Below are 56,430 nucleotides of genomic sequence, written 5' to 3'. Positions count from 1 at the left end.
ATTGATCGGTTTGGCCGCATGCTGGCCTTCGTCATCTTGTTGATTGCAGCAATGACCTTTGTGCTGGGCGTCTGGTTTAGGGGACACGCCGCTTCAGAAATGTTCATGATGGTTGTGGCACTGGTAGCTTCGGCCATTCCTGAAGGTTTGCCTGCCATCATGACCATTACCTTGGCTTTGGGCGTGCAGCGCATGGCAAAACAACGCGCGATTGTGCGCCGTTTGCCTGCTGTAGAGACACTGGGTTCGGTCACCGTGATTTGTTCGGACAAGACGGGTACGCTCACACGCAATGAAATGACCGTGCAGCGTGTGGTGTGTGCTGGGCTGGATGTGACAGTGACCGGGGCTGGCTATGTGCCAGAAGGCAGCTTGCTGGTGAATGAGAATCCCATAGATCCGAATCGCCATGAAGCGCTGGCGTTGGCGTTGCGTGCCGGAATGCTTTGCAACGATGCCCGTATGGTGCTCAACGAGCAGGGGCAATGGTGTGTGGTGGGCGATCCGACGGAAGGCGCATTGCTGGTTCTGGGGGGCAAGGCAGCCTTGCAGCATGCTTCCATCGTGCAGGCCTGGCCGCGCAAGGACTCAATTCCATTTGAGTCGCAGCATCGCTTCATGGCGACGGCGCACATCGACGACGAGGGGCAGCCCTGGATTTTTGCCAAGGGCGCACCCGAAAAAATGCTCGATATCTGTACCTTCGAATGGGGCCCCGAGGGCGAGCGAAACCTGGACGTGGACACTTGGCGCCGCATGTCTAACGACATTGCCGCACGCGGGCAGCGACTGCTGGGTATGGCGTGCAAGCGTGCGCGTAGTGCAGGTGAAATCCTGGAGCATACCGATGTGCAACACGGCTTCACGATGCTCGCTTTGGTGGGCATTGTGGATCCTCCCCGTGATGAAGCAGTGCGTGCCGTGGCGCAGTGTCATGGTGCAGGCATTCGCGTCAAGATGATTACAGGCGATCATGCCGAGACGGCACGTGCCATTGGCGCTCAGCTGGCGATTGGCATGGAAAAACCTGCTGTCACTGGTGCGGAACTGGAGCTGATGGGCGCAGAGGAGCTTGCGCGTGTGGCGCTGGAGGTGGACGTGTTTGCGCGCGCCAGCCCGGAGCACAAGCTGCGTCTGGTGCAGGCCTTGCAGCAAAATGGGCAAGTGGTGGCGATGACAGGTGACGGCGTGAATGACGCGCCGGCACTGAAGTGCGCAGACGTGGGTGTGTCCATGGGCTGCAAAGGCACGGAAGCAGCCAAAGAAGCCTCGGACGTGGTGCTGGCCGATGACAACTTTGCCACCATCGCTGCTGCGGTGCACGAGGGGCGGGCCGTCTACGACAATATTCGCAAGTTCATCCTCTTTATGCTGCCCACCAATGGTGGCGAAGGCTTGGTAGTCATTGCGGCCATCCTGTTCCAACTTACTTTGCCGATGACGGCGGCGCAGTTGCTATGGATCAATATGGTGACCTCTTGCACCTTGGGGCTCGCCCTGGCATTTGAGCCCGCAGAGCAGGGCATCATGCGGCGGCCACCGCGTTCGCCGCAGGAGTCCTTGCTTACGGCGGGGCTGCTGTGGCGGGTGGTGCTGGTTTCTGTGCTGATGATGGCTGCAGCGCTTGGACTGTTCCTGTGGGAGCTGAATCAAGGCACGGACGTGGCAGTAGCACGCACCATGGCCGTGACCACGATTGTGATGGCCGAGGTGTTCTATTTGCTCAGTTGCCGTTTTGTGGCCGCACCCGCCCTGGGGGGGGCAGCATGGAATGGCAACTGGATGGTGCTGTGGACACTGCTGGCGTGCTTGCTGATGCAAATGCTTTTTGTGCACTGGCCACTGATGCATGCCATTTTTGACTCAGCAGCACTCAATTCTGAGCAATGGACCAAAGTTATTCTTGGTGGGGTATTGGTGTTTGTGGGGGCTGAACTGGACAAATGGTTGTCGTTGCACATATTGCAACGCAAACACTGAACACTGATTACCGGGCACACCACTCCTGATACATCGTTGTCCCACCTTCTCGGATCTCTGTACTGCCAGCGGTGTTGTGCTTTGTCTGAGTTGCAAAGCTTCGGCTTGCAGGCTTGTGCAGGCGGTCTTTGTAGTTCTAAATCCAGATGCTTGCCTTGGCAGGTATTTCGGCAGTTTTGCTATGCCATGGAACTGATGGTCTTGCGGAACCTTGCCAGCGACAGCGCAAAAAGTACGCTACCAATGACAAACAGCGCCAGAAACTGGGGCCACACCACATCCATGCCCGCGCCGCGGTACAAAATAGCCTGGGCCAGGCTGACAAAGTGGGTGGTCGGCGCCGCAAGCATGATGTCTTGCACCAGTTGTGGCATGGATTCGCGCGGTGTGGTGCCTCCAGAAAGCATTTGCAGTGGCAGCAATGTAAGCACCAGCAACAAGCCGAACTGCGGCATGGACCGCGCCACAGTGGCCATGAAGATGCCCATGGCAGTGGTAGCAAACAGGCACAGGGCGGCACCTGCTATGAACAGTGCAATGCTGCCTTCAATCGGTACATGCAAAAGGCCGCGTACAACGAGATTCAAAGACACCGCTGCAGCCACAAGCACCACAGCGCCCATGGACCAGACCTTGCCCAGCATGATTTCGGTCGGAGTGACGGGCATTACCAGCAAGTGCTCGATTGTTCCGTGCTCACGTTCACGAATCAGCGCAGCGCCCGTGAGGATGATGGAGAGCATGGTCACGTTGTTGATGATTTGCATCACACCGCCAAACCACATCTTGTTGAGCGAAGGATTAAAGCGTGCGCGCACTTCCAGATCCACTGCAGCGCTGGGTGTTGCTCGGTGGCGTTGAGCGAATTCATTGACCTCGGCCATCACGATTTGCTGGATGTAGCCATTGCCAGAAAAAGCCTGGCTCATGCGGGTGGCATCCACATTCAGCTGCAGCTCCACTTTTTTGCCAGCCAGCACATCGCGCTGGAATCCGGGGGGAATGGTCAGCGCAAAGGTGAAGATGCCAGCATCCATTCCGGGGTCCACATCCTGAACAGTCAGCATCTGCGGATGCATGAAGTAGGGTGGATAAAAGGCAGAGGCAATGCGTGTAGACAGCGGTGACTGGTCTTCATCAACGATGGCAATCGGCGCGTGATGCAGCGTTTCCGGCATGGCAGACGCGGTGGTATATACCGATAGCGTGAAGGTGTAGATGATGAGAATGAGCATGACTGGGTCACGCCACAAACTCCACAGCTCTTTGACGCCCAGGCGCCAGATGTTTTTCAGGCTATGCCCCATGGCAGGTCTCCAGTGGGAAAGTGCTTGGCGTTGCGCTGCAACACAAGGCGTACATCTTCATTTTTCCTGCTTGGGTAAGGCCCATACAGCGATGCCTATGATGATGGGGATGGCTAAAAGCAGTGGCACAAAAGATGCCGCCAAGTCCTGCATACCCAGTGCCTTGTTGAATACACCACGACTGATGGTGAACATATGGGTGGCAGGGTAGTACTCGCCAATAATGCGGCCAGCGCCTTCCAGAGAAGAGACAGGGTCGGTCAAACCTGAGAACTGGGTGGCAGGAATCAAGGTGCCCAGCATGGCGAAGAACATGGCTGCAATCTGGCTGCGGGTGACAGCCGATGCCAGCAAGCCCATACCAGTGGCGATGAAGCTGAAAAGCAGTGCCGCCAGCGTCAGCGTGAGCACGCTGCCGGTGATGGGTACATCGAAAACCAGCACAGCCATCAGGCACATCAACACGTAGTTCAGCATGGCCAGCACCACATAAGGTAGTTGCTTGCCCAGCAAGAACTCGATGCGCGTCACAGGCGTCACGTACAGGTTCACGATAGAGCCCAGCTCTTTCTCGCGCACCACAGCCAGGGCAGTGAGCATGGCAGGCAGCATCATGAGTAGCAGCGGAATCACTGCAGGCACCATGGCAGGCAGGCTTTTGACGTCAGGGTTGTAGCGAAAGCGGGTTTCAATGCTCACTGCGTTTGTCAGATTCAAGCCTGTACGCTCACGTACTTGCTGGGCTAACCAATGTTGGTGAATGCCCTGTACATAGCCTTTGACGGTTTCTGCGCGTGTGGGCATGGCTCCGTCAAACCAGGCGCCAATGGCTGTGGGGGTGCCCCGTAGCACATCACGGCCAAAGCTGGGAGGAATCTCGATTGCTACAGTGATCTTGCCTGCGCGCATGCGCTGGTCCAGATCTTCGTACGAAGTCAGCGGCGGTTGCTCGATAAAGTAGCGTGACCCTGAGAGGCCTTGCGTATAACTTTGGCTGAGCGTGCTTTGATCTCGGTCGAGCACGGCAAAGGTCAAGTCCTCCACATCCATGCTGATGCCAAAGCCAATCACCACCATCAGCACCAGCGAGCCCACCAGTGCCAATGTGGCACGCACGGGGTCGCGTTGCAGTTCCAGGGACTCGCGCCACAGATAGCTCCACATGCGCTGCAGGCTGAAACGCGGTGCAGCATGTACAGAACAGGAGCTCTCCTCCACCGGGGCGGTGGTGGCTGGCCTATTGGTCGCTTGTGGTTCGGCTGTTGTTGAAGTGCTGGGCGCATGCTCAAGCACGGCTACTTTTTTAGTGTCAAGGTCAGGCGCAGTTTCACCCGAGGCTTCCACCAGATAACCAATAAATGCCTCCTCAAGCGAAGCTGCCCTGCGTTTTTGAACCAGCTTGGCAGGGGTGTCGCTGTCCAGCACTTTGCCTGCGTGCATCATGGACATGCGATCGCAGCGCTCTGCTTCGTTCATGAAGTGGGTGGAGATAAAAATAGTCACCTTGTCACGGCGCGAAAGTTCGATCAGGAGACGCCAGAACTGATCCCGCGCAACAGGGTCGACACCGGAGGTGGGCTCATCCAGAATGAGCAGTTCCGGGCTGTGCACCATGGCCACCGCCAGTGACAAGCGCTGGCGCAGACCGAGGGGGAGTTTGTCGGGCAGATCGTGGCGCTCGTGTTTCAGTTCAAAACGCTCCAGCATGGCCTCAACGCGCGCATTGATCTGCGCAGCAGGAACGTGAAACAACTGCGCGTGCAGCACCAGGTTTTGCTGCACCGTCAGCTCACCATAGAGTGAGAATGCCTGCGACATATAGCCCACGCGGCGGCGCGTGGCGATGTCATGCGGATTGACTTCCTGGCCAAACAACCAGGCAGTGCCCTCGCTGGCAGGCATCAATCCGGTGAGCATCTTCATGGTGGTGGATTTGCCGCAGCCGTTGGAGCCAAGGAAGCCGAAAATTTCTCCGCGCCGGATTCGGAAGCTCACATGGTCGACGGCTACAAAATCACCAAAGCGCATGGTGAGGCCTTGCGCTTCAATGGCGATGTCATCATCGTTGACTTGCAGAGGCGGAATCAGCACTGCGCTGTGCCCCTGCTTTTTGGTTTCGGGCAGCAGGTGGATGAATGCCGCTTCCAGCGACTGTGTGCTGGTACGTGTCAACAGCTCCTCGGGCGTGCCTGTGGCAAGAATCTGGCCGTCGTCCATGGCAATCAGCCAGTCAAAACGCTGGGCCTCATCCATATAGGCCGTGGCTACCACCACGCTCATATGTGGACGTGTGCGGCGAATGCGGTTGATCAGGTCCCAGAACTGCGCACGCGCCAGCGGGTCAACACCCGTGGTAGGTTCATCCAGAATCAGCAAGTCCGGGTCGTGAATCAGTGCACAGCACAGTCCCAACTTTTGCTTCATGCCACCAGAGAGCTTGCCTGCCGGGCGGGTCAAAAAATTTTTGAGGCCGGTGCTCTGGGTTAAGTCATCGATGCGGGTGCGGCGTTCGGCTTCGTCATGACCAAACAAGCGGGCAAAAAACTGCAGATTCTCTTCGACCGAGAGCGTGGGATAGAGGTTTTTCCCCAAGCCCTGTGGCATATAGGCAATGCGTGGACAGACCGCATCGCGGTGTGCTTTGAGGCGCATATCACCGCCGAGAGCCCATATTTCACCCTCTTGCAAGGCTCGCGCACTAGACAGCAAGGACAGCAGGCTGGATTTGCCCACGCCGTCAGGCCCGATCAGGCCAACCATGACACCAGCGGGAATGTCGATAGTGAGCCCTTTGAGCGCTTCTGTGGCGCCATAGCGTTGGTGCACGTTCTGGATGCGTGCTACCGGAGTCGTCGCACGGCTTGCCATGTCTGCGGGCATGGTCTTACTCCGGCAATTTCACTTGCAGGTGTGCCGGCCACTGTGCTCCGGGTTCTGCGAGAACCCAGGCTTGACCAGGCAGGCCGGTTTTGACCTGCTGCAGATGTTTTTGCAGCAGTTGTGGATCAATCTGGGCCTTGACGCGGAACATCAGCTTTTGACGTTCGCTGGCTGTTTCCACTGTCTTCGGTGTGAATTGAGCGGTAGCTGAGACAAATGAGATCTTGGCAGGAATCACAAAGCTTGGCGCAGCATCCAGGACAATTCGCACTTCAGCGCCCAACGCCATGCGGCCAGCAATGGCTTCAGGCAAAAAGAAGCTCATATAGACATCGGACAGATCCACCACGTTGAGCACCTTGCCGCCAGCGCCCAGGACTTCTCCAGGTTGCGCAAGACGAAACTGAACACGGCCATCCCGAGGGGCAACCAGGGTGCTGTCGTCCAACTCTGCGGCAATGCGCTGGACCGTGGCTTGTGCTGCAACCACGGCTGAGTTCGAGCCCGTGACCTGTGCCTGTGCAGCTGCAATGGCAGCTTGAGCGGCAGCTGCTTGCGCTTGTGCGGCTTTCAGTGCAGCCTGCGCACCTCGTACACGTGCACGGTCATCGTCCAGTTCCTGGGCAGAACTGGCTCCTTCCTTGGTCAAGGTTTCTGAGCGAGCCAGGCGGCGCTGAGCAGCATCAAGTTCGGCCTCACGCAGTGCCACCATGGCAAGCGATGCTGCATGGTCACTTTGGCGCAGCGCAACCTGAGCCTTGGCTGCCGCAACGTTGTGCACGGCACGGTCCTGACCGGCCACGGCTTCTTGGTGCTGGGCCTGCAAGGTGTGAATCTGCATTCGTGCCAGGGGCTCACCGGCTTTCACAAAAGCACCTTCCTGCACCAGAATTTCTTCGACACGTCCTCCTAGTTTGGTTGCAATGTCTACTTCGGTGGCTTCAATGCGTCCGTTACCACCTACCAAACCTTCGTTGAGATGACTGGTTTGCCACTGTTTCCAGGCATAGCTTGCTGCGAGTGCGACAGCGGCTGCGGCAGCCAGATAGGTGAGCGTTTTTTTTGTGATTTTCTGAGGCATGGTGCGGAGGGGGTCAAGATAAGTTCTGGGCTGCGCGAGGTCCGGTGGTTGCAGGAAGGTCTGGCTCTGGCGTAACGCCTAAATCGGTGCCGCCTCCCATCGCCGTGTAAACACTGACATGCGCACCTTGCAATGCATAGGCTGCTTGCACCATCTGTTGTGCAGCTGCCAGCAGCTCGCGCTCGGCATCCAGTACATCCAGATAAGGCGAAGCGCCGTTGTCATAGCGCAGCTGTGCAAGACGCGCACGTTCTTGAAGAGCGGACAGGTTGCTGCGCTGAACTTCCACCTGTTGTTGCATGCTGTGGCGCACGGCCAATGCATCTGCCACTTCACGGAAAGCGGTTTGTACGGTGCGTTCGTATTCGACCACGGCCATGTTCTGGCGCACTGCCGCCAGGTCAAGATTGGACTGGCGCAGTCCGCCATCAAAAATTGGCACAGAAATGCTCGGCATGAAAGTCCATGCCTTGCTACCCGACTCAAAGAGACCGCTGAGTTGCGCGCTGCCGGTGCCCCAACTGCCCGTGAGCGCAATGCGTGGGAAGAATGCAGCTCTTGCAGCATCCACGCTGGCGTGCGCTGCCTTCAATTGGTGCTCGGCGGCCACAATGTCGGGGCGCTGGTTCAAAAGACTGGAGGGCAGGCCCACAGGAACCGCTGCAAAAACCTGAGTGTCAGGTGCGTGAGCCGGTAGCTGGCTGATGTCCGCGCCTGTGAGCAGCTGTAGCGCATGGATGGCCTGTGCACGTTCTTGCTCTAGCTGGATGGCAATGCTGCGAGCCTGATTGTGCAGACTTTGCACCTGAGTCAGCGCGTACCTGCTCAAGGCTCCCAATTCGTAGCGTCGGGTAAAGATGCGCAATGTTTCAGCGCGGCTATCCACGGTGCGCTGCGTGAGAGCAATCCGGTCTTCGATCTCGCGCAGTGACAGATAGCTGCGCGCCACCTGAGCCAGCAGGCCCTGGCGTGCTGTCTGCACGCCCGCTTCAGTGGCCAGATACTGTTGCAAGGCCGCCTCGCTGAGGTTGCGTACACGGCCCCACAAGTCCAGTTCCCAGCTATTGAGGCCCACAAACACCTCATGGTCGCTGCCAACCATTGATTGTCCGCTGGCATTCAGGTCACCGGGAACACGGGCGCGCGAATGGGAACTGCCGATGCCCAGTGCTGGCAAACGCTCTGCACGTTGAATGCCGTATGCAGTACGGGCTTCTTGCGCGCGCAGCAGTCCCTGGCGGAGATTGTGGTTGTGGGTGCTGGCCTGCTTGAGCAATTGCTGCAACACGGGGTCGGTTACCACAGTCTGCCACTGGGCAAGGGGTGCATCGGCAAAGGTGGTACCAGGAGCAGTGGAAGGCCACATGGCCGGTAAGGCGGGGTCTGGCTCCAATAGCCCCAGGCGAGGTGCGCAAGCCATCGTGAGCAGTGCAGCGCTGATGGTGGCTGTCCATGCGATAGGACGTAACGAGAGGTGAAAGGCTGGGAGCATAACTGTGCGAAGAGACCGCTCAATGCGGCGGCTGAGCACAGTGTGAAAGTTGGTGGCCAGAATGGCCTTGAGTTACATCAAGATTGCTACCGACTGGTCGGTCTTTAGTGAGAATGGAAGCTGCGGCTAAGGTGAAAGCACACCATCAAGTGCGCAGCAATCGCATGAGCAGCATTTTGTTTTGTGGACGCAGCGCTTCTAGCTGTGCAGGGGTTATTGGGGAGCCACTGGCAAGCACCATCAGCAGGGTGTGCATCATGGGGAGCATCAAGATGGTGCAATCCTCAGCTTTTGGCGTCTGGTTTAGAAGTCCTTCCGCAACCGCACGCTGGATCAGGCGCTCATGGTTGTCATAGTGCAGCTGCATCATCTTGGCATGCCAGTCTTGTATGCCTGCAGGCAAACGCGGCGACTCAGCCAAAAGCAGCCGGATGGTTGGCAGGAACGCTGGATCCATCAAACGATCAATGGTGTGATCCACGAATGCGTTCACCAAGGCATCAAGAGTCTGGACGCCTTGCGGCCACCAATGCAGATTCTCCTGCAGAGGCTGCTCCACCACACGCTGAAGCAAGGTTTGGAGCAGCGACTCTTTACTGGGGAAGTGCGCATACAAGCCTCCTTTAGACAAATGCGCAGCTTGTGCAATGTCTTCCATGCGCGCTGCTTTAAAGCCGTGTTGAGAAAACTCGGCCAGTGCCGCATCCAGTATCTGGTTGATACGGACCTCAGCGGGCAGTCTTTGGCGGCGTTGTGCAGTTTCTGCGGGCATTGCATTGCTAATAAGAAGGCACGCAATTATCTGGCACACCTGCGCTGCAAACTTCCTCGTAATTGAACCGGTTTGCCCCCAAGAATTGACAGAATTTGGTATATGTCAAGAAATGACAGAGGTTTCAAACAGTAGTTGGTGCATGGCAAGCCCTTGGATATGCTTCACTCATGGGACTGGCAAACCACCAAAGATCATTTCGATCCTTCATGCTGCTGTGTGCATGGGGATGTGTTCTGTTGCTGACAGGGTGCGCATCGGCACCTGCACCGCATGGCAAGGTGGCGGGGGACAGTTTTTCCATGCAGGAGCTGCTGCAGTCCGAGAGCAATCGCATTACCACGTTGGCCATGCAAGAAAATCTCGACAGTCTCATGCGATTGATGGACAAGCTATACCAACGCAATCCGGGTGAATGGCGTAAGACAGCGGTTTCGCGCCAGGAAGCTTTGACCAAAGTGCGCACAGCTATTTTGGAGCGTGAACCTTGGCCCGCGCTGGATGGCCTTCGGGATGTACAAGCCTTGAGCAAAGCGCTGAGTCCAGAGTTTTCCGGAGATCGTGTTGCTGCTTTCGGGTACGCCTTGGGGGACATGTTGCTGATATCGCACGGTGGCCGTACCAGCTTCACGCTGGTGGATGGCATTCACGCACAGCATGTCTATAACGCAGCACGCAATGTGGAGATTGCCAACTGGGTGCTCAACACACGCAGAAACGCCCAGGGGCAGCTGCTTCTGTTATCCAACCATATTTCTGAACAGGAGCGTAACCTCAGCTTTGAGCGTGAGATGGGCAAAGTCATTGCGCGTCTGGACTTGGTCGCCAGCTTTGGCACAGAGCGTGTGCGTCGAACAGCGATTGGATTCGGGCAGGCGATTGTGGCAGGGCCTTTGTTGCCATTCCTGCCGGTACGCTGACTGAGGTCGAGGCTTATTGCGCTGTGGCGTCCTGGACCTGCGCCACACCCAGTAGCGCATGCAGGCGTGTACTGGTGGTGGTGTATTGCAGCAGCACGGGCTTGTCGGTGATGTATTCCGCAATTGAAAAGGCGGCCAGCGTTGCTTCATGGAAGCCGCACAGCAGCAACTTGCGTTTGCCGGGATAAAGGTTGATGTCGCCCACGGCATAAACGCCAGGGGCTTCGGTCACAAAAGTGCCGGTGTCTACCGGCAATTGTTTTTTGACCAGTTCAAGCCCCCAGTCCGCAACTGGGCCAAGCTTGGGAGAGATACCTTGGAAGACCAGCCATTGCTGCACAGGCAGAGTCTGGCTGCTGCCATCAGGCAGGCTGACTTCCACGCTGCGCAGTGCTTGTTCCTGAGCGTGCAGCGTTTGCGGTTGCGCGGCCAGCACTCTTATGCGGCCCGCAGTCTGGTGGCTGTGTAGGGCCTGCAGCAAGGCCTGTGGCGCATTGAAAACATCACGACGGTGCATCAGGGTGACACTGGCGGGGCGGTAGGTCAGGGCATCCAGGGCAGCCTGCACTGCCAGTTCATCGCCTCCGTGTACCAGCACATCTTGCTGTTCCAGGGGCAACCTGCTCAAGTCATTGGGATGGTAGTGCACGCTGTGGCCGACCAAGGCCTCAATACCGTCAAGCTTGAGCGTTTTCGGGACAAAAGATCCCACGCCTGCTGCAATCACCACCGCTTTAGCCAACAGCTGAGTGTTGGCGCTGGTAATCAGCAGCCAACGGCCATCGTCCTGCTGTTGCAGCGTTTGTACTTGCTGTCCCAGATGCAAGGTGGGCGCAAATGGTGCCATCTGTACACGCAGCCGCTCAACCAGCTCGGCGCCGGTACATGCCTGGATGCCTGGAATGTCGTAGATAGGTTTGTGCGGGTACAACTCTGCGCATTGACCGCCCAGATGCGGCAGTGCATCGATCAGATGACAGTGCAGGTTTTGCAAACCCAGCTGAAACACCTGAAACATGCCCACAGCACCTGCACCGATGACTGCAACGTCGATTTCCGTGGGAACGGTGAGAGTGTGTTCCAAGGTCATACAAAAGCTCTACAAAGCAAACAGCCCCATTGCTGGGGCTGAAAAAAATAGCGATAGCGCAATGCGGGTGAAGAATTAGCGCTCCAGCAAGGCAAGCTTACCTTCCTTGCCATTCCACTCGTCAGCGTCTGGCAAAGAAGCCTTGCGCTTAGTAATGCTCTTCCAGCCTTTGGCTACTGCCAGTTCGGCGTTGAGCTTGATGAATGCCAGCTGATCTGCGGGTGTGTCTTCCTCCGCAAAAATGGCGTTGGCTGGGCACTCGGGAATGCAAACTGCGCAGTCAATGCATTCATCAGGGTCAATCACGAGGAAGTTTGGGCCTTCGCGGAAGCAGTCCACGGGGCAAACATCCACGCAGTCGGTGTATTTGCATTTGATGCAGTTTTCGGTGACGACGTGTGTCATGAGGGATTCTTCTTATGCAGTGGATCAGTATTAACCCACGATTCTAGGTTTTTTCTGAATCCCTGCCACTAGTTGGCAGAGATTCAAGAGTGCAAACCTGTGTTTTCTGCGATGAGATCAAGCTTTATAGGCACTTAGCGCACCAAAACAGCTGCGGCAGTGGCATTGCTGGCGGTGTCGACCAAGATCATAGAGCCCAGGGCGCGGCTGTGGTTAAAGCTGCTTGCTGGAATAGATTCCTGTAGAGAAAAGTCCACCACACCAATGGCATTGGGCTCCAGCTGCGTGGAGGTTTCTTCTTCCAGCGTATGAATGTTCAGGCGGTGTACCACGCGTTGTGCCTTGGCTTTGACCCAGCGGTGACCATGCAATGCCCAATAAACACGGCCGGGCACCAGGGGGTCGTTGTCCATCCAGGCCACGGTGGCACTGAATGTGCGGCTGCTGGGCCAAGTCGGCTGCGGAGCAGGTGTGTCGAAGTCGTCGTCCGCACTGTTGGTTGCGGCAGGAGCAGCCACAATCCAGTCACCGCGTGAAACATCCACCTCTCTATCCAACGTAATGCCAGCAGATAAACCTGCATCCACGTCTTTCGGGGCTCGGCCATGGTCGATGACCTGCGCAACTGTGGCCAGTTGGCCACTGGGCAGAATCTGCACTTGCGCGCCCACTTTCGCTACTCCTGCAGCCACACGGCCCCAGAACACGCGACGGCCCTGGGTGGTGATGGCGCTGTCGTGGAACTTCTCCACCCACTGCACGGGCAATGCCAGCGGCAGATCGCTGTCAGCGGGGGTGTTGGGCAACTTTTCAAGCAACTGCAAAAGACTGGGGCCGTCATAGCCCGCCCAGCCAGCCTCACGGGTGACCACGTTGTAACCCTTGAGCGCCGAAACAGGAATGGTGGCACTGACGGCAATGCCCGCTTCTTGCGCAAAGCGCTGCAGCGCGTCACGGATGTGGGCGAAGGCTTGCGTGGGGTCATCCACAGCGTCGAGCTTGTTCACGGCAAACACCAGCGAATGCACGCGCAGCAGGTGTACCAGCAGGCTGTGTCGGCGCGTTTGCGGCAGGAGGGTAAGCCCGGGGTTTTGCCATTCCAGCTTGGTGGCATCCACCAGCACCACAGCAGCATCGGCACTGGAGGCCGCAGTCACCATGTTGCGTGTGTACTGCTCGTGGCCAGGTGCGTCGCCAATGATGAATTTGCGTGCATCGGTATTGAAGTAGCGGTAGGCCACGTCAATCGTGATGCCTTGCTCACGCTCGGCCGAAAGTCCGTCGGTGAGCAGGGCCAGATCAGTTTCACCGGACTTGGTGACACCGGCCAGCTGGTCTTGCAGCACGGCGCGGGTATCGACCAGCAGGCGCCCAATGAGCGTGGATTTGCCATCATCGACCGAGCCGCAGGTGATAAAGCGCAGGGCCGATGACAGTTCAGGGTTGATGCCAAAGGGCACCGCCACATTGGCTGTGCCCGTGATGGAGGCTGTATTTTGGGTTGTCATTAGAAATAACCGTCCTTCTTGCGCTTTTCCATGGAGGCATCACTGGTCTTGTCGTCCATGCGGGTGGCTCCACGCTCGCTGACCTCTGCGGCCAGAGTCTCGATCACGATGTCGGCTGCTGTGGCGGCAGTGCTTTCCACAGGGCAGGTGCAGGTGATGTCACCCACGGTGCGAAAACGCACATCGCGAAGAACGACTTCTTCGCCATCCTTTGGCGGTGTCAGTTCGGTGACGGGCACCAGAAGGCCTTTTCGCTCCACGACCTGACGCTGGTGGGTGTAGTAAATCGACGGCAGCGCGATTTGCTCGCGCTCGATGTACTGCCACACGTCCAGTTCAGTCCAGTTCGAAATGGGGAACACTCGGAAATGCTCGCCTTGTGCAATGCGGGTGTTGAACAGTGTCCACAACTCGGGGCGTTGGGCCTTGGGCTGCCACTGGCCGAAGCTGTCGCGGTGGCTGAATATGCGTTCCTTGGCGCGAGCCTTTTCTTCATCGCGGCGAGCGCCGCCGATCAGTGCGTCAAAGCGGAACTCCTCGATTGCCTCCAGCAAGGTGACAGACTGGTGCACATTGCGGCTCTCACCCGGGTGCGCCAGGCGCACGGTGCCGCGGGCCATTGAGTCTTCCACACTGCGCACAATCAGTTCTGCACCCAGCTCCTTGGCGCGGAAATCTCGAAAATCGGTCACTTCGGGAAAGTTGTGACCAGTGTCGATCATCAGCAAGGGGTAGGGGATGCGGCCTGCACCGAATGCCTTTTCAGCACAGCGCAGCATGACCAGAGAGTCCTTGCCACCGGAAAACAGCAGGGCAGGGCGTTCAAAGGCGGCGGCCACTTCGCGCAGGATGAAGATGGTTTCTTCTTCCAGCGCATCCAGGTGGCGGTTGCTGAGCTGACTCAGCACGTGGTTGTCAACACGGGCGTTCATGTCGTAATTCCAATCCAATCAAGCGCCAACAAGCTTGAGCGCGGTGTTGGCAGCAAAGTTTGCGAGGTGCAGGCGTTCAATGGGCGAGATGCAGACCGCATTCGCGCTGTTCTTCCCCTTTGGTGGGGTCCACATAGTCGAAGTTATTGGGAAGACCGTGCTTTTCGCAGTAGTCATAGAGGTCCTTGGAAGACCAGTGCAGCAATGGCGCGACCTTGATCAGCCCATCGGGGTTGATGCTCACCGGCTCCATCTGGGCACGCACCGCGCTATCGGTCGCGCGAAGGGCTGTGAACCAGACCTTGGGCTGCGTCTCGCGCAAGGCTCGCGCAAAGGGTTCGAGCTTGACCTCTTCGGTAAAGGCTGCGTGGCGTGGATCATCCAGCGCCGGTGTGGGACCTTCCACGGCCTCGCGGTGGGCGCGTGAGCGCAAGGGCAGGTAAATCTTCAGATTCAGGCCCAACTGTCGGGTCACGGCATCGGCAAACTGATAGGTGGCCTCGGTGTTGTAGCCGTTGTCCATCCAGATCACCGGCACATCGGGTTTTACCTGGGTGACCATGTGCAAAATGACGGCCTCGAATGGACGGAAGTTGGTCGTGACAATAGGTGTTTGGTCAAGCTCCAGCGCCCATTGCACCAGGGCCTGGGCGTTGTGGCCAAGTTCGGCATTGATGCGGGAGATGTCGAGCTGGCTCATACGGACTCCGCAAAATGAGGCGTGGTGTTGACAGCATCAGCCTGGTAAAAGCCACTGAAGCGCTCGAACTGGCGTTGTGCATCGGCAGCATCCACGCCTTCGCGCAGCACGGCAGAGCTGAAACCCGTGCGGTGCATCTGCACCAATTGGTCGATCAGCACATCGCCGGTAGCGCGAATGTCGCCCGCAAACTTGCGGCGGCGGCGCAGCAGATAGGCCTGGCTGAAGGCACGGCCATCGGTGAAGGCAGGAAAGTGCAGATCTATCTGCGTAATCCCATCCAGATCCACCTCCAGCGCATTCACGTCGTTGGCCAGCACCAGTATGCTGCCGGTGCTTTCGGCGGGCGCATGGTATTCATTTTGGGCCAGAATTTTCATGGTTCAGTCCTTGTTCTTCTTGCTGCTCAAGCTACTTCCGCGACTTCTTGCACGGGGTGACGTGCAGCCTTGCCAGCTTCCTTGAAGGGCTCCAGGCCGATGCGGCGTACGGCATCGATGAAGTGCTCACCGGGCTCGCGCAGGTCGCGGTAGATGTTCAACACGGCTTCCAGCACATCCGGCACTTCAGCGGCGGAGAATGAGGGACCAATCACCTTGCCCGCCTGGTTGTTGCCCGACAGCGTGGAGCCGTCCGAGCCACCCAGCGTTACCTGGTACCACTCCTTGCCATCCTTATCCACGCCCAGAATGCCGATGTGCCCGCTGTGGTGGTGGCCGCAGCTGTTGATGCAGCCGCTGATGTGCAGATCAATCTCGCCAATGTCGTCCAGCTCGTCTAGGTCCTGGTAGCGCTGGGTAATGGCTTCTGCAATGGGCAGGCTGCGGGCATTGGCCAGCGCGCAGAAATCACCGCCGGGGCAGGCAATCATGTCGGTCAGCAGCGCTACGTTGGTGCTGGCAAGGCCTAGCGCCTTGGCGTCCTGCCATAGGGCAAACAACTGGCTGACGTGCACCCAGGGCAACACCACGTTCTGGTCGTGGGTGATGCGTGCCTCACCGGCGGAGTAGGTGTCCATCAATTGAGCCAGAGCATCCAGTTGGTCACCGGTGGCATCACCTGGTGCCTGCCCAGGTCGCTTGAACGACAAAGTCACGGCACGCAGCTGTGGATTGCGGTGCTGGTGCACATTGCGGCTGAGCCAGCGTGCAAACGCAGGGTGGCGGGCGGCATTTTCTATCAGCTCCTGCTCGGCTTTTGCGGGTTCCACATCGGCGATCGCGGGCAGTTCGGGGTCTACGAAGCAGGCAGCCACACGGTCAAACTCCGCTTGAGGGATGGTGTGTGGCCCGCCGTCAATCTCCACGATCTGGCGGAACTCTTCTTCCACGGCATCGATATAGGCCTGGCCTTCTGCTTTCACCAGAATCTTGATGCGCGCCTTGTATTTGTTGTCGCGGCGGCCCAGCTCGTTGTAGACGCGCACAATGGCTTCGATGTAGTTCATGATCTGGTTCCAGGGCAGGAACTCACGGATCACGGTGCCGACTACCGGTGTGCGGCCCATGCCGCCGCCTACAAACACCTTGAAGCCGATCTCGCCAGCATCATTTTTCAGCAGATGCAGGCCCACGTCGTGCCAGCCTGTGGCTGCGCGGTCTTCACGGGCACCCGAAATGGCAATCTTGAACTTTCGTGGAAGAAAGGCGAATTCGGGGTGCAGCGTGGTCCACTGGCGCAGAATTTCTGCGTAGGGGCGAGGATCAACAATTTCATCGACGGCCACGCCAGCCAGGGCGTCGGTGGTGGTGTTGCGAATGCAGTTGCCACTGGTCTGGATGCCGTGCAAGTTCACGGTGGCCAGCAGCTCCATCACATCGGCAGCTTTGGATAGCGGGATCCAGTTGAATTGCACATTGGTTCGCGTAGTGAAGTGGGCGCAGTGGGTCGGCAAGAAAGTGGTACCCAATTTGCCCTGACCTTCCATGGCTTGCCGGAAGACCTCGGCTTCGGGCTCGTCATACTCGCGTGCCACGCGTGCCAGCACGCGAATCTGAGCGCTGGAAACTTCTCCATAGGGAATGGCCACACGCAACATGGGCGCGTAGCGCTGAACGTACCAGCCGTTTTGCAGGCGCAGCGGGCGGAAGTCATCTTCTGGAAGCTTGCCGGTTTGCCAGCGCTCCAACTGGTCGCGGAACTGGGCGGCCCGTTGGCTCAGGAATGCTTTGTCGAATTCTGTGTATTGGTACATGGCGCAGTCGTCATCGTGAGAGATTGCCACCCGACGGATGGTTTTCTCGTATGGCTGCGCACTTTATGCAAGCTCTTTATGATTTCAAAATATTATTTTGTTTTTGAACTATCTCTTTTGGTTATAAAGACTATGGTCGATGTGACAAAAAAGGCTCCGTGGGGGAGCCTTTTCCTTGACTTAGGGCATTTTTAAAAGCTTTTAGCACCCATCAAGCCTGTGAGCATCAGCAAGACAAGCAATTGCAAAGCCAACATGGAGCGACGCAGACCAAGCTGCGGAGAGGCGATGCTGCGCTTGGCAAAACCCATGCACAGCCCATGCACCACGTACAGAATAAGCCCGATGTAAGGAAACATCATGTGCTGCCAAGGGCCGACAAAGGTGACGCCAAGTCCAGTCAAGGCGGCAATACCACCAAAAATCCGGGTAAAGACATAGACCAGTGTGGATTTGGTAGCGGGAGTCGACTTCCAGGCCATCGCCAGATAGCCAACAGACAGCAGCAGCGTGAGCACCGCGAACAGCATGTGGGAGTGTTTTAGGGCAAGGTACATGGAAGAAATAGCAGTCAGAGGGGAAAGTGGACACACCGTTGTGTGCAGGCTGTAAGGATGCTTTGGTAGTGATTGTCATTGCAATGCTCCAAAGCATTTCAAACACGATGTTCTATTTCGAGTGCGCTGTGGGGGCTCGCAGGGTTTCAAGGTGGATGCTGGTCTAGGAATGGCAGATGCCTTTGATCAAGCGAATCCGCTCCAGCGCATGGGCCAACTCTGGCAAGCTGGCGATCTGTAGCTTGGTCAGCAGATCCCACTGCCCAATGGTTGCATGCAAAGCTTGCACCGCCGGCTCACCCAGCAAAGACGCGATGACACGCCTCGCATCATTGCCTTCAATGGCTACGCTCATCCAGGCTTGCAGGCAGCCTGTTTCAGCCTCTGGTTTCAGGCGTACGGTATAGCCGACGATGATGCCTTCGTCTTCCAGACGGCGCAGCCTGTTGGTGATGGTACCGCGTGAAACGCTCAGCCGCGCAGCGAGTGTGGCAATGCTTTCACGGGCGTTGTGGAGCAGCAGTTCAATCAGGCGCTGATCAATCTGATCCAGATTAGGCATAGTGGTAATCATCAGTAGCGAAATGATAAATTTTTGGCAATTTCAACTAGGAGCTGTCTATTTGAATTACTGCCACACTGTGGGAATCAAAGGCCTATATTGGAAGCCTGTTGGCAGAAGGAGGTGCAAATGCCAGTCTCTCGTATTCACCGCCGCCAGACAAAGCAGGTGCAGACAGAGTTTTTGAGCGCAAGCGACGCGGTACGGCTTGTGGCCCGTGTTGGCGTAGATGTCTGCCTGCAAGAGATGGTGCAGGCACTACAGGCGGACTTCGCACGCTGGAACGAATTTGACAAGACAGCGCGCACGGCAGCGCACTCGGCCCAGGGTGTGATTGAGCTCATGCCGGTAGCCGATGCGTGCGACTATGCCTTCAAATATGTCAATGGCCACCCCATCAACACCAAACATGGCTTGCCCACGGTGATGGCGTTCGGTGCTCTGGCCGATGTGGCTACTGGAGCACCTGTGTTTTTGAGTGAGCTGACGCTGACCACTGCGCTGCGCACGGCCGCCATGTCTGTGCTAGCCGCTCAGTACCTGGCGCGTCCCGATAGCCGTTGCATGGCATTGATTGGCAATGGCGCTCAAAGCGAGTTCCAGGCGCTGGCATTCACAGCACTGTTGGGCGTACGGCGTCTGCAATTGTTTGACGTGGATGCGGAAGCCACGACCAAGTTGGTGCGTAATCTATCACCCTGGGCTAAGGAGTTTGGTGTGCAATTGCTCACCCTAGATAGCGCTGCAGCTGCCGTACAGGGTGCAGATATCGTGACCACCGTCACGGCAGACAAAACCAATGCCATCATCGTGGATGGCAGCATGTTGGCTGCGGGCATGCATGTGAATGCTGTGGGAGGCGACTGTCCAGGCAAAACAGAGCTGGCAGCCGAGGTGCTGCGACGTGGCAGCGTGTTTGTAGAGTATGAGCCACAGACGCGCCGGGAAGGAGAACTGCAGCAAATGCCAGCAGATTTTCCCGTCACCGAATTTTGGCGTGTGCTCACCGGGCAAGCACCAGGTCGGGTGTCGCCCGAGCAGGTGACAGTGTTCGATTCCGTTGGATTTGCGCTGGAAGATTATTCTGCGCTGCGCAGCATGCGGCTGCTCGCCAGACAAGCAGGCTTGCTGTCGCATATCGAGCTAGTGCCCACAATGACGGATCCCAAGGACTTGTTTGCCTTGGTGCACCCTGCTGCATCCACGGTTCCTTCCAATTTGCAAAAGGTGGCATGAATGCAGGCAACGTTGCCGGTAACTTTGAATACGCATGGCGCACGCGGAGATGCGCACCAGAGCGCAGTCACCTTGATCGGTGTGCCAACCGATGTGGGAGCGGGGAGATTGGGGGCTGCCATGGGGCCGGATGCCTTGCGTGTGGCGCAACTAGGCGCTGCGCTGACACGCTTGGGCGTGGAGGTGCAAGATATCGGCAACCTTGCTGGGCCGCCTAACCCATGTGGCGCACGCGATGCGCATGGTGTGCGTAACTATGAACAATGTTGCGCTTGGAACCAGTCGGCACACGATGCCGTTTATGCGCAGCTGCAAGCGGGGCGTATGCCCATCATGCTGGGTGGCGACCATAGCCTGGCTACGGGCTCCATCAGTGCGGTGGCACGGCATTGCAGCAGCGCAGGCAAACGTCTGCGCGTACTGTGGCTGGATGCCCATGCAGATTGCAACTTACCGGACATCAGCCCAACAGGGAATCTGCATGGCATGCCCGTAGCCTGTTTGTGCGGGCATGGGCCCGATGCCTTGACTCAGTTATCCGGCATGGCACCCGCATTGCAGGGGCAGGCCATATGCCAGATTGGTTTGCGCAGCGTGGATGCTGTGGAAAAGCGCATCCTTCAAGACCTGGGGCTGCAGGTGTTTGATATGCGAGCTATTGACGAGCAGGGCATGCGTGCGGTGATGCAGCAGGGTTTGGCAGGGCTTTCAGAGCCTGGTGCCGAAGATGTGCACCTGCATGTGAGCTTTGATGTGGACTTTCTCGATCCGGAGATTGCACCGGGCACTGGTACTACCGTACGTGGCGGGCCCAACTACCGTGAAGCCCAGCTGTGCATGGAGATGATTGCGGATACCGGACGCATGGCATCGCTGGATATTGTGGAGCTGAACCCCGCTTTGGACATCCGCAACCAGACGGCTGAACTGGTGGTGGACCTGGTGGAAAGCCTGTTTGGCAAAAGCACATTGGTGCGTCAACGCACAATGCCCAGCCCTTAGACCTGCTAACACAACCATTGATACGTCGTTGCTTCGCCTTGTCTCAATCGCAAACTTTCGTTTGCTGGGTAGTGTTAGCGGCTCTAAGTGCATAGGGGGCGGCACTAGCTGGACGGGGCACAGACACCACGCATTTGGCGTGCCAGACGTTCGATGCCCAAGTGTTGCGCCAGCTTGCTGTCCAGTGGCAGTGGCTCTGCGTGAAGCTGCGCCGCTATCAGCTCCCCACACAGCACGGACAAGGTCAGCCCACGGGCACCCATGGCCGTACTCGCCCACAGACCGGGCTTGCTTGCGTCAACAGGGCCTGCAATGGGCAGGCGGTCATGGCTGGCGCAGCGCACACGGCCCCAGGTGGGCAGGCAATGTGCATTGCCGGGGGTGAACCAGGGCCTCAAGGGCGCGGCACTTGCGGGCAGCAAGGTCGAAAGTTTCTCGAAATTCACGGCATGCGCTGCCATTTGGTCAGCTTGGGAGATGGGCATCTCGTCCAGATCGCGCTCAAAGGTTGATCCCATGACCCAGGCCTGCCCCTGCGCAAAAGGAATATGTGTGACCAGATTGCCGTTGCCATTCACGGGAAAGGGCGGCAGTGCCGCCGCATTGGCTGTTGTGTGCCATCCCCAGGTGACTTGACCGCGCAAAGCCTGGAGCTGCCACTGCACGCCTGTCGGCAGCAGTCCTGCGGTGGCGGGGCCGCATGCCAGGATGGCAATCTCAGCCTGCGCCAGCACCTTTTGGTGTGTATCCAATGCCTGCCATGCGCCTGCAGCTGTTTGTCTGAGACTTGCCACTTCAGCATGGCCCTGAAACTGGATATGAGGGTGGGCCAGTTGGGCTTTCACCAGCTCGGCAGGGCGCACCCATCCCGCTTGTGCATGCCAGCAAGCCACGGTGTCATCAGCCAAACCAGCAGCTTGTAACTGAGCGCTGTTGGTGGCATGGCTCCATTGCGCGCCTGCGCTGTCTGCCCAGCTTGGCGGTAAACCAGTTCCGCCATCGGTGCAGTGCTCCAGCACGCCGCTAAGCCCCCAGTCTCTGCCTTCCTCGCACACATCGCGCAAGCGCTGCAGCGTCATGCGCACGCCATTGCGAGACAAGCGCGAGAGCACGCTGTCGTCTGGTGACACATGCGGGCAAAAAAGACCTGCGGGCAGACCTGAGGCCCCGTCTGCAGGCTGCGCTCCAGCGGCCAGAACGTGCACATGCCAGCCGCGCAAGGCCAGGCTGTGCGCAACGGCCGCACCAGCCAGTCCGGCGCCGATGACCAACGCGGTGCCTGCTTGCGAGAGCGGAGTGACGGCAGCTGTGCGTTTGCGTGGTTCCCAGCGCGGGGCAAAGTGAGCCAAAGAGGGAGCAGAAGCGATGTTGCCAAAGACAAAGCCTCCGCGCTCCAGTGCCTGTATCAAGTCTTCATCGGGAGCCTGTATGTGAAGCACTGTGCCGCGCTCGCAGTGGCGGGCCAAGGCTTTGATACTGTGGGCATCGCTGGCAAACGGCGCATTCAGCAAGACGGCGTGGGCGGTGCTTCGCTGTTGGCGCAGCATGGTTTGCACATCTCCCACCCACAGGGTGAGCAGCACGCGGCCTTGTTCAAAACTCAGGCGGTGCACACCTTCGAGCAGGCCAAACAGCGCGTTGGACAAAGCCTGCGCCTGCTCTTGTTGTGGAGGTGTTGCCAGGGACAGCACATCGATGGCTGTTGCGGCGCTTGGAATAATGGCAGTGAAATGAAGCTGCGCACTGCGCTGCGCGTCGGCCTTCCAGGCAGCCCAGGTCTGCAAAAAGGTCTGCCCATGCCCAAAGTCGGTACTCAGAACGTGCCAGCTGGCGCGCCCTTGCCAAGCGTGCAGGAGTGCGTATTCAGAACTTTGTGCAGACATGGAATCCATATTGATCAATCATTGCAAGCCCTCCGCCTTGCAATTCCTATTCCCAGCGCTGCTGGTAAGAAAAAACCGGCAGACGCCAGCCAAAGCGAATGGCCGCCAGGCGCAGACTCAAGCCGCTGCCAAAGCAAATGGCGGTACTCAAGCCAATCGACACTTCCAGCCACTGCAAACCTAGGTAGAGCAGGCACACCAGCATGGATACGCTGGCATACAACTCGCGGCGAAACACCACAGGCACCTGATTGCACAGCACATCGCGCAAGATGCCGCCGCTGATGCCGGTGATCATGCCCGACATGACCACCACCAAGGGGTCGTAACCCAGCTTGATGGCCACATTGCTGCCGATCAGCGAGAACGCAATCAGTCCCATGGCGTCCAGAAGCAGGAAGACATGTTTCATGCGCTGCATAAAGCGTGCAATGACGGTGGTCAAAAGGCCTGCAGACACAACCAGATAGACGTAGGCGGGGTGCTGTGTCCAGCCAATGGGGTAGTTGCCAAGCACCATATCGCGAATGGTGCCGCCACCCAGTGCGGTGACAAAAGCAATGACCACGACGCCAAAAATGTCCATATTGCGCCGTCCGGCAGCAAGCGCGCCAGACATGGCCTCTGCCGTGATGGCGATCAGATAGATGATGAGAATGACGTCCAGCTGGGTGCTGAACAGTGCGTGCAGGAAGTCGGGCAAAACAGACACGATGCAAAAGGAAAAGCCCACGCGCCGTTGGCTGCTCAGATATGCAGCTTTGCGGGCATGGGTAAGCCTCTCCCGCTGTCCTTTTACCTGAGAGTTTCAGCAATCCGCATGTTCGGCATGCGGCAGCTTGCCCCTTCGGTGAACCGGCTGATTGCTTTGGCAACCCCGGCTGCTCTCCAGTCGGCAATAGTGTTCCGTGGTGCTGGGTGCCTGAGCGATTATGGGAGTTTGCGCCTTCGGCGGAGGCTGATCTGTAGTGACAGCCTCGCTCTCCCACGGAAAACAAAAGCTGCGATTATGGCTTGAGTCCAAGACCCAGCGGCCAAACTGGGCATGGCAGATATCAAAAAAGCCCAGCGACGGAACTCGCTGGGCTTGGGTAGATGGGTGCAAAACAGGGCCAAGCAGCTTGCAAACCAGGTTGCTGGGCGTTGAGAAAAAAATCTCTCTTTCTCAGAGTCAGCGAACTGCCAGCATTCTCCGATAACGCAGCAAAGGCAGCAGCAATGCCGTAGATGCAGCAAGTGCTTAGCTGCGCTCTACAACATCAAGCGCTGGGAGGCACATAGCCTGCAGCTGCTTCGGCGCCAGCACCAAAGAAGTGGTTTTCCATTTGGCGGGCCAGATATTGACGTGCACGAGCATCGGCCAGATTCAGGCGGTTTTCGTTCACCAGCATGGTCTGGTGCTTGAGCCAGTCAGCCCAGGCCTGCTTGCTCACGCTTTCAAAGATGCGCTTACCCAGTTCGCCAGGATAGGGTGGAAAGTCCAAGCCTTCGGCTTCTTGACCCAGTTTGATGCAATGAACAGTACGTGCCATGGGGAGGTTCCTTATTCAACTTCAGATGTTTTGGTAATAACGAACTGAAATCTTATTGGTTTATGTTTTGAAGACAAGCTTTCAGAATGCCCTTCAACGGTGAAACGGACCGTTTGACACAGCACATTCCCGAAAGCAAAAAATGAACAATCGCCGCAACTTTATCAAGATTCCCGTTGCCCTCAGCCTTTTGGCGGGCTTCACCTTCTCAGCACTGCCAGCATTAGGGGCGGATCCGGTCACTTTGCTCAATGTTTCATATGACCCCACGCGGGAGCTGTACGTGGAGTACAACAAGGCTTTCGCCAAGCACTGGAAGGAAAAAAGCGGCCAGGATGTCGCCATCAAACAGTCACACGGAGGCTCTGGCAAGCAGGCGCGCTCAATCATTGATGGCATTGATGCCGATGTGGCCACACTGGCTTTGGCTGGAGACGTGGATGCCCTGGTCAAGAACGGCAACCATCTTGCTGCGGATTGGCAAAAGAAGTTGCCTTTGAACAGTGCGCCCTACACATCGACGATTGTTTTCCTTGTCAAAAAAGGTAACCCCAAGGGGCTCAGGGACTGGGATGACCTGATCAAGCCGGGCGTGCAGGTGATTACGCCCAATCCCAAAACCTCGGGCGGTGCACGCTGGAACTATCTGGCAGCGTGGGAGTTTGCCAAACGTAAAAACGGCGGTGATGAGGGCAAAGCCAAAGATTTTGTGAAGAAACTCTATGAAAACGTGCCGGTGTTGGACACCGGTGCGCGTGGCTCCACCATCACCTTTGTGCAGCGCGGCGTGGGTGACGTGCTGCTGGCCTGGGAGAACGAAGCGTTTCTGGCGCTGAAGGAGTTTGGTCCCGAGAAATTTGAAATCGTGGCACCTTCAATTTCCATCCTTGCCGAGCCTACCGTGGCAGTGGTGGACAAGGTGGTCGACAAAAAGGGAACACGCAAGGTGGCAGAGGCCTATCTGCAGTATCTGTATTCCGATGAAGGCCAGCAGATTGCAGCGCGCAATTATTACCGCCCGACCAATGACAAGGTGAAAGCAGATTTTGCCAAGCAGTTCCCCAAGCTGGAGTTGTTCACCATTGACCAGGCATTTGGTGGGTGGGCAAAGGCTGACAAGGCCCACTTTGCAGACGGTGGCAGTTTCGACCAGATCTACACCAAAAAGTAATCACAGCAACACAGTGCGCTGCGGACGTACCCCGCAGTTGCGGCTGTCAATTAAGGAGAAGCACCATGAACCCAACATCTGCATCCACCGCCAAAGCAACCAGCTTGCAGCGCGATGTTCTGTGCGTTCAAGCAGTCCGTGTGCTGCGAATCACTGCACAGCAATGGGGAATGCGTGTCGAGTCTCCTTGCCGCAAAGCGGGCGCTGCAGGCCGCAAACCTGTAGCGGTATTGCCTTGCACCAGCCTGCAGGAAATACTTGCTCAAGCCTGGGGGAGCGCAACATGAGTGAAGTGTGCCTCTTGCATGCCTGTTCTGTGCGGGGGCTGCACCATGTACAACTGAGTTTCGCTCCCAAATTGCAAACGCAGATGGAGCATTTCTATGGACAGTTGCTTGGACTGAGAAGAGCATCCCACAGTGCTGTTGAGCATGTGCTCAGTTATGCGGTTGGCGGACAGCGAATCGATCTGGTGCCGCTTATTGGGCAAGCTGTGCAGTCAGGGGGACATGCTCATCTCGCCTTGCAGGTGACCGATGCATACGGCCTGCAACAATATTTGTCGCATCACGGCGCCATGGTTCTGAGCGTGGCGCAGGTGCCAGAAGGTCTACGTTTTTATGCCAAAGACCCTGCGGGAAATACGCTGGAGCTGCTGCAGCCATTCGCCGCGCTGCAGCCAGCATCCACGCGTCCAACACTTATACAGCATGCAGTTTGCGCGTGAGACAGTCTTGGCGCAAACACGTTCTTAGGTGTTGTAGCAAGCAGCATGCTCTTCGGCTTTTTTTAGTGCCATGAATTTTCAGCAACTGCGCTCTGTGCGCGAGACGGTGCGACGCGGCTTTAATCTGACCGACGTTGCGCAAATACTGCATACCTCTCAGCCTGGCATCAGCCGCCAAATCCGGGAGATGGAAGAGGAACTGGGCGTAGAGATTTTTTTGCGTGCAGGCAAGCGGTTGACCGGCTTGACGCCGCCTGGAGAAGTTCTGTTGCCCATCGTGGAGCGGCTGCTGCTGGATGCGGACAATCTGCGCCGCGCCGGGGCAGACTTCAGTGCCAGTGAGCAAGGGCGGTTGTCGATTGCTGCCACGCACAGCCAGGCTCGTTACGCATTGCCACAGGTAGTACATGAGTTTCGCCAACGTTATCCGCTGGTGAAGCTGCATTTGCACCAAGGCTCTCCCAGGCAGGTGGCAGAAATGCTTGTCAGCGGAGAGGCGGATATCGGCGTGGCCACCGAAGCCTTGGCGAACTATGAAGGGGTGGTCACACTGCCGTGCTATCGATGGACGCACAGCGTGGTGCTGCCGCACGGACACCCTTTGTTGCAGCGTACCCAGCCCATCACGCTGCAGGATTTGGCGCAGTATCCGATCATCACTTACGAGCAAGGCTATACCGGCCGTGCGCATATTGACGAGGCTTTTGAGCGCGAAGGCGTTGCGCCCGATGTAGTGCTGACGGCCATGGATGCCGACGTTATCAAGACCTACGTGGAACTGGGCATGGGCGTGGGCATTGTGGCTTCGGTAGCGATTGACCCCGAGCGGGATCGCCTGCTGCAGGCAGTCGATGCGGGGCACCTGTTTCAGGTGAATGTCACGCGTTTGGGGTTGCGCCGCGGTGCCTGGCTGCGTGCGTATGCCTACAGCTTTATTGAAAGCTTTGTACCAACGCTGACGAGGGAGATGGTGCACAAGGCGCTAGGCAACGAACAGTAGCCTTGAGCATGTAGGTGTACATTGGTGTGCTGTGTTCACCGCCTTACCGCCACCTCAATTCTGGATTCTGCATGTCGATGGCTCGGCAATGCCTAACCCTGGGCGCATGGCAGTTGGCATTGTGCTGACTGCTCCTGATGGCGGGTACTATGCCAAGGCTCTGCGTCTGCAAGGCACTGGTTGCAACAACGAAGCGGAGTTGCAGGCCTTGCGCATAGGCTTGGCAGAGGCGAAAGCGCGCGAAGTTCGCTGTTTGCGTATCTATACCGATAGCCAGTGGCTGGTTCAGCAACTGGCGCAAGCGCCTCATGGTGCGCAGCGGGCGCGCAAGACGATGCGCTTGCAGAGTCAGTTGGCCGTGGTGCAAGGTATTTTGCAAACACTGGAGCATGTGCATTGGCGCTGGGTTCCAAGACACTGCAACGCGCAAGCCGATGCTTTGGCACGTGAGGCACACAGCACCTGCTCAAAGTGCTGATCAACCCCACAAGCTGGGCTTGTTGACCATCAGGAAGTAGGTGCCAGCCATGGCTGCAAATGCCGGGTAGCCCAAGCTTTCCCACATGCGTTGATAGCGCAGGAACAAACAGGGAAGGGCTGCGCCTTGCGTGTGCGCTTGCTCAGCCAGATGCGCCATCCGAATCTGCAGCCAGACCACAGGTAGCCAGCATGCACCGGCCAGAACATACAGGCCAATGGACAATGCCAGCCATGATGTTGAAAGTGGCCATCCCGCCAGGTACATCATGGCCAAGCCTGTAGCGGGCTGCACAATGATGCATGGCGTGGTGAACCACCAGTCTGCGCGTACAACCAATTTGCTCACCACGGCTTGTGCAGCGATGGAGCCGCTGCGATTGGCGAAAAACATGTAAAAAGCTGATCCCAGCCCGGTTCCCACGAGCAGGACGCTGGAGATGATGTGCACCGTCTTGAGCAGGAGATAGGTGTTCATGATGTTCTCTTTGAACTAGTTTGCTGTGCAGGTTGTGCTTGCCAAAGCACCCATAGTGCTGCGGCAATGGACAGGTTTTTAAGCAGAGGTCCCAAGGGATGCAGCCATAAAGTGGGGTGCAGCATTGTTCCTGCCAGGGTCATGCCGGTCATCAGCGTAAATGCGGCAACATACGCAATACGCCCCGGCCGTAGCCATAGCCACATGCCAATGACAAGGTCGGCCAGCAGTCCACTCCATATGAGCGTGGTCTGCAGGCTCGGACTGTGGATGCCTGCATCCTTGAGCAACTGCGGTCCATACTGAGCAGATCCCAGACATCCCCAGTAGTCCAGGGCACTGACCAGTGCTGTGCCCAACCAGACGATGACAACACTCGTATGCAAAGCACACAGTGCGCGAGGCGTTGGCGTATTCATCGTTTCTCCCTGGCTGTTGCTGGCAGCGAGGCATACAAGGCATCTGGGGCAACAGGCTCACGCCCCAGCAGGCTGCGCAGTGTGTCTGGATCGCACACATTGGGTGTTTGCAACATGGCCATACTTTCGCTGCACCAGGGCAGGGAGGGGAGGTGATCCCCGATCCGGGCACTGGTGTTGGCCAACCATTGCGGCAGGCTGTGAATGCGTGCAGGCATTGCACCACGCTGGGCACGCAGGCTGACCAGTAGTTCGCCCAGCGTGAGTGCGCGTGGTCCACCCAGCTCGATCAGGCCCTTATGGGTAGGTGCTGTAGTGATGGTGGCTATGGCTTCGGCCAAGTCCTGCGCAGCGACGGGCTGGATGGGGCAGTTCATGGCTTCAGCAGGAAGCATCAGCAGGGGCAGCCTGGCCAGTTGCAGGAATAGCCGAGTGCTGGCACCACCTGTGCCGAAAATGATGCTTGGCCGGATGACGGTTGCGTTCAATGCGCCTTGGGCATGCAGTGCAAGAAGATGTTCGTCAGCAGTGCGCTTGCTGCGTGCATAGTGGGTGTTGCTGTCACCAATACCGAGAGCGGATATTTGCACCACGCGCTGCACTCCGGCTTGCACGCAGGCATCAAATAGGGCAATCGGAGCCTGGGTATGCAGCACATCTAGCGGCTGATCAGGTTTATCACGCAATGCTCCTACGGCATTGATGACAGCGTCAATGCCTGCAAGATGTTCCAGCCAGTCGCCAGGTTGCGTGCTCAGTAGAAAATCCAGTGCAGGTGAAGAGCGCCGGCTGCGAACCACTGGGTCGTGGTTGCTGTGAACCAGTGCTGCGCAGATATGACGGCCTAGAAAGCCGTTGCCACCACAAACCAAGACACGCATAGTGAATCCCCCCAGTAGTTTGCTATTGCTCGGTGCGTCGAGAGTCCGCTTTGTTGCGATTAGCGCTGCTAAGCATGTCCATTACCGCGGACAAAGCGCTGCACGCTGGCACCCAGGCGCAAGATCTTGTCGAGCGTAGAGGGCGACAGGCGCAGCATTTCTTCCGTCCAGATGCTCATGGACTCCATCAGGCGCAGAGTCTCAAGTACCCTGTCCTGTGTGTCTGGTGACTCCAGTTCAAACTGTGGCTTTGTAATCAGGGTACGCAGCATCTGCGTGGTGGGATCGAATTCACGCTGCTTGCGCTCACGAACGATGGTGCGCAGCAACTCCCATACATCTGCAGATGTTTCGAAATACTCACGCCTATCCCCTGCGCGTTTGCTGGCTCGCACCAGGTTCCAGCTGAGCAGCTCCTTGATGCTGTTGCTCACATTCGAGCGTGCAGCCCCGAGTGCGGCGCAAAGATCCTCAGCGTTCAAGGGCTTGCCATGGAAAAAAAGCAGGGCGTGAATTTGTGCCACGGTGCGATTGACGCCCCAGGCAGCTCCCATGTCTCCCCAGTGGGAGACGAATTGTTGGGCGATGGGACTGAGTTGCATAGGCGCAGTGTCGCCGTGCATGAAATTTCTGTCAATAGAGAAATTTCATTTTTTCATTGTTTTGAAAATTGGTTCTTATCTATTGAATTAAATGGAATTTTGATTTTTTTTTATTTCTCTTGAGAGAGAATATTTTCTTGATTTTTAAAAGATTCGTAGGCAACCTAGGAGATGCTGGAAGGTAGACGCAGAGACAATTTGTGTCGCTGTCCATTCCTGTAGCCAAGCAAGTTACTAAGAGCCTGAGACAATGTCGCCCATCATGAGTGCTCAGAACGACAAGATCTCCCCCGAATCCGCCTACGAAAACATGCCCGTGGGCAACCCTGACCTGCCAGAAGGATGGCTTGAAGTGGTGTCCATGGACATGGAGGCCAAAGGTATTGCCCGAAAAAACGATGGCAAAGTGGTGTTCATCGACGGTGCGCTGCCCACCGAGCTGGTGACGGCCAACATACATCGCAAGAAGAACAACTGGGAGGCTGGAACACTGATGCATTTGCATCGGGAGTCATCCCAGCGTGTGAAGCCAGGCTGTCCGAATGCCGGTCTGCATGAAGGTGCCTGTGGCGGTTGCAAGATGCAGCATATGCATGTCCAGGCACAGGTGGCCATCAAGCAGCGCGTGCTGGAAGACAATCTCTGGCACTTGGGCAAGGTCAAGCCTGAAACCATGATGCGCCCTATTGAGGGGCCGACGTGGGGTTACCGTTACCGTGCGCGTCTGGCCGTGCGTTACGTGATCAAAAAGGGCAAGGTGCTGGTCGGATTTCACGAGCGCAAGAGCCGCTACATCGCCGACATGGAAACCTGCAAGGTGTTGCCACCTCATGTGGATGCCATGCTGATGCCGATGCGCGCCCTGATTGCCAGCCTGGATGCGCGCGAAACCTGCCCGCAAATCGAAGTGGCAGTGGGTGACCATGTCACTGCGCTGGTGCTGCGACATCTCGAGCCTTTGAGTGATGCGGACAAGCAGCGGTTGCGGGATTTTGCGACTGCTCAGAATGTGCAATGGTGGTTGCAGCCCAAGGGGCCAGATACGGTGCACCTGATGGATGCTCCCATTGCGCAGCTTTCCTATAGCCTGCCGGACTTTGGCATCACCATGCCATTCAAGCCCACTGACTTCACCCAGGTTAATCCGCACATCAACCGTGTGCTGGTGACGCGTTCGTTGCGTTTGCTCGATGCTCAGAAGCACGAGCGAGTGATTGACTGGTTCTGTGGTTTGGGCAACTTCACCTTGCCGATTGCGACCATGGCGCGTGAGGTACTGGGCATTGAAGGATCGGATGCGCTTGTGCAACGCTCACACGAGAACTATGCTGCCAATAATGCCGCGCGTGCTGAAGACGACAAGCTGGCTCCCACTTCGTTTGTGGGGCGCAACCTGTTCAACATGACCCCAGCGCTGCTGATGGCGGATGGCAATGCGGAAAAATGGCTGGTCGATCCGCCCCGCGAAGGCGCGTTTGCATTGTCCAAAGCATTGGCAGACATTCACCAGATTCGCATCGGTGCCAGGCAAACCGGTGTGCCTACCGAAGAGCAGCCTGATCTGTTGCCCCCTTTGCCCGAAGGGCAAGAGAGGTGGAAGTTCCCTCAGCGCATTGTCTATGTGAGCTGCAATCCTGCCACCTTGGCACGCGATGCAGGATTGCTGGTGCATCAGGCGGGTTACCGCTGCGTGTTGGCAGGAGTGGTCAATATGTTCCCGCACACTGCACATGTGGAATCGATGGCGGTATTTGAGCGGGCGGACTAAGCGAGTGCGCAAGACATCTGCAAGGCGGGGTGACGGCTGTCCCTCGCTTTTTGCACAGAAATGAAAAGCCCGTGGAATTTTGCAACCACGGGCTTTTGTATTTGATGTAAGGCTTGCCAGACTAGCTGCGAGGGTGGTTGTACTCAGCCTCGATCTCGCCACCAACGGACTTTGAAGGTTCAGGCTTTTGAGTCAATACGGACGGCGTGCCTTCCAGCTTGTGCTCGCGCATATAAGCATCCATATCCTTCCATCCGGCAAAAACCATGGCCTTGGGTGCCTTGGGGTTCAAGGTAAAACAGTCTTCAATACCTCGCATGGCATACCGACAAGCACTGCCGATGGCCTTGGCTTCGTTTTCACGAATGACGGTACGTGGGTCAGGTCCCAGGCCGGGGACTTGTTCTAAGCAGCCCGTCAGCAATGCTGCTGTCAATGGCAGCAACACAAGTATCGGGCGGATGGAATGGAGATGATTTGGCATGTACTTCTCTTATCGGCAGGTGTTTCCAGATAATGAGTGCTTCTTTGGCGAGGAATGAAAAAAGGCTCCTTCAGGAGCCTTTTTGTGAGGTCACAGAGCGTGTTTAGTCGTTTTCACCGCCCATGATCCCCAGCAATGCCAGCAGGCTCTGGAAGACGTTGAAGATGTCCAGGTACAGCGACAGCGTGGCGCTGATGTAGTTGGTTTCTCCACCATCAATGATCTGCTTGATGTCATACAGCATGTAGGCCGAGAAGATACCGATAGCCAGCATGGAAATCGCCATCATGCCTGCAGTCGAGCCCACAAACACGTTGATCACTGCACCGACCATCAGCACCAGCGCGCCCACGAAGAGCCACTTGCCCATGCCCGAGATATCGCGCTTGATGACAGTGGCCAGCGAGGCCATCACAAAGAAAACGCCAGCAGTGCCAGCGAATGCGGTCATGATGAGCTGTGAGCCGTTGCTAAAGCCCAGCACCATGGCAATCAGCCGCGAGAGCATCAAGCCCATGAAGAAGGTGAATGCCAGCAGAACAGGCACACCAGCAGCTGAATGCTTGGTCTTTTCAATGGCGTACATGAAGCCAAAGGCACCGACCATGAATACGATCAAGCCCATAAAACCGGTCAGCCCTGCAGTGATGCCGGTTGTCACACCAACCCATGCGCCCAATACCGTGGGCAGCAAACTCAGCGCCAGCAGCCAGTAAGTGTTGCGCAGCACTCTGTGGCGCTGCTGCTGCGAGATGCCGTAGCCTGCAGAGTCCAAAGTGTTCAGATGGTTCATTGAGTGTTTACTCCTGTTGAGATGTAGCGGATTTCTACGAACGCTCATTCTATGAGACATCCACCATCGGGCAAGTTCCCAAATCCTTGGTATTTGCGGCAGTTTTCTGCGTTGTTTTAGGTTGGAATGTTTTGCGCAGAAGGTTGGGGCCAGAGCGTTCAGAGTCAGTATGCTGTGGGTTTGTATACAAAACTGCTATTGGAGCAACGCAATGAAGAACAAGTTTGAACTGGAACTGGCAGATGTCAAGAAAATTGCTGCTGCAGCGGAGGCAGAAGCTTTGAAGAACAATTGGCCAGTCACGATTTCCATCGTCGATGATGGAGGTCACTTGCTCTGGCAGCAACGTCTGGATGGCGCTGCGCCTATCTCTGCGCATATTGCTCCGGCCAAGGCCCGCACAGCGGCTGTTGGTCGCAAGGACACCAAGCTGTTTGAGGAAATGATCAATAACGGACGTACGGCATTTCTGAGTGCGCCATTTGTGGACGGCCTGCTTGAAGGTGGCGTTGCCATCATCAAGGACGGTCAATGCCTTGGTGCTGTGGGTGTCAGTGGCGTGAAGTCCAATGAAGATGCGCAGATCGCCATTGCAGGCATCGCAGCCTTGGGCCTGTGAGTTGGAGACAAGCCTGAACGCAAGAAAAAAGCGACCTTGAAGGTCGCTTTTTTATAACTTCGTGGAAAAAAAGGACTGGCTACGCAATGCCCGATGAAATGCTTTGTTGGCTGGCCTAAACGATGACGGGGTATCCCCGTATCGCCCCACGATGAAACTGATGTCCTGGTTGCTTTTACTTGGTCAAGATCAACTTGCCCAATTTGGTTGCTTGCAAACGGTAGGTGGAGCCGTTGTGGATGATCGCAACCGACTTTTTGCCACGCAGTAATGCTTCACTGTCCAAACTGACTTCTTGCGATGTGGCAGCACTATCGACCATTACGGGCTGCGAGAGTGGTGTGCGGCGCGTGACAGGGAGGGAGAGTGTGGCTTGCATGGCTCGATATCTGTGCGTTGAAGTTGTGTTAATGATAACAATTCTTATTCAATGTACAAGTAATTCCCATACATCAAGTGCGGCAATTCAATGAATGCAATAACTTTCCTTTCCTGGTCACAAAAGGACCAGAGAAGTACCGCATCTGCCACAGAACTCTTGATCCCTCGGCTGGGCGTTCCAGTGAATTGGATAGATTTTTGAAGGCATGAAAAAAGCCCTGCAAAACAAGTTTGCAGGGCCTGGGAAATAACAAGGAGCACAAAGCGAACCGCGGGTTCTATTGCTCAGGTTCGGTGACAAAGCCGATTTTACGGATACCCGTGCTTTGTGCTGCAGCCATGGCCTTGGCGATGCGTTCATATCGCACTTCCTTGTCTCCGTGGATATGGAGGTCGGGCTGAGGCTCTTTGGCTGCCTCAGCTTTCAGACGCTCAACCAATTGCTCATCGCTGATGGCCTCTTTGTTCCAATGGTATTGGCCTTGTGCATCGATCGTCAGACTGATGTTTTGAGGCTTGACCACTTCAGGTTCATTGGAGGCGCGAGGCAGATCCACGTTCACTGCATGCTTCATCACAGGGACTGTGATGATGAAGACGATGAGCAATACCAACATCACGTCCACAAGGGGCGTCATGTTGATTTCGTTCATGACGTCATCACTGTCATCTTGGGTGCCGAAAGCCATGAGTTAAGCGCCTTTCTTCATTGGCAGGACCTTACCGTCCTGCGTCGCTCCGGTGGTGTCTACAGTCAAGCGAGCACCGGTTACAAAGAATGCATGCAAGTCGTGGGCAAAACTATTCAGCCCACCCAGTACCCCCTTGTTGCCACGCACGATAGCGTTGTAGCCAAGTACGGCGGGAATGGCTACAGCCAGACCAAATGCAGTCATGATCAGCGCTTCGCCAATGGGGCCGGCCACCTTGTCAATCGAAGCCTGGCCTGATGTGCCAATCACAATCAGAGCGTGATAGATCCCCCAGACTGTACCGAACAGACCCACGAAAGGGGCGGTGGATCCTACCGAAGCCAGAATGGCCAGACCGGATTGCATGCGGGCTGTGAACTCATCAATTCCATTGCGCAGGCAGCGTGTAACCCAGTCGGACACATCCAAAGTGTCGTGTAGATGTGCACTGGTCTTGCGGTGGTGAGAAATGGCTTCGCGGCCCTCCAGAGCCAGATAGCGGAATGGATTAGCTGGGTCGGCATTGAGCTTGTTCAAGCCGGAGCCAAAGTCTTCACTGTGCCAGAAATCTTTGGCTTCCTTGGCGTACTTCTTGAATTTCATCAGGCCCAGAGCCTTGATGATGATGACGACCCACGATGCCACAGACATGATCAGCAGCAGGATGGCAACGCCTCTCGTGACAAAGTCGCCTTGTGCCCAGACGTGGGCAATGCCGAATTGGGATTCCATGAAAACTCCTGAGATGACTGTTTATTCGAGTACGAAATTGACGGGCACGATGTTCCACATTGCTTCAGGAACACCATTGCGTTTACCGGGGACAAAGCGCCAGCGCTGAACCGATGCCAATGCAGCTTTATCCAAGCGATCAAATCCGCTGGATTGTTTGATTTCAATTTGCTTGGGCAAGCCATTTTCATCTACCAGCACGCGTAGCAGCACTTTCCCCTGCTCACCCATACGACGACTAATCGAAGGGTAGCTTGGGCGCGGATTGTTCAAATAAGCCGCATTGCTGGAAGGCAACTGCACAGCCCCTCCTGCAGGTTGCGCTGGAGGGCTTGGCGGTGCGGGTGGGGCAGGTGGCGCTGGCGGGGCAGCATCCACCGCTGGAGCAGGCTCACTGTCCAAAGTGCCTGTTGGCGCATTGGGAGCAGGCGTAGGGTCTGCAATGGCCTTGGGTAGCGGAGGCGCTTTTTGAACAGGCTTGGGTTTTGGCGCCGGCTTGGGCTTCGGTGGTTGAGGCTTGGGCGTAGCCTTTGGAGGCTCCGGTGCTGGCGGCTCTGGTGCAGGGGGGGCGATGAACTGCGCGATGACTTCTGCAGCAATGATTTGTGGCTCTGGCGGGCGGCTCATGCCACTTTGCAAAGCCCAGATGCCAGCAGCGTGCAGCGCTACTACCACCCCGGTAATCATGGCTTTTTGGCCTAGAGGACCGCTGGGGGCAAGTTGTTCGGATGAAGACATAGAGATCAAAAAACCGGCTGTTTCAGCCGGTAGGGCCAGCCTTTAGGCTAGTGCAGTAAGGCGAATCTGACGCCCGCATATGCGGGTAACGGAAAAAAGTTACTTGCGGAAGATCCACCATGAGCAGCCTAAAACCAAAATCAAGCTACCTGCAACGGTTGAGAAGAATGCCATGCTTTGCTCTCCAGAATAGGGGTGGCAAGCTGAACGGTTTGTGCTGCAGCTTCGTTGTGAATGGCGGCTGTGTTGCCCATTGAGCAGCACTTGGCCACTACGTCGCGTGCGCAAGTTTCGCAACGACCGCATTGAGTGGCAACACCTAGCTCGAACTGGATTTCGTCAAAACTCATGCCAGCATGGGCATGGCGTGCGATTTCGCGATCTGAAACTCGGTGGCAAACGCAAACGATCATGGCTGCAAACAGTTGTGGCTGGCTATTGATGTGATGAAAGAATTATAAATGCGAATTCATCGCATTTGCAAACACTTTGTGCTTGTCGGGTTAAAGTTGTGCGTGGCTGTGTGGCAGGCTCAAAAAAACCGGCCTAAGCCGGTTTTTTGAGAGATTGTGCTGATTAGCTGACGTGCTTGCCAATCAGGCCAGCCATTTCGAACATCGAAACCTGTGGCTTGCCAAACACTTCCTTGAGCTTTGCGTCTGCATTGATCATGCGCTTGTTTGCTGCATCTTGCAGGTTGTTTGCCTTGATGTAGACCCACAGCTTGCTGATGATTTCAGTACGGGGCAGTGGCTCCTTGCCAACCACGGCAGCCAAAGCAGCGCTAGGTGTCAGGGGTTTCATGAAGGCGGCGTTAGGAGTGCGCTTTTTCGCGGGAGCTGCGGATGCAGCAGTTGCCTTCTTTGCAGTTGCCATTTTTGCTTTCCTTTTTGGGGTGAATTTGCCAGCTCATGTGAAGAGCTTTTGCTCAGTGCGAACTGGTTGTGCCAGATGCTAATGGGAAAATTTCCCCTTTCCAAGCGGACGAACGAGTTTTTTCACTTGTTTTGTTGCATCACAGCACGTAAACCAGCAAAAACTGTGTCCATTCTTTGCGCCTTGAGTGGCTGGTGAGAGTATCTGACCAGTGTTCGCCCTTAATTTCGAGGGACACACAAAGCTACAAATATGGAGGCAATAGATGGTGAAGGAGTTTCAAACCTGCGATCTGTGTGATGCGCAAAAGCACGATGACAGCGGTGCATTTCGAGTATTGCCCCCCGTGTTCAAACATTTTGGTGGCCTTGTCTGTTTTGCGGGTCAAGCCGTAACCTTGAAATGTTTCGAGGACAACACCCTGGTCAAGCAAGCGTTGGATTCGAAGGGGGAAGGCCGTGTATTGGTAGTTGACGGAGGCGGCTCTATGCGTAAGGCGCTGGTTGGAGGCAACCTGGCTGCAACTGCTGCGCAAAACGGCTGGGCTGGCATTGTGGTGTATGGCTGCGTGCGTGATGTGGCCGAGCTGCGTGCAACGGCTGTGGGTATTACCGCTTTGGGGCCGATGCCAATGCCGACAGAAAAACGAGGCCAAGGGTGCTCGGGGGTGGCCGTTGATATTGCGGGTGTGCTTGTTCACCCAGGTGATTGGATTTACGCCGATGAAGATGGCACTGTTGTTTCCGCTACTGCCCTTCATCAGTGAATTGCATTGAAGAGGCTAGGTGCCGCGGCTGGCGGCGGTTTCGGTGCCTATTTTCATTGCTTAGAAATGTGTTTTCACACTATGAAAACATTCCGTGCTGCTATGCAGCAAAAGCGTTTCATTAGGGGGCATCTGATTTCATATTGAGATAATTATTTGCAAGCTATTGTTTTTAAATGGTAAAAATATTTGTTTTATATAAGACATAAGAGCTTGTTTAACTCTTCTATAAGACTTAAATTTGTCTCCAAGCCGCAAACAAAACGGCAGCAGAGTTTCAAACCTTGTCTTACTTTGAATGGAGAGCGACATGCCCGAATCCTTGAATCAACAACTCAGCCGTGAACAGCAAATTGCCGCCTTGGAAAAGGATTGGGCACAGAACCCTCGCTGGAAGGGGGTGAGGCGCGGTTACAGTGCAGCAGATGTGGTGCGCTTGCGTGGCAGCCTGCGTCCCGAATACACACTGGCCCAGCGTGGCGCCGAAAAGCTGTGGGAAAAGATCAATGGTGGTGCCAAGAAGGGCTATGTGAACGCGTTTGGCGCCATTTCTGCGGGGCAGGCCATGCAACAGGCCAAAGCGGGCCTGGAGGCTGTGTATCTGTCTGGATGGCAAGTCGCTGCCGACGGTAACACCTCGGAGACTATGTACCCCGATCAGTCCTTGTATGCCTATGACTCGGTGCCAACCATGGTGCGCCGTATCAACAATACTTTTACACGTGCCGACGAGATCCAGTGGGCGCGTGGCACCAATCCCGGTGACAAAGACTTTATCGACTACTTCTTGCCGATCGTGGCTGATGCGGAAGCGGGCTTCGGCGGTGTGCTCAACGCTTTTGAGTTGATGAAGAACATGATTGCCGCAGGTGCTGCTGGTGTGCACTTTGAAGACCAGCTGGCAGCTGTGAAAAAGTGTGGCCACATGGGCGGCAAGGTGCTGGTGCCAACCCGTGAAGCTGTTGAAAAACTGATTGCGGCCCGTTTTGCTGCTGATGTGATGGGTGTTCCCACCATTGTGCTGGCTCGAACGGATGCTGAAGCAGCCAACCTGATCACCAGCAACCACGATGCCAATGACCAGGCTTTCCTGACCGGAGAGCGTACGCAAGAAGGGTTCTATCGCGTCAAGAACGGTCTGGAGCAGGCCATCAGCCGCGGTATTGCCTATGCGCCATATGCCGATTTGGTGTGGTGCGAGACGGGTACCCCTGATATTGGTTTTGCTCGTGAATTTGCTCAGGCGGTGCTCAAAGAGTGCCCAGGCAAGCTGCTCTCATACAACTGCTCGCCTTCGTTTAACTGGAAGAAGAACCTGTCGGACAGTCAGATAGCATCCTTCCAGGAAGATCTGTCTGCTTTGGGATACAAGTTCCAGTTCATTACCCTGGCTGGCATTCACAGCAACTGGTACAACACCTTCAAGTTCGCTCACGAATACGCACAAGGCGAAGGCATGAAGCACTATGTGGAGATGATTCAAGAGCCTGAATTTGCTGCTCGTGAAAAGGGCTATACCTTTGTGTCACACCAGCAAGAAGTGGGGGCTGGCTATTTTGATGACGTGACGACAGTGATCCAAGGCGGGTCGTCCTCGGTGAAGGCCTTAGCTGGTTCTACCGAAGAAGAGCAGTTTCACTGATAGGGTGACACTGCGCATGTGAAGAGGGCATGCACAGTGTCAAATTTTGACTTGGCATTGCCCGTAGCTCTAGCGCTACGGGCTTTTTTGTGTGTAGAGCGTTAAAATGCCCGTAGAGCTAACCAACAAGAGCGAGAAAGGCATTCTGGTTATGACACCGCGAACGACGAACACGGAGATGTTGCACAGCCAGTAAGGTTGTGAGTTCGCGCCTGCCCGGAGTTGTTGTTTCCTAGAAAGCGCGGACAAGTTCCGCGCTTTGCTTTTTCCACAGCTTGCGCGCTCCTGTTACATACAAAGATAGCTAAGGAATTCCATGTTAAAGATCACACTTCCCGATGGTTCGCAACGCGAATTTGAAGGCCCGGTAACTGTCATGCAAGTGGCTGCTGCTATTGGTCCTGGTTTGGCCAAAAACACTGTTGCAGGCAAGATCAATGGCCGCTTGGTGGATGCGTGCGAGCCGATCGAGCAGGATGCCAAGCTGCAAATCATCACTCCCAAGGATCAGGAAGGTGTAGAGATCATTCGTCACTCTTGTGCGCACTTGGTGGGCCACGCTGTCAAGCAGTTGTATCCCAGCGCAAAGATGGTGATTGGCCCTGTGATTGATGAGGGCTTTTACTACGATATTTCTTACGAGCGCCCCTTTACGCCCGAGGACATGGCTGCCATTGAAGCGCGCATGAAAGAGCTGATTGCGCAAGACTACGATGTCATCAAAAAAATGACGCCGCGCGATGAAGTCATCAAAGTGTTCAAAGAGCGCGGTGAAGACTACAAGTTGCGTCTGGTGGAAGACATGCCTGAAGAAAAGGCGATGGGCTTGTACTATCACCAGGAATATGTGGACATGTGCCGTGGCCCTCACGTGCCAAACACTCGATTCCTGAAGGTCTTCAAGCTGACCAAGCTGGCTGGAGCGTACTGGCGTGGTGATGCCAAAAACGAGCAGCTGCAGCGTATCTATGGCACTGCCTGGGCCGACAAGAAAGATCTGCAGGCATACATCACACGCATTGAAGAGGCGGAAAAGCGCGATCATCGCCGCCTTGGCCGTGAGCTGGACCTGTATCACATCGACGAGTGTTCTCCGGGGACCGTGTTCTGGCACCCCAAGGGCTGGCGCGTGTGGCAGGAGGTTGAGCAGTACATGCGCCGCGTCTATCGCGAAAATGGCTACGACGAAGTTAAGGCGCCCCAGATCCTGGACAAAACCTTGTGGGAAAAGACCGGCCACTGGGACAAGTATCGTGACAACATGTTCGTGACCGAGTCGGAAAAGCGTGATTACGCTTTGAAGCCCATGAACTGCCCGGGCCACATTCTGATTTTCAAGCAGGGTGTGAAGAGCTACCGTGATCTGCCGCTGCGCTATGGTGAGTTCGGCCAATGCCACCGTAATGAGCCCACGGGTGGTCTGCACGGCATCATGCGTGTACGTGGCTTTACTCAGGATGATGGTCACATTTTCTGTACTGAAGACCAGATTCAGCAAGAAGTGCTGAACTTCAATCAGCTGGTGCAAAAGGTCTATGCTGACTTTGGCTTTACCGACATCATCTACAAGGTGGCAACCCGTCCTGATGCACGCATTGGTTCCGACGAAATCTGGGACAAGGCCGAAAAGGCGTTGTTTGATGCATTGAAGGCATCGGGCTGCGAATACCAGATTGCCGTGGGTGATGGCGCTTTCTACGGCCCCAAGATTGAATACACCTTGAAGGATGCATTGGGTCGTCAGTGGCAGTGTGGGACCATTCAGGTGGACTTCTCCATGCCTGAGCGTCTGGATGCAGAGTATGTGGGTGAAGACGGCAATCGTCATCGCCCAGTGATGTTGCACCGAGCGATCGTGGGTTCTCTGGAGCGCTTCATCGGCATCCTGGTTGAGCAATTTGCTGGCGCACTGCCCGTGTGGCTGGCTCCAGAACAAGTGGCGGTGCTCAATATCACGGATGCGCAGGCCGATTACGTGAAGGAAGTTGTGGCAAAGGTGCAAAAAGCATTGCCTCATCAAAGCCTTAAGGTGGTGTCTGACCTGCGCAACGAAAAGATCACGTATAAAATACGCGAGCATGCATTGCAGAAGCTGCCTTATATCCTCGTCGCAGGTGACAAGGAAAAAGCGGTTGGCACCGTCGCTGTGCGTGCCCGAGGAAACAAAGACTTGGGCGTGATGTCGGTGGAAGCGTTCATCGAATTGCTGACCAACGATATCAACAACAAAGTCTGATGCAGTAAGCGCGGTTAGGCCGCGCTTGTCTCATCAATGCAAGCAGCTACGCTTTTCGTAGCGATTTGAATTTAGGGTGAAAGCCATAGCTACAGAATTTCGTGACCGTCGCCACCGCGAGGAACGCAAACACCGTTTGAACCGTGAAATCATGGCGCCAGAAGTGCGTCTGTCCGGTCCTGAGAATGAGCCTATCGGCATTGTTTCGTTGCAAGAAGCACTGCGTATGGCTGGTGATTTGGACGTTGATTTGGTGGAAATTGCCGCCACTGCAAACCCTCCTGTTTGCCGCTTGATGGACTACGGTAAGTTCAAGTATCAAGAGCAAAAGAAGGCAGCAGAAGCCAAGGCCAAGCAAACCGTTATCGATATCAAGGAGGTGAAATTCCGTCCTGGAACTGATGATGGCGACTACAACATCAAGCTGCGTAATATTCGACGCTTCTTGGCTGATGGCGACAAGGTGAAAGTCACTTTGCGCTTCCGCGGTCGTGAAATTACGCACCAGCAACTGGGTCTTGATTTGCTCAATCGTCTGCGTGATGAACTGGCGGACTCCATCCAGGTGGAGCAGTTTCCCAAGCTGGAAGGCCGTCAAATGGTTATGATGATTGCCCCAGCGCGCAAAAAACCTGTGGCTGGCAATGCCAAGCCTGCAGCAGAAAACGCACAAAGCAGCAACGCAGCCTAAGCTGGGTTAGAATTTTAGGAGACCTGCCTGAAAGGGCAGGTCTCTGTTTTGCAACTTGCAAGAGTTGCTAAAACGCTGGTGCAAACCGGCACTAAGAAGTGTCTCGGGGCCTACAAGTTGGGGCAGGGTTGCCGCAACGCCTCACGAGCACAATAAACAGGAGCATTCACATGCCCAAAATGAAAACCAAGAGCAGCGCGAAGAAGCGTTTTCGCGTTCGTCCAGGTGGTACCGTCAAACGCGGTCAAGCCTTCAAGCGTCACATCTTGACCAAGAAGACCACGAAGAATAAGCGTCACCTACGTGGCATTACCTCCGTGCATGAAGGCGATATGGGCTCCATCGCAAAGATGTTGCCTTCCGCTGGCCTGTAATTCACTGACGAACAAGGAGAAAACACATGCCTCGCGTCAAACGTGGTGTAACGGCCCGTGCCCGTCACAAAAAAGTTCTGAATCTTGCTAAGGGTTTCCGCGGTCGCCGCGGTAACGTCTTCCGCGTCGCCAAGCAGGCGGTGATGAAGGCCGGTCAATACGCCTACCGTGACCGTCGTACCAAGAAGCGTGTATTCCGTCAGCTGTGGATCGCTCGTATCAACGCTGCTGCACGTGAACTGGGCCTGACATACAGCCAATTCGCCAACGGCCTGAAGAAGGCTGCTATCGAGATCGACCGCAAGATGCTGGCCGATATCGCTGTGCACGACAAGGCTGCTTTTGCAGCAATCGTTGACCAAGTGAAGGCCAAGCTGGCTGCTTAAGTTAACGGTGTGTAGCTACTATTTAGGTAGCTTCTAGCGCACAAACGGCAAGGGCTAGAGCTTGAAAAGGCACTAGCCCTTGTTTATTTTTTAAAGTCGATAAAGAGTCGATATGAACGAGTTGGATTCTCTGGTCGAAAGCGCGCAACAACTGTTTGCGCAGGCCCAAACCCCCGCAGATCTGGAAAATGCCAAAGCGCAGTTTCTGGGCAAGTCGGGCAAGATGACCGAGCTCATGAAGGGCATGGCGCAGCTTTCCGTCGAAGAGAAAAAATCGCGCGGTGCCGCCATCAACGTGGCCAAGCAGGCCATTGAAGCGGCCTTGACCGCTCGCCGCAAGGCCTTGGCCGATGCGGAGCTGCAGGCCCATCTGAAAGCTGAAGTGCTGGATGTGACCTTGCCTGGTCGTCGTCGTGGCACTGGTGGTTTGCACCCAGTCTCCATCACGCTGGAGCGCATCGAGGGCATTTTTGGCTCCATGGGCTTTGATGTGGCAGAAGGCCCGGAGATTGAGTCCGACTGGTTCAACTTCACAGCGCTGAATACGCCTGAAGATCACCCCGCACGTTCGATGCACGATACCTTCTATGTAGAAGGCGGCACTGAACACGCTCCCAACCTGTTGCGCACGCACACCAGTCCTATGCAGGTGCGTCACGCAGTGCAGCACGTGAAAAAATACCGCAATGCGATCGATGCAGGCCAAGGTATGCCTGAGATCCGCGTTATTGCGCCCGGTCGTACCTATCGTGTGGACTCGGATGCAACCCACTCGCCCATGTTCCACCAGTGTGAAGGCCTGTGGATTGGTGAGAATGTCAGCTTCAAAGACTTGAAAGTGGTGTTTACCGACTTTTGCAAGACCTTCTTTGAGCAGGATGATCTGGTGCTGCGTTTCCGTCCCAGCTTCTTCCCGTTTACCGAGCCATCGGCTGAAGTCGACATCCAGTTTCAAAGCGGTCCTCTGGCGGGAAAGTGGCTGGAAGTTGCAGGCTCGGGTCAGGTGCACCCCAACGTGGTGCGTAACATGGGCCTTGACCCTGAAAAATACATTGGCTTTGCCTTTGGCATGGGGCCGGATCGCTTGACCATGCTGCGTTATGGCGTGAACGATTTGCGCCTGTTCTTCGATGGCGACATTCGTTTCTTGTCGCAATTCCAGTAAGCCGCAAAGAGCGTGTCGCGCGCAGAATAAGTCATGCAAGCGCGCCCGCACCTTTTTGTAAGTACGAATGCTCGACCAGTGACTGCCTCGGTAGATGACAAGAGGGCGCTGGCAAGAACGCCAAAGAGTTTGAACTATGCAATTTCCTGAATCCTGGTTGCGCCAATATTGCAACCCCAATCTGACCACTCAGCAGTTGGCCGACACCTTGACCATGGCCGGCCTGGAAGTGGAAGAGCTGGAGCCTGTGGCACCCGCCTTTTCCGGCATTGTGGTTGGTGAAATCAAAGAAGCCGCTCAACACCCCGATGCAGATCGCCTGCGCGTGTGCCAGGTAGACGTGGGCGCTCCTGAGTTGCTGAATATTGTCTGTGGCGCGCCGAATGCGCGTGTGGGTATCAAGATTCCTTGCGCCATGGTGGGCGCTGAGCTACCCCCGGGGCCCGATGGCAAACCGTTCAAGATCAAGGTCGGCAAGCTGCGTGGAGTGCAAAGCTATGGCATGTTGTGCTCGGCCAAGGAGCTGGGCATTGACGAAGACGCAAGTGGCTTGCTGGAGTTGCCGCTTGATGCGCCTTTGGGGCAGAGCATTCGTGAATATCTGAACCTTGATGACACGCTGTTCACACTGAAGCTGACCCCGAATCTGGCTCACTGCCTGAGCGTGTACGGAATTGCGCGTGAACTGTCAGCTTTGACTGGTGCGCCATTGCAAGCCATCGACTATCCGCAAGCGGCTGTGACCTCGCAGGATAGGTTGGCTGTGAAAATTGAAGCCACAGATTTGTGTGGGCGTTTCACGGGTCGCATTGTGCGCAATGTGAACACACAGGTGAAAACACCTCAATGGATGGTGGACCGCTTGGCACGCTGTGGCCAGCGTTCGGTTTCCCCCTTGGTGGATATCTCGAACTATGTGATGTTTGAGCTGGGTCGCCCCAGCCACATTTTTGATCTGGACAAGATCAGCGGTGGCCTGACCGTGCGTTGGGGCAAAGAGGGCGAAACCCTCAAGCTGCTCAATGGCAACACGGTGAAGTTTGATGGCTTTACCAAGGTAGGTGTGATTGCCGATGACAAGCAGGTGGAGTCTCTGGCTGGCATCATGGGCGGTGATGCCACTGCTGTGTCCGACGATACCAAGAACATCTACATTGAAGCAGCGTTCTGGTTTCCCAAGGCTGTGGCGGGTCGCTCTCGTCACTTCAATTTCTCCACGGATGCAGGTCACCGCTTTGAGCGTGGCGTGGATCCCGCGTTCACCGTTGAGCACATTGAGCGCATCACCCAGTTGGTGCAGGAGATTTGCGGTACGGCGGAGACGCAAGTGTGCGCCATGGACGACCAGCAACCCAATATGCCTGCTGCCAAGCCTGTGCAACTGCGTGTAGCCCGTGCTGCCAAGGTGATCGGTATGCCCGTGACCCAGCAGCAATGTCTGGATGCGTTGAACGGCTTGGGCTTGCCTGCTGAAGTTGTTCAAGAAGGTGTGATCAGCGTGACTGCGCCCACTTTCCGCTTTGACATCAATCTGGAAGAAGATCTGATTGAAGAAGTTGCACGCATGATCGGCTATGAACATCTGCCGACAAGCAAGCCCTTGGCTCCTATCTCGCCCAAGCTGCGTGCTGAAAACAAGCGCAGTCCTTTCGCGGTGCGCCGTGAGTTGGCCGCATTGGGCTATCAGGAAACCATCAATTTCTCGTTTGTAGAAACCAAGTGGGAAGAGGAACTGGCTGGCAATACCAATCCTATCAAGCTGCTTAACCCCATTGCCAGCCAGTTGAGCGTCATGCGCTCAAGCTTGATTGGCTCGCTGATGCAGGTCTTGAAGTTCAATGTGGATCGTAAGGCGGCGCGCGTGCGAGTGTTCGAGTTAGGGCGGGTCTTTCTGCGGGATGACAGCGTGGTCGAGTCTGACACCACGGTGAAGGGCTTTAACCAGCCGATGCGTGTAGCAGGTCTGGCCTATGGCGCAGCCAGTGCTCAGCAATGGGGCGTGGCGGAGTCCAAGGTTGACTTCTACGACGTCAAGGGTGATGTTGAAGCGCTGCTGGCTCCTTTGAAGCCCGTCTTTGAAGCGGCAGAGCATCCCGCGATGCATCCTGGTCGCTGTGCGCGTGTCGTGCTCAATGGCAAGGCCATTGGCTTTGTGGGCGAGTTGCACCCCAAATGGCGCCAAAGCTGGGACTTGACTTCCGCTCCCGTGCTGTTTGAGTTGGAGCTGGATGCCGTGCTGGCGCGCGAAGTGCCCAACTTCCAGCCCGTCTCCAAGCATCAAGTGGTGGAGCGTGATATTGCCGTGGTCGTCAAGGAAAGTGTGACCCACGCTCAAGTGCTGCAAGCGATTGCAGCGGGTGTTCAAAACGGTGTGTTGCGTAATGCAGTATTGTTTGACGTGTTCCGTCCAAAGAAACTCAAGCAAGGAGAAGAGGCTGTCGCTGGCAGTTTGGCGCAAGATGAGAAGAGTCTGGCGGTGCGTTTGACATTGGGGCGTGACGATGCTGCGTTGAGCGACGTGGAAATTGACGCAGCGATGCAGGGCGCGATTGCTGCCTTGCAAGAGCAAGTGATGGCGCGCTTGCGCAGCTAAGGAAAGACATGGAAGCGAGCAAAGTTTTGATGGGCAGCGAATTGGATGCTGTGGGCGCTTTGACGAAAGCCCAGCTGGCTGACCTGTTGTTTGATCAACTGGGTGTGAGCAAGCGTGAGGCCAAAGACATGGTCGATGCTTACTTTGACCTGATTGCTGGCAGCTTGGTGCAGGGTGAAGAGGTCAAGCTCTCAGGTTTTGGCAACTTTCAGGTGCGAACCAAGGCACCTCGTCCGGGGCGCAACCCGCGCACGGGTGAATTGATCCCTATCGAGGCTCGCCGTGTGGTGACTTTCCACGCCAGCACCAAGCTCAAGGAGCAAATTCAAGCCTGATACAGAGCTGAGCTCTTGATTACAAAGGATCTGGTTTTTTTCATGGATTGCAGCATCTAGTTTGCATTAGGTGCTACAAAAAATGGATTACAATCGTGGCTTCGGCGTGTAGCGCAGCCTGGTAGCGCACTTGCATGGGGTGCAAGGGGTCGCGAGTTCGAATCCCGCCACGCCGACCAGATTTATCGATCATAGACCTGATATTTCTCGGGTTCATGTACTTTCAAGATGTCCTCCACATTTTGAAAAGTGGGTTGAATCCACGATATACTCTAAAGCTTCGGCGTGTAGCGCAGCCTGGTAGCGCACTTGCATGGGGTGCAAGGGGTCGCGAGTTCGAATCCCGCCACGCCGACCAAAAGACAAGCCTTCTGATTTTCAGTCAGAAGGCTTTTTCTTTGTCTAGTGCTCAGGTGCGACGCTAATTTCGTCATGCATCATCAATATTGCAGCACTGTTGATCGGGTGACTAGGTCTATCCGACAGATTTTTCCAGGCCTGGGTGCTGCTTCCGGCGCTTTCTAAAGATTTGAAAACTCTTAACGCTTTTTCACGATATGTGCAGGAAGGGGGGTGAGCTAGTAAAGCAGATGGCTAGGGTTTCTGTCTATGTTTTTCCAGATTAACGGGTACATTAACAATAAACATTGCTTCAATAGATTGACTCTATGATGCAGATAGTTAAAAATAATGATCCGGATCTTTTCGTTTAGGAAGTTTCGGGGCTCGCTTAACCTGTCAAGCAATTGAATTCCGAAATCTCTATCTTCCGCCGCAGTGGTCCAGCCAAGACTTGGCATGCGGGCTTTATACAGGGCTTTCTGGCTGTCTCTCGTCTAATGCACGGGTTGATGGCGATTGCTCCGGCTTTGGTAATACTCTTTACGGCAGAGAGCGTTCCAGCGGAGATGCGCTACAACATGCTTTGGTTGTTGATCTTCTTTGCCGCACTGACTGTGGTCATGTTTCAGGCCCAAGGCATTTATGGCGATGAAATTTTCAGCAATTTATGGCATTTGCGGCGCATGGGGACTGCGTGGGCGTCAGCATTTTGCTTGCTGCTCTTCATGTACCAAGCACTGCATTTGTTGCCATATCTGAGCCTGAGACAGTTGGGCTTCTGGTTTTTTTGCAGTTTCTTGCTCTTTGGCATACAGCGCATGCTGGTATTGCGGATGTATCGACACTGGATGCGCAAGGGGATGTATTTGCAGCGAACGGTGATTGTCGGGTGTACCTATGGGGGTGTTCAACTGTCAGAAAGTTTGCTGCGCAGTCCAGACATCCGCTCAGAGTTGATCGGTTTCATCGATGAGCGTACAGCCGACCGTGTGTACAAAGGTTTTCGCACATTGCCGCTGCTGGGAAATATGCAGGCGCTTGAGCAACTCATACGTTCTGAGTCGGTGAATCAGGTGCTGATTGCGCTGCCCTGGTCTGCCGCAGAAAGAATTGCATCGATTGTGCGTCGTTTGAACCAGTTTCCAGTTGAGGTTTTGGTTGTGCCAGATCTGGGAGCCTCTCGGCATGTACATCGTATTGTCAAGATCGCTGGTATTCCAATGTTGAGTGCTTCGCAGTTGCCACTGCGTGGATGGTCTCCCATGGTCAAGCGCGCCGAGGATCTTGTGCTGGCTGGACTGGCGCTGTTGTTGACTGCTCCTGTGATGTTGTTGGTAGCAATGGCCATCAAGCTGGATTCGCCGGGTCCGGTATTTTTTAAACAGCGTCGATACGGCTATAACAACCGCTTGATTGGTGTCTACAAGTTCCGATCAATGTATGCCGATCAGTCGGATGCTGACGCGCAGCGACAGACCGTACGCGGTGATCCTCGAGTCACGCGAGTGGGGCATTTCATCCGTCGCACAAGTCTGGACGAGTTGCCACAGTTGCTGAATGTGCTGGGAGGCTCAATGTCCATGGTAGGGCCACGACCTCATGCCACGGCCACCAAAGCAGCGGGCATTTTGTTTGAAGAAGCTGTGCAAAGTTATGCATCGCGTCATCGCGTCAAACCGGGCATCACTGGCTGGGCGCAGATCAACGGCTACCGTGGCGAAACCGATACGTTACACAAGATTCGCCGGCGCGTGGATTACGACCTTGAATACATCGCCAAATGGTCGGTGTGGTTCGATCTCTATATCTTGGTGCGTACTCTGCCCGCACTTTTTTCCAAGGAGGTGTATTGATGACTGGCACTGCCGTTCCCCTGATTCCCTGCATAGTGTCCGGCGGTGCAGGCATGCGGCTTTGGCCGCTGTCGCGTGAGGCTGAACCCAAGCCCTTCATCAAGCTGGCTGATGGGCAAAGTCTGCTGCAAAAAACATTATTGCGAGCCCTTGCTCAGTCAGGCATGGAGCGCGTGTTGACGGTCACCAATCGTGAGTTGCTGTTTCGCACCTTGGATGACTATCGTGCTGTTGGACCTCAAGGGTTGGTATTGGACTTTTTGCTGGAGCCCATGGGACGCAACACAGCTGCTGCAATTGCGTCAGCCGCTTTGCATGTGCAGGAACAATTCGGTGATTCAGCTCTGTTGCTCGTATTGCCTGCAGATCACCTAGTCAAGGATGCCCAAGCTTTTGCGGCAGCCGTTCAAAGCGCCTGCGAGTTGGCTTCAATGGGGCAACTGGTAACTTTTGGCATACAACCCGATCGCGCAGAAACTGGCTTTGGATACATTGAACTGGGTGATGCATTGAACCCGGGGTTTCGTGCTGTGCGCTTTGTTGAAAAGCCTGATGCTGCGACTGCACAGAAATATGTTGATGGTGGACGACATTTATGGAATGCTGGCATGTTCTGCTTTCAGGCGGGAACCATTCTGGACCAACTGCAGCTGCACGCGCCAGCGGTGTTGGCTGCCAGCCAGGCGGCATTAAACAATGGAAGTCGGCTGGAGAATGCGCAGGGCTGTCAACGAGAATTGGATTCTGCGGCCTTTAGCCGGTCACCTGACATTTCTATTGATCACGCTTTGATGGAGAAGTCTGACAGGGTTGCTGTTGTGCCATGCGATATTGGTTGGAACGACATAGGCTCCTGGGAGGCATTGAGATCCCTGACACCTGCAGACAGCAACGGCAATCAGGTCCATGGTGATTGTGTACTTCATGATGTGCACGACTGTTATATCGATGCTCCACGCCGTACTGTAGGTGTGGTCGGTGTACAGAATTTGGTGATTGTAGATACTCCCGATGCACTGTTGGTTGCCGATGCGCGGCGCACTCAAGATGTACGCTTCATTGCACAAACGCTCAAGCAGCGTGATGATGCGACCTATCGCCAGCACAGGTCAGTGAATCGCCCATGGGGGGTCTACACTGTGCTCGAGGATGCAGAGCGCTTCAAGATCAAGCGAATCGTCGTACACCCCAAAGCAGCGCTGTCTCTGCAGATGCATCATCACCGCAGCGAACACTGGGTAGTGGTCAGCGGCACAGCCAGTGTCACCAATGGTGAACGAGAGTTTTTGCTGCATACCAATGAGTCCACCTTCATTCCTGCCGGACACCGTCACCGACTGCGCAACCCTGGCTTGATTGATCTGGTAATGATTGAAGTCCAAAGCGGTGAATATCTGGGTGAGGATGACATCGTGCGTTTCGATGACGTTTATGGTCGATCCACGCCCGAGCCGCAGGAGGTGCTGTGACGCGTACAGCACTGATTATTCCTACCCGGAATGCGGCTCCGTTTTTGGACAAGCTGTTACCAGCACTGGCCATGCAGCGGCTACAGCCCACGGAGTTTCTGGTCGTTGACAGCAACTCCAGTGATGGCACTGTTGATCGCATGCGAGCTGCGGGAGCACGTGTCGAAGTACTGGGGGCACGTCGTTTTAACCATGGCGGCACGCGCCGCTGGGCAAGTACTCTGGTACAGGCAGAAACGCTCATTGTGATGACCCAGGATGCAATCCCGGCGGATGCTGACAGCTTTGCCCATCTGGTTGATGAATTGCATGCAGAAGCCGACATTGGAGTGGCTTATGGAAGACAGTTGCCACATTTGGGTGCCGGCTTGCTTGGTGCGCAGGCACGGCGGTTCAATTATCCGGAGCAGGGACAGACCAAGCGTCTGACGGATGCGCCACGACTGGGTATCAAAACCTGCTTTAGCTCAGACTCGTTTGCGGCATATCGGCGCACGGCGCTTGAAGCCGTTGGCGGATTTCCTGAGGATGTTATTGGCAGCGAAGACGCGTATGTGGCTGCGCGTATGTTGCTGGCTGGTCATGCGGTGCGCTATGCAGCGAGTGCCCGGGTTTTTCATTCGCATGACTATCGGTTGGTGGAGGAATTCCGTCGTTATTTCGATATAGGCAGCTTTTACGGTAGTGAGCCATGGATCGCAGATGCTTTTGGGCAAGCAGGTGGTGAAGGGCGCCGTTTTGTAGTTGCGGAACTGCGCGCACTGGAAAAAGCAGGTGCTCTTCATCGTGTGCCTGAGGTGCTGTTGCGTAGTGCGTTGAAGCTATTGGGCTACCGCATGGGCTATCACGGTAAATCGCTGCCGCCTTGGGTCAAGCGCCATCTCAGCATGTTCTCGGCTTATTGGAACTGATCTATGCCTTCTTTGCCCTTTCCTTTGATTTCGCGTTTGCGTGGGTGTGCTTGTGCTGGTTTGATTGCAGCGTTGCTGAGCGCATGCTCAACGCCAGCCCATATTGCACTGCCCGATGCTGACTTGCTGAAGCTGCGCCATGCAGAGGTCTACAGTCTTGCAGATTTGCCCGCTCCAGAGGTTCTGGTCCAGCCCGGTGATAGTCTGCGTATCGTTCGAGATGCGCAAGAGCCCGCAGAGAAGGATGACATGACACTTTTTCTTGTCCGTCCTGATGGATTGATCTCGATGCCCATGGTGGGTTTGGTACATGTGGCAGGACGCACGCCGCAGCAAGTGCAGCAAGAAATCACTACGCGCAATGCGCGCATATATCGCGAACCGCAGGTGACGGTAAATATTGCGATTGCACCCAGCAACCGTGTGTTTATTGGCGGGGCGGTTCCTAACCCAGCGTTCTTCAATCTCTCCGGGACGGTGACCATTGAGCAGGCGTTGCTGTCATCGGGCGGAGTACTCCCTTCGGCCGATAGCCACAATGTGGCGCTGATGCGGTTGGGCGCAGATCTGCGCTACAAGCTGTACTTCTTTGATTTGGCCGCCATGCTGCAGAGCACAGACAGGCCAACGGTAGCGCTTCAGCGCGGCGACCTGATTTTTGTGCCCACCTCTGGCATTGGTCGCACGGTAGAAGCGATTGATATGTACTTCACTAAGTTGATCCCCATTAACAAAGGTATTGGGCTGGGCTTTAACTATGACCTACGCGGTCAAGACATATCCAACAGTGGCAACACCAACAACTATTTCAATGGGGCCAGACCGTGATCGATATTCGCTCATTGCGTGATCTCTTGCGCCTATTTTTTATTTTTCAGCGCGAATTCCGTTGGGCTGTACTGGTGACGGTAATGGTGGCAGTGCTGGGCGCGTTCTTGCTGCCTGCACGTTACGAATCCAATGCGCGTTTGCTGGTCAAGCCGGACCGCCAGAGTACAACGTTGCCCATTGAGGCTCAGAATCGCCAGACTCTAGTTGCGCCAAGCACCCAGCGTGACCCGATTGTCGACGAAGAAAAGCTGCTCACTGGTCGCCCGATCGTGCACCAGGTGGCACAACGTTATCTGGCTGAAATTGCTGCCCAGCAGCCGACAGGCTTCTGGAAGACCGTGAAGCACCATGTCAAGCGTGCCGTTGGAGCTACATTGAATGGTGTGCGTAGTGTGCTGCAGGTACTGGGCATTGTGGAGCCGCAAACCGATGAACAGCGTCTGGCCCGCAAGCTTGAGAAAAGCTTCCAGGCCAGTCATGAAGCGGGCTCTGCCGTTATTGAGATGCGCTTTGTGTGGGATGACCCTGTGGTTGCGCAAAAAGTGCTGAATACCTGGGTGGAGGTGTATTTAGCTGAACGTGCCCGTGTGCTCGGACGCACCAGCTTGCACGGCTTCTACCAAGGTGAGATGGACAAGACGGCGCACCGTATCCGCAGTCTTAAAGAACAATTGCAGGAAGGATTACAGGATATAGATTCCATTAGTGCCAAAGCGCGGCTGGAGAATCTGACCAATCAGATTGACCGGCTGACCGATGCCCGGGTCACGGCGCAGAATGAACGAACAGGTTTGGCGAGCTTGGCCGGTGGTGCACGACAGCAAATTCGCAATCAACCGGCAGAAGTGGTGACGGATCGTGAAATCAGCCTTAACCCGACGCAGCTGGATCTGAAGCGTCAGCTCAATGCGTTGCAGGTGGAGCGCACAAGGCTGCTACGGACCTATACAGATGAAGCACCGCCGGTACGCCTCATTGAGCAGGACATCCGCAACGTCGAGGCTTTGGTCAAGCAGGAGAAGGAACGGCTGGAACGATCTCAAAATCTTGCCCCTAATGCGTTGGTGAGCAATGCGCGCCAACAACTGATGGATGCGGAGTTGAGACAGCAGCAACTGGCTGCGCAGATTGGGGACTACGACCGAGAGCTACAGGCCCTGCGCAAGGAGCGTGACCGTGTACTCCGCGATGAACCAGAGCTCAACCGGCTGCAGCTTGAACTGGAAACTGCAGAAAAGAGCTATGCCCTCTACGCTGAAAATTTGGAGAAGGCGCGTATTGACCATGCTTTGGACAGCAGCCAGATCAGCAATATTGCGCAGATCGAAGAAGCCACACTGAACGCTGCTCGCGTTTTTCCCAAGAGCCTGATGATTTTGCTGGCTGCGTTTCCTGCAGCGATTGGCGTTGGATTGCTGGTCATCTATATCTGCTATTTGCTCGACCAGCGCATTCATGACGGTGCACGCATTCAGCAGCGTTTTGGTGTGCCGCTGTGGGCAAGCATCCCTGATAGCGACGGTGTAGACCGTCATGCACTGATTGCCAGTGTTTATCGTTTGTATGGACTGCTACCGCTGGAACGCATTCGCTCAGAGGGTGTTGCTCTGGCCTTGACCTCGGCTCGTTCTGGCGAGGGAGTGAATTTCATCATGGACCAATTGGAACCACTTCTGAAGGAAAACGGCTTTGTGGTGCGTCGCGGAGGGGATGCGTCAGCAGCACCCGGTGAACTGGTATTGCTCGATGTCTCGGCGTTGCTCAGCAATCAAGACGCGTTCTTGGTTTTACGTCGTGCCGATTTGATTGTTTTGGTCGTACAGGCGCGTACCAGTACGGTACCAATGGTGGAAAACGCCTTGTCGCTGTTGCTCACGGCCTTTAAAAAAGTGGATGGCATCATCTTGAATCGTCGCCGGTTTGAAGTTCCAGCACGGCTGATGAATATCCTTCAGCGTTGGCGGAGTGTGCAGTGATGCGGATAGCACTATTGGCACCACTGCCGCCAGAGCAGACCGGCATCGCGGACTATGCTGCACATTTTCGGGCAGCACTGACGGAACACGGAGTTGTGGTGGAAACGCCTTTGCTCGGCTGTCATGATGCAAAGGAGCGCTGTGAGCGAATGCGCACAATCGAATGGCGTAATTTTTCTCTGGTTCACGCAGAACTGGGGGGAGGGCGAACGGGCGAGTTCCAAGCTTTACGCCATTTACAGCAATACTTTCCGGCATTGCCTCTGACGGCTACAGTGCATGACCCTGAACGTCTAGTCTGGCGCCGAGCGCAACTGCCGTGGCTGTTGCGTCCTGCAGAGCACCTGCCATCGCCATTTCCACAGGCAGCAGCACTTCTGGCGGATCCGTGGACATTGCGTGAAGAACGCAGCCTAGCACGGGGAGTGCGTCGACTTGTGACACTGACCGAGTTGGGCGGCCAGCGCTTGAAGCAGCGCATGCATCTTCGTCCGGAGCAGTTGACGGTAATACCGCACGGCAATCTCACCTTGGCGCAGCAGCCATTGCCGCCATTGCAACCTTTGCGCCTGCTGTATTTCGGTTTCATTTACAGAGGCAAAGGAATTGAAAATCTCTTGGATGCGCTGGCGCAGGTCCTGCAAGCACAGCCCGATCTGAGTGACAAGGTGCGCTTGACGCTGGCAGGAGGAACAGCGCCTGATATGGCTTTCCAGGGCCATGGCAATTACCTGGACCAATTGCGTCAGCGTGTCGCTGAACGTGGTTTGAGTGATATGGTGGACTGGCTGCCAGATCTGCCTGCTGCAGAGATTGCTGCAACTATCCAGTCGCATCATGTGATGGTGCTGCCGTACAGAGAGTCACGCAAATTGGCCTGGTTAGGGGAAATGCGTGGTACCAGTGGTGCACTGTCCTGGGCCAATGCCTGTGGGCGTGGTGTGATCACGTCGGACGCACGAGCCTTTGGCGAGGAAGTCATCAGTGGCAATGGGACAACATATGCCCAGGGAGATGTGGCTGCGCTGGCTGCAGCTATTGCACAGTTGCTGCAAAAGCCTGCGCTAGCGCAACAGTGGGCCACTCGAGCTCAGTCCATCGGACAAGCGCGTGGCTGGACGCAGATCGCCGGACGCTTTGCGGCCATGTTCCGTCAGGTCATCGAGGAAGGGCGCTGACATGCAACGTCGCAGCTTTCACCAAATCATCGCTGCGGCCTGGCTGGGGGCAGGAGGATGCACGCTTGCGGCTTCTTCTCCTTCCTCGGCCAGGTTACTAAGGCCGCAGAGGACCGTGCACTGGAAGGATTTCTTAGGTGTGAATGCCCATCTTTTGTGGTTCACCTCCGACCAGTATCAACAGCAGCTTCAGTCGTGGAAGGACTTGGGGCTGGAATGGCTGCGTGTGGATTTGCACTGGGATCGGCTGGAGCCTGAGGCCCAGCAGTATCGATTGAGCGAGCTGGATGCGTTGGTCCAGGTCCTGAAGACCAAACAACTGAAATCGGTGTTTTACTTGGTCGGCTCGGCGCCATTTGCAACCACTGCACCTCGCGTTTCAAAGACTCCTGATCAATATCCGCCGCGTGAGCCCGAGGTCTTCGCTGAACGCATGGTTTTGCTGGCGCGTCGTTATCCCAGTATCAATGCATGGCAAGTATGGAATGAACCCAATCTTCCGTCTTTTTGGCGACCTTGGGCTCACCCCGAGCAATATGGCAAGTTGTTGCAGGCCTCAGTACGTGCGTTGCGTCAGGCGGTCCCTGGCAAGACGGTGGTCATGGGAGGGATGGCTTATTACAGCCAGATGCCCGGGCGTGGTGGGCTGATGCTGGAGGCTCTGGGCAAGATGGGGGTGGTGAAACTCGACACCGTGGTGGCATACCACCCGTACTCACTGCACCCAGAAGGAGATGTACCACGTGACAGTGACTTTGTATTGCGTGCGCAGCAACTTAACCGCACGCTGCGGACTGCGGGTGTGCGACGA

General features: G+C 55.7%; 56 protein-coding genes, 2 tRNA genes and 1 riboswitch (2 of these 59 running past the window's edge). Of the genes, 29 read left to right on the top strand and 29 right to left on the bottom strand.

What is annotated here, in order from left to right; all coding sequences use genetic code 11:
* On the top strand, positions 1 to 1,980 hold the 3' portion of the coding sequence (locus QEP11_RS18890; RefSeq protein WP_284338186.1) for a cation-transporting P-type ATPase. It extends 744 nt beyond the left edge of the window; only the last 1,980 of its 2,724 coding nucleotides appear in the window; its start codon lies beyond the left edge, outside the window; the stop codon is at positions 1,978 to 1,980.
* A gap of 179 nt (positions 1,981 to 2,159) precedes the next feature.
* On the opposite strand, the gene QEP11_RS18885 is transcribed toward QEP11_RS18890, so the two are convergent.
* The 5 genes from QEP11_RS18885 to QEP11_RS18865 all read right to left on the bottom strand — a co-directional run bounded on the left by QEP11_RS18885 (position 2,160) and on the right by QEP11_RS18865 (position 9,512).
* Entirely contained in the window at positions 2,160 to 3,287 is a 1,128-nt protein-coding gene (locus QEP11_RS18885; protein ID WP_284338185.1) for an ABC transporter permease, read from the bottom strand.
* A gap of 57 nt (positions 3,288 to 3,344) precedes the next feature.
* Positions 3,345 to 6,167: a ribosome-associated ATPase/putative transporter RbbA gene (rbbA, locus tag QEP11_RS18880; protein WP_413788756.1), complete on the bottom strand. Its 2,823-nt coding sequence runs from the start codon at positions 6,165 to 6,167 to the stop codon at positions 3,345 to 3,347.
* A gap of 4 nt (positions 6,168 to 6,171) precedes the next feature.
* Positions 6,172 to 7,248: an HlyD family secretion protein gene (locus tag QEP11_RS18875; RefSeq protein WP_284338184.1), complete on the bottom strand. Its 1,077-nt coding sequence runs from the start codon at positions 7,246 to 7,248 to the stop codon at positions 6,172 to 6,174.
* Positions 7,249 to 7,261: 13 nt separating this feature from the next.
* Positions 7,262 to 8,740, bottom strand: a complete 1,479-nt coding sequence (locus QEP11_RS18870) for an efflux transporter outer membrane subunit (protein WP_284338183.1) — start codon at positions 8,738 to 8,740, stop codon at positions 7,262 to 7,264.
* A gap of 145 nt (positions 8,741 to 8,885) precedes the next feature.
* Positions 8,886 to 9,512: a TetR/AcrR family transcriptional regulator gene (locus QEP11_RS18865; protein ID WP_284338182.1), complete on the bottom strand. Its 627-nt coding sequence runs from the start codon at positions 9,510 to 9,512 to the stop codon at positions 8,886 to 8,888.
* 209 nt (positions 9,513 to 9,721) lie between these two features.
* Between QEP11_RS18865 and QEP11_RS18860 the strand changes: the two genes are divergently transcribed.
* The gene (locus tag QEP11_RS18860) at positions 9,722 to 10,432 is read left to right on the top strand and encodes a hypothetical protein (protein WP_284338181.1); all 711 of its coding nucleotides are present in this window, start codon (positions 9,722 to 9,724) and stop codon (positions 10,430 to 10,432) included.
* 13 nt (positions 10,433 to 10,445) lie between these two features.
* On the opposite strand, the gene QEP11_RS18855 is transcribed toward QEP11_RS18860, so the two are convergent.
* The 9 genes from QEP11_RS18855 to QEP11_RS18815 form a co-directional block, all read right to left on the bottom strand.
* Positions 10,446 to 11,522, bottom strand: a complete 1,077-nt coding sequence (locus QEP11_RS18855; protein WP_284338180.1) for an NAD(P)/FAD-dependent oxidoreductase — start codon at positions 11,520 to 11,522, stop codon at positions 10,446 to 10,448.
* 75 nt (positions 11,523 to 11,597) lie between these two features.
* The gene (gene fdxA, locus QEP11_RS18850; RefSeq protein ID WP_284338179.1) at positions 11,598 to 11,927 is read right to left on the bottom strand and encodes a ferredoxin FdxA; all 330 of its coding nucleotides are present in this window, start codon (positions 11,925 to 11,927) and stop codon (positions 11,598 to 11,600) included.
* A 134-nt stretch (positions 11,928 to 12,061) separates the two neighbouring features.
* Positions 12,062 to 13,435 carry a sulfate adenylyltransferase subunit 1 gene (locus QEP11_RS18845; protein ID WP_284338178.1) on the bottom strand — a complete coding sequence of 458 codons (1,374 nt, stop codon included), beginning with the start codon at positions 13,433 to 13,435 and terminating at the stop codon, positions 12,062 to 12,064.
* A complete protein-coding gene (gene cysD / locus QEP11_RS18840; RefSeq protein WP_284338177.1) occupies positions 13,435 to 14,367 on the bottom strand; it encodes a sulfate adenylyltransferase subunit CysD in 933 nt (310 codons plus the stop codon). The genes QEP11_RS18845 and cysD overlap by 1 nt, the downstream gene beginning before the upstream one ends.
* A 76-nt stretch (positions 14,368 to 14,443) precedes the next feature.
* Entirely contained in the window at positions 14,444 to 15,067 is a 624-nt protein-coding gene (locus QEP11_RS18835) for a phosphoadenosine phosphosulfate reductase domain-containing protein (RefSeq protein WP_284338176.1), read from the bottom strand.
* On the bottom strand, positions 15,064 to 15,447 hold the full coding sequence (locus tag QEP11_RS18830) for a DUF934 domain-containing protein (RefSeq protein WP_284338175.1): 384 nt from the start codon (positions 15,445 to 15,447) through the stop codon (positions 15,064 to 15,066). The genes QEP11_RS18835 and QEP11_RS18830 overlap by 4 nt, the downstream gene beginning before the upstream one ends.
* Before the next feature lie 26 nt (positions 15,448 to 15,473).
* A complete protein-coding gene (locus QEP11_RS18825) occupies positions 15,474 to 17,261 on the bottom strand; it encodes a nitrite/sulfite reductase (RefSeq protein WP_284338174.1) in 1,788 nt (595 codons plus the stop codon).
* A gap of 191 nt (positions 17,262 to 17,452) precedes the next feature.
* Positions 17,453 to 17,818: a hypothetical protein gene (locus tag QEP11_RS18820; RefSeq protein ID WP_284338173.1), complete on the bottom strand. Its 366-nt coding sequence runs from the start codon at positions 17,816 to 17,818 to the stop codon at positions 17,453 to 17,455.
* Between the two features lie 163 nt (positions 17,819 to 17,981).
* Complete coding sequence (locus QEP11_RS18815; RefSeq protein WP_284338210.1) at positions 17,982 to 18,371, bottom strand: Lrp/AsnC family transcriptional regulator; 390 nt, start codon at positions 18,369 to 18,371, stop codon at positions 17,982 to 17,984.
* Positions 18,372 to 18,509: 138 nt separating this feature from the next.
* Between QEP11_RS18815 and QEP11_RS18810 the strand changes: the two genes are divergently transcribed.
* Together QEP11_RS18810 and rocF are read left to right on the top strand one after the other, a co-directional pair.
* Positions 18,510 to 19,616 (top strand): ornithine cyclodeaminase, encoded by a 1,107-nt coding sequence (locus tag QEP11_RS18810; RefSeq protein ID WP_284338172.1) that lies wholly within the window; start codon positions 18,510 to 18,512, stop codon positions 19,614 to 19,616.
* Positions 19,617 to 20,618, top strand: coding sequence for an arginase (gene rocF, locus QEP11_RS18805; RefSeq protein ID WP_284338171.1), 1,002 nt, complete (start codon positions 19,617 to 19,619; stop codon positions 20,616 to 20,618).
* 104 nt (positions 20,619 to 20,722) lie between these two features.
* Here the strand turns inward: rocF and mnmC1 are convergent, their stop codons facing one another.
* The 3 genes from mnmC1 to QEP11_RS18790 all read right to left on the bottom strand — a co-directional run bounded on the left by mnmC1 (position 20,723) and on the right by QEP11_RS18790 (position 24,033).
* Positions 20,723 to 22,501: an FAD-dependent 5-carboxymethylaminomethyl-2-thiouridine(34) oxidoreductase MnmC1 gene (mnmC1, locus tag QEP11_RS18800; protein ID WP_284338170.1), complete on the bottom strand. Its 1,779-nt coding sequence runs from the start codon at positions 22,499 to 22,501 to the stop codon at positions 20,723 to 20,725.
* Positions 22,502 to 22,547: 46 nt separating this feature from the next.
* A complete protein-coding gene (locus QEP11_RS18795) occupies positions 22,548 to 23,204 on the bottom strand; it encodes a trimeric intracellular cation channel family protein (protein WP_413788758.1) in 657 nt (218 codons plus the stop codon).
* A 196-nt stretch (positions 23,205 to 23,400) separates the two neighbouring features.
* Positions 23,401 to 23,499: riboswitch (glycine riboswitch) on the bottom strand.
* A gap of 261 nt (positions 23,500 to 23,760) precedes the next feature.
* Positions 23,761 to 24,033: an oxidative damage protection protein gene (locus QEP11_RS18790; RefSeq protein ID WP_284338168.1), complete on the bottom strand. Its 273-nt coding sequence runs from the start codon at positions 24,031 to 24,033 to the stop codon at positions 23,761 to 23,763.
* 142 nt (positions 24,034 to 24,175) lie between these two features.
* Between QEP11_RS18790 and QEP11_RS18785 the strand changes: the two genes are divergently transcribed.
* The 5 genes from QEP11_RS18785 (at position 24,176) to QEP11_RS18765 (ending at position 27,409) form a co-directional block, all read left to right on the top strand.
* Positions 24,176 to 25,204 carry a sulfate ABC transporter substrate-binding protein gene (locus QEP11_RS18785; protein ID WP_284338167.1) on the top strand — a complete coding sequence of 343 codons (1,029 nt, stop codon included), beginning with the start codon at positions 24,176 to 24,178 and terminating at the stop codon, positions 25,202 to 25,204.
* A 65-nt stretch (positions 25,205 to 25,269) separates the two neighbouring features.
* Positions 25,270 to 25,491, top strand: a complete 222-nt coding sequence (locus QEP11_RS18780; protein ID WP_284338166.1) for a hypothetical protein — start codon at positions 25,270 to 25,272, stop codon at positions 25,489 to 25,491.
* Positions 25,488 to 25,931, top strand: a complete 444-nt coding sequence (locus tag QEP11_RS18775; RefSeq protein ID WP_284338165.1) for a VOC family protein — start codon at positions 25,488 to 25,490, stop codon at positions 25,929 to 25,931. Before QEP11_RS18780 ends, QEP11_RS18775 begins: the two co-directional genes overlap by 4 nt.
* Positions 25,932 to 26,001: 70 nt before the next feature.
* Complete coding sequence (locus QEP11_RS18770) at positions 26,002 to 26,931, top strand: CysB family HTH-type transcriptional regulator (protein ID WP_284338164.1); 930 nt, start codon at positions 26,002 to 26,004, stop codon at positions 26,929 to 26,931.
* A 31-nt stretch (positions 26,932 to 26,962) separates the two neighbouring features.
* Positions 26,963 to 27,409, top strand: coding sequence for a ribonuclease HI family protein (locus QEP11_RS18765; RefSeq protein WP_284338163.1), 447 nt, complete (start codon positions 26,963 to 26,965; stop codon positions 27,407 to 27,409).
* Here the strand turns inward: QEP11_RS18765 and QEP11_RS18760 are convergent, their stop codons facing one another.
* From QEP11_RS18760 to QEP11_RS18745, 4 genes are all read right to left on the bottom strand, one after another.
* Complete coding sequence (locus tag QEP11_RS18760; RefSeq protein ID WP_284338162.1) at positions 27,410 to 27,886, bottom strand: DUF2269 family protein; 477 nt, start codon at positions 27,884 to 27,886, stop codon at positions 27,410 to 27,412. It abuts the gene before it with no gap.
* Positions 27,883 to 28,305: a DoxX-like family protein gene (locus QEP11_RS18755; RefSeq protein WP_284338161.1), complete on the bottom strand. Its 423-nt coding sequence runs from the start codon at positions 28,303 to 28,305 to the stop codon at positions 27,883 to 27,885. The genes QEP11_RS18760 and QEP11_RS18755 overlap by 4 nt, the downstream gene beginning before the upstream one ends.
* Positions 28,302 to 29,186, bottom strand: coding sequence for an NAD-dependent epimerase/dehydratase family protein (locus QEP11_RS18750; RefSeq protein WP_284338160.1), 885 nt, complete (start codon positions 29,184 to 29,186; stop codon positions 28,302 to 28,304). The genes QEP11_RS18755 and QEP11_RS18750 overlap by 4 nt, the downstream gene beginning before the upstream one ends.
* Positions 29,187 to 29,254: 68 nt before the next feature.
* Positions 29,255 to 29,788 carry a GbsR/MarR family transcriptional regulator gene (locus QEP11_RS18745; RefSeq protein ID WP_284338209.1) on the bottom strand — a complete coding sequence of 178 codons (534 nt, stop codon included), beginning with the start codon at positions 29,786 to 29,788 and terminating at the stop codon, positions 29,255 to 29,257.
* Positions 29,789 to 30,098: 310 nt separating this feature from the next.
* On the opposite strand from QEP11_RS18745, the gene rlmD reads away from it, so the two are divergent.
* A complete protein-coding gene (rlmD, locus tag QEP11_RS18740; RefSeq protein WP_284338208.1) occupies positions 30,099 to 31,556 on the top strand; it encodes a 23S rRNA (uracil(1939)-C(5))-methyltransferase RlmD in 1,458 nt (485 codons plus the stop codon).
* A gap of 121 nt (positions 31,557 to 31,677) precedes the next feature.
* Here rlmD and QEP11_RS18735 read toward each other — a convergent pair whose 3' ends face one another.
* Positions 31,678 to 32,040 (bottom strand): hypothetical protein, encoded by a 363-nt coding sequence (locus QEP11_RS18735; protein ID WP_284338159.1) that lies wholly within the window; start codon positions 32,038 to 32,040, stop codon positions 31,678 to 31,680.
* A 103-nt stretch (positions 32,041 to 32,143) separates the two neighbouring features.
* A complete protein-coding gene (locus QEP11_RS18730) occupies positions 32,144 to 32,833 on the bottom strand; it encodes a Bax inhibitor-1/YccA family protein (protein ID WP_284338158.1) in 690 nt (229 codons plus the stop codon).
* Positions 32,834 to 33,044: 211 nt separating this feature from the next.
* On the opposite strand from QEP11_RS18730, the gene QEP11_RS18725 reads away from it, so the two are divergent.
* Complete coding sequence (locus tag QEP11_RS18725) at positions 33,045 to 33,452, top strand: GlcG/HbpS family heme-binding protein (RefSeq protein ID WP_284338157.1); 408 nt, start codon at positions 33,045 to 33,047, stop codon at positions 33,450 to 33,452.
* Positions 33,453 to 33,627: 175 nt separating this feature from the next.
* Here QEP11_RS18725 and hemP read toward each other — a convergent pair whose 3' ends face one another.
* The 6 genes from hemP to QEP11_RS18695 form a co-directional block, all read right to left on the bottom strand.
* Positions 33,628 to 33,831 (bottom strand): hemin uptake protein HemP, encoded by a 204-nt coding sequence (gene hemP, locus QEP11_RS18720; protein ID WP_284338156.1) that lies wholly within the window; start codon positions 33,829 to 33,831, stop codon positions 33,628 to 33,630.
* Positions 33,832 to 34,111: 280 nt separating this feature from the next.
* The gene (locus tag QEP11_RS18715; RefSeq protein ID WP_284338155.1) at positions 34,112 to 34,522 is read right to left on the bottom strand and encodes an ExbD/TolR family protein; all 411 of its coding nucleotides are present in this window, start codon (positions 34,520 to 34,522) and stop codon (positions 34,112 to 34,114) included.
* A 3-nt stretch (positions 34,523 to 34,525) separates the two neighbouring features.
* Positions 34,526 to 35,257, bottom strand: a complete 732-nt coding sequence (locus QEP11_RS18710; protein WP_284338154.1) for a MotA/TolQ/ExbB proton channel family protein — start codon at positions 35,255 to 35,257, stop codon at positions 34,526 to 34,528.
* A gap of 21 nt (positions 35,258 to 35,278) precedes the next feature.
* Positions 35,279 to 35,995 (bottom strand): energy transducer TonB, encoded by a 717-nt coding sequence (locus QEP11_RS18705; protein ID WP_284338153.1) that lies wholly within the window; start codon positions 35,993 to 35,995, stop codon positions 35,279 to 35,281.
* A 140-nt stretch (positions 35,996 to 36,135) separates the two neighbouring features.
* Positions 36,136 to 36,408 (bottom strand): (2Fe-2S)-binding protein, encoded by a 273-nt coding sequence (locus QEP11_RS18700; RefSeq protein WP_284338152.1) that lies wholly within the window; start codon positions 36,406 to 36,408, stop codon positions 36,136 to 36,138.
* Positions 36,409 to 36,571: 163 nt separating this feature from the next.
* The gene (locus QEP11_RS18695; protein ID WP_284338151.1) at positions 36,572 to 36,871 is read right to left on the bottom strand and encodes an SWIB/MDM2 domain-containing protein; all 300 of its coding nucleotides are present in this window, start codon (positions 36,869 to 36,871) and stop codon (positions 36,572 to 36,574) included.
* Between the two features lie 265 nt (positions 36,872 to 37,136).
* Here QEP11_RS18695 and rraA point away from each other — a divergent pair, with 265 nt between their 5' ends.
* The 18 genes from rraA to QEP11_RS18605 form a co-directional block, all read left to right on the top strand.
* Positions 37,137 to 37,637 carry a ribonuclease E activity regulator RraA gene (rraA, locus tag QEP11_RS18690; RefSeq protein ID WP_284338150.1) on the top strand — a complete coding sequence of 167 codons (501 nt, stop codon included), beginning with the start codon at positions 37,137 to 37,139 and terminating at the stop codon, positions 37,635 to 37,637.
* A gap of 310 nt (positions 37,638 to 37,947) precedes the next feature.
* The gene (gene aceA, locus QEP11_RS18685) at positions 37,948 to 39,279 is read left to right on the top strand and encodes an isocitrate lyase (RefSeq protein WP_284338149.1); all 1,332 of its coding nucleotides are present in this window, start codon (positions 37,948 to 37,950) and stop codon (positions 39,277 to 39,279) included.
* 316 nt (positions 39,280 to 39,595) lie between these two features.
* Entirely contained in the window at positions 39,596 to 41,515 is a 1,920-nt protein-coding gene (thrS, locus tag QEP11_RS18680) for a threonine--tRNA ligase (protein WP_284338148.1), read from the top strand.
* Positions 41,516 to 41,591: 76 nt separating this feature from the next.
* Complete coding sequence (gene infC / locus QEP11_RS18675) at positions 41,592 to 42,206, top strand: translation initiation factor IF-3 (RefSeq protein WP_284338147.1); 615 nt, start codon at positions 41,592 to 41,594, stop codon at positions 42,204 to 42,206.
* A 170-nt stretch (positions 42,207 to 42,376) separates the two neighbouring features.
* Positions 42,377 to 42,580 carry a 50S ribosomal protein L35 gene (rpmI, locus tag QEP11_RS18670; RefSeq protein WP_158390970.1) on the top strand — a complete coding sequence of 68 codons (204 nt, stop codon included), beginning with the start codon at positions 42,377 to 42,379 and terminating at the stop codon, positions 42,578 to 42,580.
* Positions 42,581 to 42,606: 26 nt separating this feature from the next.
* Positions 42,607 to 42,966: a 50S ribosomal protein L20 gene (gene rplT, locus QEP11_RS18665; RefSeq protein ID WP_003053572.1), complete on the top strand. Its 360-nt coding sequence runs from the start codon at positions 42,607 to 42,609 to the stop codon at positions 42,964 to 42,966.
* Positions 42,967 to 43,078: 112 nt separating this feature from the next.
* Positions 43,079 to 44,131, top strand: a complete 1,053-nt coding sequence (gene pheS, locus QEP11_RS18660) for a phenylalanine--tRNA ligase subunit alpha (protein WP_284338146.1) — start codon at positions 43,079 to 43,081, stop codon at positions 44,129 to 44,131.
* Positions 44,132 to 44,267: 136 nt separating this feature from the next.
* On the top strand, positions 44,268 to 46,724 hold the full coding sequence (gene pheT, locus QEP11_RS18655) for a phenylalanine--tRNA ligase subunit beta (RefSeq protein ID WP_284338145.1): 2,457 nt from the start codon (positions 44,268 to 44,270) through the stop codon (positions 46,722 to 46,724).
* A gap of 8 nt (positions 46,725 to 46,732) precedes the next feature.
* On the top strand, positions 46,733 to 47,059 hold the full coding sequence (locus tag QEP11_RS18650) for an integration host factor subunit alpha (protein WP_413788755.1): 327 nt from the start codon (positions 46,733 to 46,735) through the stop codon (positions 47,057 to 47,059).
* 102 nt (positions 47,060 to 47,161) lie between these two features.
* Positions 47,162 to 47,238 (top strand) — tRNA-Pro (locus tag QEP11_RS18645).
* A 102-nt stretch (positions 47,239 to 47,340) separates the two neighbouring features.
* Positions 47,341 to 47,417: transfer RNA gene (locus tag QEP11_RS18640), tRNA-Pro, on the top strand.
* Positions 47,418 to 47,805: 388 nt separating this feature from the next.
* Positions 47,806 to 49,254, top strand: coding sequence for an undecaprenyl-phosphate glucose phosphotransferase (locus QEP11_RS18635; RefSeq protein ID WP_284338144.1), 1,449 nt, complete (start codon positions 47,806 to 47,808; stop codon positions 49,252 to 49,254).
* The gene (locus QEP11_RS18630; protein ID WP_284338143.1) at positions 49,254 to 50,723 is read left to right on the top strand and encodes a mannose-1-phosphate guanylyltransferase/mannose-6-phosphate isomerase; all 1,470 of its coding nucleotides are present in this window, start codon (positions 49,254 to 49,256) and stop codon (positions 50,721 to 50,723) included. The genes QEP11_RS18635 and QEP11_RS18630 overlap by 1 nt, the downstream gene beginning before the upstream one ends.
* Positions 50,720 to 51,634: a glycosyltransferase family 2 protein gene (locus QEP11_RS18625; RefSeq protein ID WP_284338142.1), complete on the top strand. Its 915-nt coding sequence runs from the start codon at positions 50,720 to 50,722 to the stop codon at positions 51,632 to 51,634. Before QEP11_RS18630 ends, QEP11_RS18625 begins: the two co-directional genes overlap by 4 nt.
* A gap of 3 nt (positions 51,635 to 51,637) precedes the next feature.
* Positions 51,638 to 52,462, top strand: a complete 825-nt coding sequence (locus tag QEP11_RS18620; RefSeq protein WP_284338141.1) for a polysaccharide biosynthesis/export family protein — start codon at positions 51,638 to 51,640, stop codon at positions 52,460 to 52,462.
* Complete coding sequence (locus tag QEP11_RS18615) at positions 52,459 to 54,441, top strand: GumC family protein (protein WP_284338140.1); 1,983 nt, start codon at positions 52,459 to 52,461, stop codon at positions 54,439 to 54,441. The genes QEP11_RS18620 and QEP11_RS18615 overlap by 4 nt, the downstream gene beginning before the upstream one ends.
* A 149-nt stretch (positions 54,442 to 54,590) precedes the next feature.
* On the top strand, positions 54,591 to 55,619 hold the full coding sequence (locus QEP11_RS18610) for a glycosyltransferase (RefSeq protein ID WP_284338139.1): 1,029 nt from the start codon (positions 54,591 to 54,593) through the stop codon (positions 55,617 to 55,619).
* A 1-nt stretch (position 55,620) separates the two neighbouring features.
* On the top strand, positions 55,621 to 56,430 hold the 5' portion of the coding sequence (locus QEP11_RS18605) for a cellulase family glycosylhydrolase (RefSeq protein ID WP_284338138.1). It continues 513 nt past the right edge of the window; 810 of the gene's 1,323 nt are visible here — the first part of the coding sequence; it begins with the start codon at positions 55,621 to 55,623; its stop codon lies off the right edge, out of view.

The organism is Comamonas halotolerans, assembly GCF_030162935.1.
In the GTDB taxonomy this organism is placed as follows: domain Bacteria; phylum Pseudomonadota; class Gammaproteobacteria; order Burkholderiales; family Burkholderiaceae_C; genus Comamonas; species Comamonas halotolerans.
This window is presented reverse-complemented; position numbering and strand designations above follow the sequence as displayed.

Coding starts and splice junctions, on each gene's coding strand:
- hemP (WP_284338156.1), bottom strand. CDS start 33,831: ATGCAAGCCACACTCTCCCTCCCTGTCACGCGCCGCACACCACTCTCG.
- QEP11_RS18710 (WP_284338154.1), bottom strand. CDS start 35,257: ATGGAATCCCAATTCGGCATTGCCCACGTCTGGGCACAAGGCGACTTT.
- rlmD (WP_284338208.1), top strand. CDS start 30,099: ATGCCCGTGGGCAACCCTGACCTGCCAGAAGGATGGCTTGAAGTGGTG.
- QEP11_RS18875 (WP_284338184.1), bottom strand. CDS start 7,248: ATGCCTCAGAAAATCACAAAAAAAACGCTCACCTATCTGGCTGCCGCA.
- QEP11_RS18745 (WP_284338209.1), bottom strand. CDS start 29,788: ATGCAACTCAGTCCCATCGCCCAACAATTCGTCTCCCACTGGGGAGAC.
- QEP11_RS18705 (WP_284338153.1), bottom strand. CDS start 35,995: ATGTCTTCATCCGAACAACTTGCCCCCAGCGGTCCTCTAGGCCAAAAA.
- QEP11_RS18715 (WP_284338155.1), bottom strand. CDS start 34,522: ATGGCTTTCGGCACCCAAGATGACAGTGATGACGTCATGAACGAAATC.
- QEP11_RS18750 (WP_284338160.1), bottom strand. CDS start 29,186: ATGCGTGTCTTGGTTTGTGGTGGCAACGGCTTTCTAGGCCGTCATATC.
- pheT (WP_284338145.1), top strand. CDS start 44,268: ATGCAATTTCCTGAATCCTGGTTGCGCCAATATTGCAACCCCAATCTG.
- QEP11_RS18700 (WP_284338152.1), bottom strand. CDS start 36,408: ATGATCGTTTGCGTTTGCCACCGAGTTTCAGATCGCGAAATCGCACGC.
- aceA (WP_284338149.1), top strand. CDS start 37,948: ATGCCCGAATCCTTGAATCAACAACTCAGCCGTGAACAGCAAATTGCC.
- QEP11_RS18780 (WP_284338166.1), top strand. CDS start 25,270: ATGAACCCAACATCTGCATCCACCGCCAAAGCAACCAGCTTGCAGCGC.
- rplT (WP_003053572.1), top strand. CDS start 42,607: ATGCCTCGCGTCAAACGTGGTGTAACGGCCCGTGCCCGTCACAAAAAA.
- rbbA (WP_413788756.1), bottom strand. CDS start 6,167: ATGCCCGCAGACATGGCAAGCCGTGCGACGACTCCGGTAGCACGCATC.
- QEP11_RS18650 (WP_413788755.1), top strand. CDS start 46,733: ATGGAAGCGAGCAAAGTTTTGATGGGCAGCGAATTGGATGCTGTGGGC.
- QEP11_RS18855 (WP_284338180.1), bottom strand. CDS start 11,522: ATGACCTTGGAACACACTCTCACCGTTCCCACGGAAATCGACGTTGCA.
- QEP11_RS18730 (WP_284338158.1), bottom strand. CDS start 32,833: ATGAACCATCTGAACACTTTGGACTCTGCAGGCTACGGCATCTCGCAG.
- QEP11_RS18755 (WP_284338161.1), bottom strand. CDS start 28,305: ATGAATACGCCAACGCCTCGCGCACTGTGTGCTTTGCATACGAGTGTT.
- QEP11_RS18860 (WP_284338181.1), top strand. CDS start 9,722: ATGCTGCTGTGTGCATGGGGATGTGTTCTGTTGCTGACAGGGTGCGCA.
- QEP11_RS18820 (WP_284338173.1), bottom strand. CDS start 17,818: ATGTACCTTGCCCTAAAACACTCCCACATGCTGTTCGCGGTGCTCACG.
- rraA (WP_284338150.1), top strand. CDS start 37,137: ATGGTGAAGGAGTTTCAAACCTGCGATCTGTGTGATGCGCAAAAGCAC.
- QEP11_RS18630 (WP_284338143.1), top strand. CDS start 49,254: ATGACTGGCACTGCCGTTCCCCTGATTCCCTGCATAGTGTCCGGCGGT.
- QEP11_RS18785 (WP_284338167.1), top strand. CDS start 24,176: ATGAACAATCGCCGCAACTTTATCAAGATTCCCGTTGCCCTCAGCCTT.
- thrS (WP_284338148.1), top strand. CDS start 39,596: ATGTTAAAGATCACACTTCCCGATGGTTCGCAACGCGAATTTGAAGGC.
- QEP11_RS18835 (WP_284338176.1), bottom strand. CDS start 15,067: ATGAGCCAGCTCGACATCTCCCGCATCAATGCCGAACTTGGCCACAAC.
- QEP11_RS18760 (WP_284338162.1), bottom strand. CDS start 27,886: ATGAACACCTATCTCCTGCTCAAGACGGTGCACATCATCTCCAGCGTC.
- QEP11_RS18620 (WP_284338141.1), top strand. CDS start 51,638: ATGCCTTCTTTGCCCTTTCCTTTGATTTCGCGTTTGCGTGGGTGTGCT.
- QEP11_RS18735 (WP_284338159.1), bottom strand. CDS start 32,040: ATGCCAAATCATCTCCATTCCATCCGCCCGATACTTGTGTTGCTGCCA.
- rocF (WP_284338171.1), top strand. CDS start 19,617: ATGCAGGCAACGTTGCCGGTAACTTTGAATACGCATGGCGCACGCGGA.
- QEP11_RS18825 (WP_284338174.1), bottom strand. CDS start 17,261: ATGTACCAATACACAGAATTCGACAAAGCATTCCTGAGCCAACGGGCC.
- QEP11_RS18830 (WP_284338175.1), bottom strand. CDS start 15,447: ATGAAAATTCTGGCCCAAAATGAATACCATGCGCCCGCCGAAAGCACC.
- QEP11_RS18810 (WP_284338172.1), top strand. CDS start 18,510: ATGCCAGTCTCTCGTATTCACCGCCGCCAGACAAAGCAGGTGCAGACA.
- pheS (WP_284338146.1), top strand. CDS start 43,079: ATGAACGAGTTGGATTCTCTGGTCGAAAGCGCGCAACAACTGTTTGCG.
- QEP11_RS18770 (WP_284338164.1), top strand. CDS start 26,002: ATGAATTTTCAGCAACTGCGCTCTGTGCGCGAGACGGTGCGACGCGGC.
- QEP11_RS18885 (WP_284338185.1), bottom strand. CDS start 3,287: ATGGGGCATAGCCTGAAAAACATCTGGCGCCTGGGCGTCAAAGAGCTG.
- QEP11_RS18725 (WP_284338157.1), top strand. CDS start 33,045: ATGAAGAACAAGTTTGAACTGGAACTGGCAGATGTCAAGAAAATTGCT.
- QEP11_RS18865 (WP_284338182.1), bottom strand. CDS start 9,512: ATGCCCGCAGAAACTGCACAACGCCGCCAAAGACTGCCCGCTGAGGTC.
- QEP11_RS18845 (WP_284338178.1), bottom strand. CDS start 13,435: ATGACAACCCAAAATACAGCCTCCATCACGGGCACAGCCAATGTGGCG.
- cysD (WP_284338177.1), bottom strand. CDS start 14,367: ATGAACGCCCGTGTTGACAACCACGTGCTGAGTCAGCTCAGCAACCGC.
- QEP11_RS18610 (WP_284338139.1), top strand. CDS start 54,591: ATGCGCACAATCGAATGGCGTAATTTTTCTCTGGTTCACGCAGAACTG.
- mnmC1 (WP_284338170.1), bottom strand. CDS start 22,501: ATGTCTGCACAAAGTTCTGAATACGCACTCCTGCACGCTTGGCAAGGG.
- QEP11_RS18870 (WP_284338183.1), bottom strand. CDS start 8,740: ATGCTCCCAGCCTTTCACCTCTCGTTACGTCCTATCGCATGGACAGCC.
- fdxA (WP_284338179.1), bottom strand. CDS start 11,927: ATGACACACGTCGTCACCGAAAACTGCATCAAATGCAAATACACCGAC.
- QEP11_RS18790 (WP_284338168.1), bottom strand. CDS start 24,033: ATGGCACGTACTGTTCATTGCATCAAACTGGGTCAAGAAGCCGAAGGC.
- QEP11_RS18775 (WP_284338165.1), top strand. CDS start 25,488: ATGAGTGAAGTGTGCCTCTTGCATGCCTGTTCTGTGCGGGGGCTGCAC.
- QEP11_RS18695 (WP_284338151.1), bottom strand. CDS start 36,871: ATGGCAACTGCAAAGAAGGCAACTGCTGCATCCGCAGCTCCCGCGAAA.
- rpmI (WP_158390970.1), top strand. CDS start 42,377: ATGCCCAAAATGAAAACCAAGAGCAGCGCGAAGAAGCGTTTTCGCGTT.